46 protein-coding genes and 1 pseudogene (2 of these 47 running past the window's edge) are annotated in these 57,671 nt (G+C 44.1%); 39 read left to right on the forward strand and 8 right to left on the reverse strand.

What is annotated here, in order from left to right:
• Positions 1-240, forward strand: partial view of a CHAP domain-containing protein gene (locus tag A5867_RS05480; RefSeq protein WP_060792881.1) — the end only. The gene continues 1,137 nt to the left of window position 1, outside the view; the window shows 240 of its 1,377 coding nt (coding positions 1,138-1,377); its start codon lies beyond the left edge, outside the window; its stop codon occupies positions 238-240.
• A gap of 160 nt (positions 241-400) precedes the next feature.
• Here A5867_RS05480 and A5867_RS05485 read toward each other — a convergent pair.
• Positions 401-2,541 (reverse strand): annotated as a pseudogene (locus A5867_RS05485) (UvrD-helicase domain-containing protein).
• 263 nt (positions 2,542-2,804) lie between these two features.
• Between A5867_RS05485 and A5867_RS05490 the strand changes: the two are divergent.
• From A5867_RS05490 to A5867_RS05570, 17 genes are all read left to right on the forward strand, one after another.
• Positions 2,805-3,842, forward strand: a complete 1,038-nt coding sequence (locus A5867_RS05490; RefSeq protein WP_015509162.1) for an NADH:flavin oxidoreductase/NADH oxidase — start codon at positions 2,805-2,807, stop codon at positions 3,840-3,842.
• 154 nt (positions 3,843-3,996) lie between these two features.
• Positions 3,997-4,314, forward strand: a complete 318-nt coding sequence (locus A5867_RS05495; RefSeq protein ID WP_008377296.1) for a PadR family transcriptional regulator — start codon at positions 3,997-3,999, stop codon at positions 4,312-4,314.
• A 6-nt stretch (positions 4,315-4,320) separates the two neighbouring features.
• Entirely contained in the window at positions 4,321-5,154 is an 834-nt protein-coding gene (locus A5867_RS05500) for a hypothetical protein (protein WP_087627052.1), read from the forward strand.
• Positions 5,155-5,271: 117 nt separating this feature from the next.
• The gene (locus tag A5867_RS05505) at positions 5,272-6,216 is read left to right on the forward strand and encodes a tocopherol cyclase family protein (protein ID WP_016620641.1); all 945 of its coding nucleotides are present in this window, start codon (positions 5,272-5,274) and stop codon (positions 6,214-6,216) included.
• Between the two features lie 78 nt (positions 6,217-6,294).
• Positions 6,295-8,274 (forward strand): S9 family peptidase, encoded by a 1,980-nt coding sequence (locus A5867_RS05510; protein WP_087627053.1) that lies wholly within the window; start codon positions 6,295-6,297, stop codon positions 8,272-8,274.
• Between the two features lie 297 nt (positions 8,275-8,571).
• Positions 8,572-8,724: a 50S ribosomal protein L33 gene (gene rpmG / locus A5867_RS05515; RefSeq protein ID WP_005225339.1), complete on the forward strand. Its 153-nt coding sequence runs from the start codon at positions 8,572-8,574 to the stop codon at positions 8,722-8,724.
• Positions 8,725-8,740: 16 nt separating this feature from the next.
• A complete protein-coding gene (rpsN, locus tag A5867_RS05520; RefSeq protein WP_005225340.1) occupies positions 8,741-9,010 on the forward strand; it encodes a 30S ribosomal protein S14 in 270 nt (89 codons plus the stop codon).
• A 15-nt stretch (positions 9,011-9,025) separates the two neighbouring features.
• Positions 9,026-9,160 carry a putative metal homeostasis protein gene (locus tag A5867_RS05525; protein WP_005237325.1) on the forward strand — a complete coding sequence of 45 codons (135 nt, stop codon included), beginning with the start codon at positions 9,026-9,028 and terminating at the stop codon, positions 9,158-9,160.
• 29 nt (positions 9,161-9,189) lie between these two features.
• Positions 9,190-9,360 carry a 50S ribosomal protein L32 gene (rpmF, locus tag A5867_RS05530; RefSeq protein ID WP_005225341.1) on the forward strand — a complete coding sequence of 57 codons (171 nt, stop codon included), beginning with the start codon at positions 9,190-9,192 and terminating at the stop codon, positions 9,358-9,360.
• 37 nt (positions 9,361-9,397) lie between these two features.
• Positions 9,398-9,793 carry a hypothetical protein gene (locus tag A5867_RS05535; protein ID WP_015509167.1) on the forward strand — a complete coding sequence of 132 codons (396 nt, stop codon included), beginning with the start codon at positions 9,398-9,400 and terminating at the stop codon, positions 9,791-9,793.
• A gap of 25 nt (positions 9,794-9,818) precedes the next feature.
• Positions 9,819-10,226 (forward strand): NusG domain II-containing protein, encoded by a 408-nt coding sequence (locus A5867_RS05540; protein ID WP_005237322.1) that lies wholly within the window; start codon positions 9,819-9,821, stop codon positions 10,224-10,226.
• Between the two features lie 375 nt (positions 10,227-10,601).
• On the forward strand, positions 10,602-11,309 hold the full coding sequence (locus A5867_RS05545; protein WP_087627054.1) for an EAL domain-containing protein: 708 nt from the start codon (positions 10,602-10,604) through the stop codon (positions 11,307-11,309).
• Between the two features lie 4 nt (positions 11,310-11,313).
• Positions 11,314-12,423: a GGDEF domain-containing protein gene (locus tag A5867_RS05550; protein WP_015509170.1), complete on the forward strand. Its 1,110-nt coding sequence runs from the start codon at positions 11,314-11,316 to the stop codon at positions 12,421-12,423.
• A gap of 332 nt (positions 12,424-12,755) precedes the next feature.
• Positions 12,756-13,808 (forward strand): GGDEF domain-containing protein, encoded by a 1,053-nt coding sequence (locus A5867_RS05555; RefSeq protein ID WP_005225346.1) that lies wholly within the window; start codon positions 12,756-12,758, stop codon positions 13,806-13,808.
• Positions 13,809-13,867: 59 nt separating this feature from the next.
• Positions 13,868-14,908 (forward strand): bifunctional glycosyltransferase family 2/GtrA family protein, encoded by a 1,041-nt coding sequence (locus tag A5867_RS05560; protein ID WP_087627055.1) that lies wholly within the window; start codon positions 13,868-13,870, stop codon positions 14,906-14,908.
• Positions 14,905-17,169: a glycosyltransferase family 2 protein gene (locus A5867_RS05565; protein ID WP_087627056.1), complete on the forward strand. Its 2,265-nt coding sequence runs from the start codon at positions 14,905-14,907 to the stop codon at positions 17,167-17,169. The genes A5867_RS05560 and A5867_RS05565 overlap by 4 nt, the downstream gene beginning before the upstream one ends.
• Positions 17,144-18,973: a lantibiotic ABC transporter permease gene (locus tag A5867_RS05570; protein ID WP_087627057.1), complete on the forward strand. Its 1,830-nt coding sequence runs from the start codon at positions 17,144-17,146 to the stop codon at positions 18,971-18,973. Before A5867_RS05565 ends, A5867_RS05570 begins: the two co-directional genes overlap by 26 nt.
• Before the next feature lie 71 nt (positions 18,974-19,044).
• On the opposite strand, the gene A5867_RS05575 is transcribed toward A5867_RS05570, so the two are convergent.
• Positions 19,045-20,013, reverse strand: coding sequence for an AraC family transcriptional regulator (locus tag A5867_RS05575; RefSeq protein ID WP_087627058.1), 969 nt, complete (start codon positions 20,011-20,013; stop codon positions 19,045-19,047).
• Between the two features lie 152 nt (positions 20,014-20,165).
• On the opposite strand from A5867_RS05575, the gene A5867_RS05580 reads away from it, so the two are divergent.
• From A5867_RS05580 to A5867_RS05590, 3 genes are all read left to right on the forward strand, one after another.
• The gene (locus A5867_RS05580) at positions 20,166-22,823 is read left to right on the forward strand and encodes a cadherin-like beta sandwich domain-containing protein (protein WP_249270021.1); all 2,658 of its coding nucleotides are present in this window, start codon (positions 20,166-20,168) and stop codon (positions 22,821-22,823) included.
• Complete coding sequence (locus A5867_RS05585; RefSeq protein WP_087627060.1) at positions 22,820-24,634, forward strand: beta-glucoside-specific PTS transporter subunit IIABC; 1,815 nt, start codon at positions 22,820-22,822, stop codon at positions 24,632-24,634. The genes A5867_RS05580 and A5867_RS05585 overlap by 4 nt, the downstream gene beginning before the upstream one ends.
• Positions 24,635-24,798: 164 nt before the next feature.
• A complete protein-coding gene (locus A5867_RS05590; protein WP_087628154.1) occupies positions 24,799-26,349 on the forward strand; it encodes an IS1182 family transposase in 1,551 nt (516 codons plus the stop codon).
• Between the two features lie 112 nt (positions 26,350-26,461).
• Here the strand turns inward: A5867_RS05590 and A5867_RS05595 are convergent, their stop codons facing one another.
• Entirely contained in the window at positions 26,462-27,343 is an 882-nt protein-coding gene (locus tag A5867_RS05595) for an AraC family transcriptional regulator (RefSeq protein WP_005225353.1), read from the reverse strand.
• Between the two features lie 151 nt (positions 27,344-27,494).
• Here A5867_RS05595 and rhaB point away from each other — a divergent pair, with 151 nt between their 5' ends.
• From rhaB to fucO, 4 genes are all read left to right on the forward strand, one after another.
• A complete protein-coding gene (rhaB, locus tag A5867_RS05600) occupies positions 27,495-28,958 on the forward strand; it encodes a rhamnulokinase (RefSeq protein WP_087627061.1) in 1,464 nt (487 codons plus the stop codon).
• Entirely contained in the window at positions 28,955-30,208 is a 1,254-nt protein-coding gene (gene rhaA, locus A5867_RS05605) for an L-rhamnose isomerase (protein WP_087627062.1), read from the forward strand. Before rhaB ends, rhaA begins: the two co-directional genes overlap by 4 nt.
• Before the next feature lie 7 nt (positions 30,209-30,215).
• Positions 30,216-31,040, forward strand: coding sequence for a rhamnulose-1-phosphate aldolase (rhaD, locus tag A5867_RS05610; RefSeq protein WP_087627063.1), 825 nt, complete (start codon positions 30,216-30,218; stop codon positions 31,038-31,040).
• A gap of 84 nt (positions 31,041-31,124) precedes the next feature.
• Positions 31,125-32,276 carry a lactaldehyde reductase gene (gene fucO / locus A5867_RS05615; protein ID WP_015509181.1) on the forward strand — a complete coding sequence of 384 codons (1,152 nt, stop codon included), beginning with the start codon at positions 31,125-31,127 and terminating at the stop codon, positions 32,274-32,276.
• A 324-nt stretch (positions 32,277-32,600) separates the two neighbouring features.
• Here fucO and A5867_RS05625 read toward each other — a convergent pair whose 3' ends face one another.
• Positions 32,601-33,464, reverse strand: a complete 864-nt coding sequence (locus A5867_RS05625) for an alpha/beta hydrolase (RefSeq protein ID WP_087627065.1) — start codon at positions 33,462-33,464, stop codon at positions 32,601-32,603.
• A 170-nt stretch (positions 33,465-33,634) separates the two neighbouring features.
• On the opposite strand from A5867_RS05625, the gene allC reads away from it, so the two are divergent.
• Genes allC through arcC form a run of 7 tightly spaced genes read left to right on the forward strand, consistent with a single transcriptional unit; the run spans position 33,635 to position 41,603 of the window.
• Positions 33,635-34,864 carry an allantoate deiminase gene (gene allC / locus A5867_RS05630; RefSeq protein ID WP_005225359.1) on the forward strand — a complete coding sequence of 410 codons (1,230 nt, stop codon included), beginning with the start codon at positions 33,635-33,637 and terminating at the stop codon, positions 34,862-34,864.
• 15 nt (positions 34,865-34,879) lie between these two features.
• A complete protein-coding gene (gene allE / locus A5867_RS05635) occupies positions 34,880-35,665 on the forward strand; it encodes a (S)-ureidoglycine aminohydrolase (RefSeq protein WP_005225360.1) in 786 nt (261 codons plus the stop codon).
• A 13-nt stretch (positions 35,666-35,678) separates the two neighbouring features.
• Positions 35,679-36,755 (forward strand): ureidoglycolate dehydrogenase, encoded by a 1,077-nt coding sequence (gene allD, locus A5867_RS05640; protein ID WP_016610607.1) that lies wholly within the window; start codon positions 35,679-35,681, stop codon positions 36,753-36,755.
• An 8-nt stretch (positions 36,756-36,763) separates the two neighbouring features.
• Positions 36,764-38,518, forward strand: coding sequence for an acyl-CoA synthetase FdrA (gene fdrA / locus A5867_RS05645; protein ID WP_087627066.1), 1,755 nt, complete (start codon positions 36,764-36,766; stop codon positions 38,516-38,518).
• Between the two features lie 12 nt (positions 38,519-38,530).
• Positions 38,531-39,793, forward strand: a complete 1,263-nt coding sequence (locus tag A5867_RS05650; RefSeq protein WP_005234461.1) for a DUF1116 domain-containing protein — start codon at positions 38,531-38,533, stop codon at positions 39,791-39,793.
• 38 nt (positions 39,794-39,831) lie between these two features.
• On the forward strand, positions 39,832-40,695 hold the full coding sequence (locus A5867_RS05655; protein ID WP_087627067.1) for a DUF2877 domain-containing protein: 864 nt from the start codon (positions 39,832-39,834) through the stop codon (positions 40,693-40,695).
• Positions 40,668-41,603, forward strand: coding sequence for a carbamate kinase (gene arcC, locus A5867_RS05660; protein WP_087627068.1), 936 nt, complete (start codon positions 40,668-40,670; stop codon positions 41,601-41,603). Before A5867_RS05655 ends, arcC begins: the two co-directional genes overlap by 28 nt.
• A gap of 30 nt (positions 41,604-41,633) precedes the next feature.
• On the opposite strand, the gene A5867_RS05665 is transcribed toward arcC, so the two are convergent.
• Positions 41,634-43,265 (reverse strand): PucR family transcriptional regulator, encoded by a 1,632-nt coding sequence (locus A5867_RS05665; protein WP_087627069.1) that lies wholly within the window; start codon positions 43,263-43,265, stop codon positions 41,634-41,636.
• 130 nt (positions 43,266-43,395) lie between these two features.
• Here A5867_RS05665 and A5867_RS05670 point away from each other — a divergent pair, with 130 nt between their 5' ends.
• The 4 genes from A5867_RS05670 to abc-f all read left to right on the forward strand — a co-directional run bounded on the left by A5867_RS05670 (position 43,396) and on the right by abc-f (position 49,128).
• Positions 43,396-44,610, forward strand: a complete 1,215-nt coding sequence (locus tag A5867_RS05670) for an alanine--glyoxylate aminotransferase family protein (protein WP_005234468.1) — start codon at positions 43,396-43,398, stop codon at positions 44,608-44,610.
• A gap of 151 nt (positions 44,611-44,761) precedes the next feature.
• Entirely contained in the window at positions 44,762-46,012 is a 1,251-nt protein-coding gene (locus A5867_RS05675; RefSeq protein ID WP_005225368.1) for an MFS transporter, read from the forward strand.
• Positions 46,013-46,030: 18 nt separating this feature from the next.
• Entirely contained in the window at positions 46,031-47,299 is a 1,269-nt protein-coding gene (locus A5867_RS05680) for a dicarboxylate/amino acid:cation symporter (protein ID WP_087627070.1), read from the forward strand.
• 359 nt (positions 47,300-47,658) lie between these two features.
• Positions 47,659-49,128 (forward strand): ribosomal protection-like ABC-F family protein, encoded by a 1,470-nt coding sequence (gene abc-f, locus A5867_RS05685; RefSeq protein WP_087627071.1) that lies wholly within the window; start codon positions 47,659-47,661, stop codon positions 49,126-49,128.
• 156 nt (positions 49,129-49,284) lie between these two features.
• Here abc-f and A5867_RS05690 read toward each other — a convergent pair whose 3' ends face one another.
• From A5867_RS05690 to A5867_RS05700, 3 genes are all read right to left on the reverse strand, one after another.
• On the reverse strand, positions 49,285-50,430 hold the full coding sequence (locus A5867_RS05690; RefSeq protein WP_060791741.1) for a monovalent cation:proton antiporter-2 (CPA2) family protein: 1,146 nt from the start codon (positions 50,428-50,430) through the stop codon (positions 49,285-49,287).
• Positions 50,431-50,634: 204 nt separating this feature from the next.
• Positions 50,635-51,432 carry an alpha/beta hydrolase gene (locus tag A5867_RS05695; protein ID WP_087627072.1) on the reverse strand — a complete coding sequence of 266 codons (798 nt, stop codon included), beginning with the start codon at positions 51,430-51,432 and terminating at the stop codon, positions 50,635-50,637.
• A complete protein-coding gene (locus tag A5867_RS05700) occupies positions 51,429-53,006 on the reverse strand; it encodes a PucR family transcriptional regulator (RefSeq protein ID WP_005225373.1) in 1,578 nt (525 codons plus the stop codon). The genes A5867_RS05695 and A5867_RS05700 overlap by 4 nt, the downstream gene beginning before the upstream one ends.
• A gap of 116 nt (positions 53,007-53,122) precedes the next feature.
• On the opposite strand from A5867_RS05700, the gene fdrA (A5867_RS05705) reads away from it, so the two are divergent.
• The 3 genes in view from fdrA (A5867_RS05705) to A5867_RS05715 are tightly spaced (at most 15 nt apart) and all read left to right on the forward strand, a layout consistent with a single transcriptional unit that may run on beyond the window.
• Positions 53,123-56,131 carry a DUF1116 domain-containing protein gene (gene fdrA, locus A5867_RS05705; RefSeq protein WP_087627073.1) on the forward strand — a complete coding sequence of 1,003 codons (3,009 nt, stop codon included), beginning with the start codon at positions 53,123-53,125 and terminating at the stop codon, positions 56,129-56,131.
• The gene (locus A5867_RS05710) at positions 56,121-56,942 is read left to right on the forward strand and encodes a DUF2877 domain-containing protein (RefSeq protein WP_087627074.1); all 822 of its coding nucleotides are present in this window, start codon (positions 56,121-56,123) and stop codon (positions 56,940-56,942) included. Before fdrA (A5867_RS05705) ends, A5867_RS05710 begins: the two co-directional genes overlap by 11 nt.
• A gap of 15 nt (positions 56,943-56,957) precedes the next feature.
• Positions 56,958-57,671, forward strand: the 5' portion of a protein-coding gene (locus tag A5867_RS05715; protein WP_005225376.1) for an MFS transporter. Its footprint extends 537 nt past the window's final position; the window shows 714 of its 1,251 coding nt (coding positions 1-714); it begins with the start codon at positions 56,958-56,960; the stop codon falls past the right edge of the window.

Below are 57,671 nucleotides of genomic sequence, written 5' to 3' on the forward strand. Positions count from 1 at the left end.
GATGGATACACTGTCAATGGTACACCAGCAGCCGGTGCCGTTGTAGTCTTTGCCGCTGGTCAATCAGTTGGTGGCGAATGGACTGCTGATCCAACTTATGGACACGTAGCCTATGTTGAATCTTACAACCCATCAAACAATACCATCACAATCTCTCAAGGCGGAATGGGCTTTGACAGTCCTGGTGGACCAAACACTGCAACAATGAGCGCATCTGGATATACTTACATCCATCGCTAATCAATTCAAAAGCAAAGCATCAACGCAATCGCGTTGATGCTTTTTTATTTGATCGATAGCTTTCTAAATCAGTCAGATAAGAGAACTACTCAGAGAGGCAAGACAGGGTTCTCTCAAATCTTATCAAGATTCTATAGAAAATAGGAGGTTTTTCGTTCTACTAGCAAGGAGGGAGAAACGGCGAAAAGGTTCCTTTTGAAGTTACCACCAGTTCTTCCATTGCACGAGAAATCGCCGTGTAGAGAATTCGCCGGTCTTGATCGGTATGATAATTTTCTTCTGAGACATCATATAAGAGGACCTGCTTAAATTCCAATCCTTTGGCAAGATGAATCGGTAAAACCGTTCCATGAAATGACACGGCCTGTTTATCGAAGAACTGTTTGAGCTCCTCACTGGATCGACTATCTTTGGTGATGATCGATACTGGTTGCTTAAGTTCCTTTACTATGTCTACTAACGCAACGTCAGGCAGATTGGCATAAAACTGTGGCAACTTTCCTTCTGGTCGAACGGCAGAGATGTTTAAATTGGTTTCTTTTGGTAGCATTTGGGCAAATAACCGCGTGATTGCACCGCTAGAACGATAACTCGTAGTCAGCTGATACGTTTCGAGGAATTTCGCCTGTTGTTGAAATAACGTTTGGATTTCTGATACGGTGATGGCACTTGTAAAGATCGCCTGTTGCTGATCCCCGACGAGGGTAAAAGCGGCATAGGAAAAAGACATAATAGAAACTGAATTTGTGCTGGCGTATAATCTTGGACTTCATCGATAAACAGATAGCGTAACGCAGGGACAGGTTGTTTTTCGGCGAGCAAATGACGAATCAGCAATAGACAAACGGTATAATCCAAACTATCTGTTGTTTGCGTCAAAGTGATCTGTCCGTGAGTAAAATAGTCGGCACTGTCTGCTAACAATCGTTTCGTATCAAACCAAGTAAGGTCTTTGATTTGTTTGGAAACCGTTGTGTATTTTTTCTTCAGGAGGCGAATGGCTGCTTTCTGAATTGTTTTTTCTGAATCATCCTTTAAAACTGTCCCTAATAGGGAGCGCTGTTCGTCTTCAGTCAAAGAACGAACTTGGTCGTGAACATTTGTTGCTAAGGCATTTTTTTGCAGTCGTTCCTCCCAAGCGTAAGCCAATTTCTTTTTGACTGCTTGGATGCGATCGCGCAAGGATGCCTGTTTCGGTGTCTCTTGGAAGAAAGTGTCGATCGTTTCTTCAGAAAAAAGGACGACGTTTTTTCTTTTGATTGGTTTAAACTGAAGCACAAGTTCTTCTGGCAGCTGTTTGCTCAAGGATTGAAGAAAGCGGCTGAAGTCCGCACTGCGCAAAAGGTCGATTGCTTCATTGGGTGTTTGCTGGATGCGGTCAAAATACGCCTCTTCCGATTCTAAGTCAACGCTAGGAAATGCTTGGCAAAACTGCCGCATGGTCAGCGTCAATGGATTTTTTTCACCGAGGGAAGGCAGCACTTGCGAAATATAATCAATAAACCGAGAGTTCGGGGAGAGGATCAAGACATTCTCTGCGGTCATCTCTTCACGAAAATGGTACAGCAAAAAGGCGATTCGCTGCATGACAGCAGACGTTTTTCCGCTTCCAGCAACACCGTTGACCAGTAGGTTTTTATGCGCTAAGTCACGGATGATGACGTTTTGTTCGTGTTGGATCGAAGCAGTGATATCTTGCATTTTTTGACTATTATTGGCTTCAAGGGCTGCCAGTAACACTTCATCTTGAATCGCGACTGAGGTATCAAAGGCTTGCTTCAAGTGATCTTTTTCGATAATAAATTGTCGGCGATGTTCAAGAGCGGCAGAAATCGTCTGATTGTTCACTTGATAAGAGACCGGGCCTAAGCGTTTGACATAGAACAATTCGGCAATTGGGGAGCGCCAATCATAGATCAACCCTTCCTTATTTTCATTAACAAAACCATTGATCCCAATGTAAAAATCTTCTATCGTTTCCTCATCTTCAAATTGTAGGGAAATTTTACCAAAGTAGGGACTATCCAGTAGACGGTCGATGGCAGCTAATTCACGTTCAGCAGATTGAAGAGCGGCGTTCATTTGGTCGATCTCACGGTTCTTACTTTCAATGGCAGCAAAAGTATCTAAACGGTCAGCAAAATTATCAAAGTTTAAGCGAATCTCTTCGCCGATGCTTTGCATCGCAAGGCGATCTTTTTTTCTGCCTTCAGTCAAGAAGCTGTTCAGCACTGTCTTTCGCGTCAGCAATTGCTGGTACGTGTCTGCGAGATGCTTCTTTTCAGCCTTTAGGTCGTTCATTTAGACTCACATCCATTCTCCAAAGTATCTCAATTATACGGGCATCCACCAAAAATACTAGTCTATTTTTTTGACTCTGGATGCGGTATAATAATAGTGGGAAGAGGCAGCTGATTGTTCCAATGTCATGGGAGCAAGCAGAATGCGTCTATTTTTTTGTTTTAAAAATGGGAAAAAGGGTCATTGCTTGTGTTTTTGAAGGGGCTGTTTATACTGAATATAGAGAAAAATACAAAGCGAAAAATCGTTGAGGGAGTGTCAGCATGTCCAAATTATTGTCACCAGTGAAGCTAGCGAATTTAGCATTGGCCAACCGCGTCGTTATGTCGCCGATGTGTATGTATGAAGTAAAAAAAGAAGACGGTGTTGCGGAACCCTTTCATTTTGTTCACTACGGGGCACGAGCATTAAGCAAAGTCGGCTTGATCATTATTGAAGCGACTGCCGTTGAACCAGACGGACGAATCACAAACAATGATCTAGGGTTATGGAATGAAGAGCAGCAAACAGAGCTGACGAAATTGGTGGAACTGCTGCATGGGTTCGATGCGCAAGTAGGCATCCAACTAAGCCATGCAGGACGAAAAGCAGTTGATGCCACCAATCCTTTGGCACCAAGTACCGTTGCCTTTAACGAACGCTACCCGTTACCGTCAGAAATGACCCTGTCGGAAATCAAACGGGTGCAAGATAGTTTTGTTCAGGCTGCCCAACGAGCAGCCAAAGCGGGTGTCACGATGATCGAACTTCATGGGGCTCACGGCTACTTGATGGATCAATTTCTTTCGCCTCTCGTCAATCAACGAACCGACCTGTATGGTGGTTCCTTAGAGAATCGCTATCGCTTTGTAAAAGAAACGGTACAAGCAGTTCGGGCAGTCTTTTCTGGGTCCTTGTGGATGCGCTTGTCACTGACAGACTATGAAGAACCAGGACGCCAAAATTCGTTGGAAGATTGGCAGCAAGTGGCCCAATGGCTTCAAGCAGATGGCATTGATTGTCTTGACTGTTCCACAGGCGGTGTGGTGGATAAAAAGCCTAATATTCCGATCTATGATGGCTATCAAGTGCCCTTTGCTGCAGCTATCAAGCAAGTGGTCGATATTCCCGTAGCAGCAGTCGGTTTATTGGATAATCCTGATCTTTGCGAATATCTTTTGCAAACCAATCAAGTGGATTTGGTTTTACAAGGCCGCGCATTGATCAGAAATGTCAACTGGTTGGCAGATGCAGCGGCGAAACTTCACGATAAGTCCTTTCAAGCGTACAATGATTCCTATCAACGCGGGGTGAAACGTTGAATCATTTGATAAAAAATTCTCCTAGAAGAAAAATCTTCTTAGGAGATTTTTTTATTCTACTAGTATGCTTTACAAACTAGTGACAAACACGTATACTAGGTACAACACTAGTTTGTATAACAAACTAGATAAAGGGAACCAAAGGAGGGAAATCGTGAAAGAGACGCAATTGCTAAAAGGGGTTTTGGAAGGGTGTGTTTTGCAAGTGATTGCTCAAAAAGAGATTTATGGTTATGAACTGGTACAGGAACTGAAGCAAAGAGGCTTTGAAACGATCGTTGGCGGCACGATCTATCCTTTGCTGCAGAAGTTGGAAAAACAAGAACTTATTACCTCTGAGATGAAAAAGTCACCTGAAGGACCTGATCGCAAGTATTTCTCGATCACCCCGAAAGGCATAGACTATTTGGCACAATTTAGAGAACAATGGACGAACCTAATGAAGAAAGTCGAAGGATTATTTAAGGAGTGAGGAAACATGGCAAATAAACAAGAGACGACCTATTGGCGAAAGCAAACCAATCTGATCGAGCAACAATTCAATGAGAAAAATCGCCAATTTTTTGATGATTTGCGAAGCTACCTCTTACTTTCCAGCCTTTTTTACGATGAGCATAAAGTCACAGAGCAGGTATACGCGATTGCAATGGATTTATTAGAAGCACAAACTCATGGGGAAGAGGCGCAACACTATTTTGGCAATGATCCGAAAGGGGTGGCAGATGAACTATTGGCAAACACGCCAAAGAGTAATCTCAAAGAGCGCCTCAAATTGGCGTATCTAGCGGTTGGCATCAGTTGGGGAATCAAATTTATAGCTGATTTTACAAATCAAGGACCACTGGTTCTTAACCTGCTGGATTATCTTTTGACAGGATTGGTAACTGTGTTAGCGATCATCGGGATTTTTGCGATCATCAGCAAAACCATCTATCAAAAGAAGGGCACAAGCAAAGTGATTCGTTTCGGCTCCCTGTGGCTCGTTGTGAGTGGCTGGATTGGTCTTTCACTGCTGATCAATCTGCTGACCCCAAACTGGTGGCTCCTGACGATCGCATTTCCATTTGATGTAGTATTGGTTGGCAGTTTGCTGGTAGCGGCGATCGTTTTTGTTGTATCACTCAAAGAAAAAGCTTTTTATCCGATCGTTTTTCTACTGGGGGTATTTGTGTTGCTTGGTTGCCTGCAAAAAGCCATGGCATTTTATCACATTGGGGATCCATCGTGGATGACCGGCGGACTTTTGACACTGTTAGTTGTAGGGTTTCTTATTTTTCTCTGGTGGACCCGTCGAGTGATGAAAGAGCAATAAGTAAAGCCAGAAACAAGTGTCTTGCTTGTTTCTGGCTTTTTTTACATAGAAAAAGCATTATCCTGAGGAATCTTTCTGCTTCATGCTACACTAAAAAAGAAACGGAGGGAAATCAAGATGTTGACAACAGATCAGTTCTTTCACGGCCACGACAAGCAGACCGCTTTTTTTGAAGGCTGGTACCATAAACACCAAATCGGTGAAGAAGTCTATGCTTTTATTCCTGGTTTTTCGATTCAAAAAGACGGGACCAAAGAAGTATTCATTCAAGTGATCAATCATGAGGGTGCGCATTACTTTTCCTTTCCAGAAACTGACTTTCAAGTGTCAGAAGAGGAGCGTAAAGTAACGATTGGTGATAATATCTTTAGTGAAGCAGGCATCCAAGTCTCTTTAAAAAATAACGAACTTCAAGTACAAGGGTCAGTAAAGTATAACGACCACAAACCGATTCAGCGGACACGTTATGCGCCGAGTATCATGGGTCCTTTTTCGTATCTGTCATTTATGGAGTGCTACCACGGGGTCTTGAGCATGAGTCATACCTTAGAAGGTACGCTGCAGTGGAACGACGAAGCAATCGATTTTACGAACGGGATCGGTTATTTGGAAAAAGATTGGGGAACCTCCTTTCCAGCAGCTTATATTTGGGTTCAATGCAACAGCTTTGATGCGCCAGATGTTCGGTTCTTTTTCTCCGCAGCCGACATTCCCTTTGCTGGTTTTGCTTTTTTGGGAACGATTTGTGTTCTGCAAGTCGGGAGCCAAGAATATCGTTTTGCTACTTATCATGGTGCAAAGATTCATGATGTCAAACGCACGGAAGACCGTTTAGTGATCCATCTCAAACAAAAACAATGGTCCTTAACGATCGAAGTTTTGACGAAAGAAGGGCATTCTTTGAGGGCACCTTCTATTGGGCAAATGAATCGGATCATTCGCGAAAGTGCCAGTACGGAAATCACCTTGACCCTTTTAGAAAATGGGCAGGAGATCTTAAGGCAGACAGGGATGTCGGCTGGTTTTGAAGAAGTAGCGAATTTGCGAGGATTTCACTATTAAAAAAAGCAGAAAAATTCGTTTCTTTTGATATACTAGTAGATAGTTACTACGAAAACACGTATATTTGGAGGGAAATGGATGAAAAAAATAACGAATGAGACACTGTTTGAACTGAAAACGATTGCGCAGCCTGCAGTGGGGCAAAATCAGGTTTTTTACTTGGAAACGGTAGTCAACCCAGAGACCAACACGTATGATTCAGCGATTTTTAGTATTGACGCAAAGACCAATGAACGGCGTGAGTGGGGCACCGAAGCGACGACCCACAACAGTCTAAAGGTCTCGCCAGATGAGCAATGGCTCAGTTTTGTGACGACCGATCCAAAGAAAGGTGAAAGTACGTTATGGACGATGGCGGTGTCCGGCGGCAAGCCCCAAGCACTTGTGACTGAAAAAGGTCTGGGCGACTATTTTTGGAAGCAAGACGCAACGGCTATCTATTACCAGCTGGCACAAGAGGAGACGGTTTCAGAGAATCAAGACGACAAAGAAAAGACGGACAAGCAAAAGGAATTTCCACAAGTAAAAGCTACTACGAAAGTCAATTATTTGGCGGATGGCGTCGGCTTTTTAAAAGAAAAAAAACATTCGATCATCAAAAAAACGATCGCGACACAAGAAACGGAACTGATTTTTGAGCATAAGTATCCCTTTGTGTTCTCTGGCTTAGCGGATGATCAAGAGACTTTGTTTCTCACTTTTGACAAAGAGGAAGAAGACGAGTGGGACTATGGATCGAAGGTTTGTCTCCTAAATAGCCAGACGAAAAAGACAGAAAGTTTAGAAAACATTCTGCCAGAAGGAACGTATACTTTTGCTGCAGCGCGCAATGATCAGCTATTACTATTAGGCAATGATCTTTCCTATGGTTTTGTGACCTTGGATGATTTGTTTTTGGTCGACTTAAAAACAAAAGCGGTCAAAAATCTTTCCAAGGAGTTAGATGTTGCTTTTGGCAATGCGATCATCAGTGATTTTCAACAAAAAAATCGCGGCGTAGCGATCACCTGGTTGACGGATGACACATTCCTTGTACCCGTAACGGAGCATGGCAAGCTACAACTGTACCGCGCCTCGATCCAAGGAGAATGGACCAAACTGCTTGATGAAAAAATGGATATCCTTGATGCGGCGATCTATTCGGAATCCAAACTTGCTGTTGCTTATGCGACCACAACGATCCCTAGTCGCTTAGGCTTGGTTGACTTAACAAGTGGCGAAGTAACTGATCTATACGATCCCAACCAAGCAGTTATGTCAAGGTTAGCGATCAGTAAACCCGAAGCGTTTTGGTACGAAGGAGCAGATGGTTGGCAAATTCAAGGCTGGTATTTGCCCCCGACCGAAACACAAGAAAGTCATCCAGCAATTTTGTACATCCATGGCGGTCCGCAAGTCTGCTACGGGGAAACATTTTTCCATGAGATGCAAGTCCATGCCGCTAACGGTTATGGGGTCATCTTGTTGAACCCTCGTGGCGGGCAAGGGTACGGTCAGGCGTTTGTCAAATCGATTTTAGGTGATTATGGCAATAAAGATTATCAAGACTTGCTGTTGGGGGTGGATGCCGTGGTGGCAAACCATCCAGAAATCGATACGAACACGATCCATGTAGCTGGCGGCAGCTATGGTGGCTTTATGACCAACTGGATCGTTGGTCATACCGATCGTTTTTGTGCGGCAGTTACGCAACGCTCGATCTCAAATTGGATCAGCTTTTATGGGACGAGCGACATTGGACCTGCCTTCGTCAAATTCCAATTGTTGCGGGAACTTGATGAGACCGAAGGACTTTGGAAGATGTCGCCTTTGGCCTATGCCAGCCAAGTCAAGACACCTACGTTAGTCCTCCATGGGGAAAATGATTTGCGATGTCCGCAAGAACAAGGACAGCAGTTTTACATGGCGTTGCAGCGTAAAGGCGTCGATACGAAGCTAATGCTGTTTCCTCAATCCTCTCATGGTTTGTCGCGCAATGGCTTGCCGAACCTGCGGATAGAACGCTTGCAGGCGATCAGTGAATGGCTTGCATCACATGAGAACCAATCAGTAAATTAACCGAATGAAATCACCTGACAAAGAATCACGACTTGGGCTGCTTGAAAAGCCCAACCAGTGATTTCTTAAAAATCAGGTGATTTTTTTGCGGGATCAAAAGCTATAGGTTTCTGTTATCTTGCCGCCAATGACAGCGACGGTTGAAAACAAATTCATATGACGTTTTCTTCACGTGTTAAATAACAAAAAGAAGAAATAGTTTTGCTTGCTTCCTGTGTTTTAGTGTGATATGATACAAAACGTAATCGTTACACTTTAAGTTTTTTGGTGTGACATAAGAGAAAGGAGCTGGTTATTATGAGAAACAATATTATTTTGGCATGTGTGGAGACAGGGGAAAGACTTTATTTGACCAATAAGAACCAGCGCAATACGCCGGAACGTTTAGAATTAAAAAAATACTCACCAAAGTTGCGGCGCAGAGCGATTTTTCGTGAAATCAAGAAATAGGAAGGAAAATAACTGAATGGCAAAAAAATCAAAAATTGCAAAATACAACAAACAAGTACAACTCATCGAACAATACCGAGCAGTACGTCAAGAACTAAAAGCACAAGGAGATACCCAAGCATTGGCCAAACTACCGAAGGATTCGAATCCGACTCGTTTGAAGAAACGGGATATGATCGATGGTCGTCCGCGCGGCTACATGAATAAATTCGGCATGTCACGGATCAATTTCCGTAAGCATGCACATCTCGGAGAAATTCCCGGCGTTACAAAAGCAAGCTGGTAACAGAAAGGAGTCAATATGGAAAAAACGGACTTGTCTAGTGCGTATCGACGTTTAAAGAGCCCGAACATCAAAACAAGGAAACGCGCATTAAAGATCATTCATGAATTTAAGCGAAATAAACGAAAAAATGCATTGCAGCTGCGTGCATAATGAGAAAGTGAAAGAAAGTTGGAAATGACATGGCAGTACCTGCAAGAAAAACATCAAAAGCAAAAAAGAATAAGCGCCGGACCCACTATGGCGTCAAAGCACCAGCGATTTCGTTTGATGGGACAACAGGAACCTTCAAGCGCAGCCACCATGTATCTTTAGCAGAATATAAAGCGCAGCACCCGATCGAAAAGAATTAACGGCGTCTTATGATGCCGTCCAGAAAGCAGGGGGAAAATGGAGATCATCTATCCGTCATTGATTGAAGAAGCCTATCGTCACAGTAAAAAATTTCATCCAGAGATCACCAAAGAGGCAATCTATCGCCATTTTTACGAAGCAGGCTTGATTAAAGAAAACGGCGATCCGACGGAAAAAGCCTTGTCAGAAGGGGTCGTTAAAGATTATACTGAGGACTGGGATCTTACCTTTGAAGAATTTTTGATGATCTACCCCGTGTTTCGTTCCTTTGACTCAAAGCATTTCAAGAAGATCGAGCATTTTTGGGAAATGGATTTGGCTTTGCAAGAACAAATCCTTGCCCAATGGGAGCAAGAAACCTTCACAGAGGAAGAGATCATCGACCTAACTGCTTTTTTTGAAGAGCGATTACCTTCTAAAAAGCAACAGTGAATGAACCGTGAAAGGCGTACATGTGATGAAAAAGACGATCCAGCCATTTTTAAAACTTTTAAAGCCCTATGATTATCTGCTGTTTGTTCTGTTAGTTGTCGGCTCTTTTTTACCGCTTTTTCTATTTGAAGCACAAGCTCAAAGTGATACCGGCGATCGGTATGCAATCGTGCGGATCAATGGAGAAGAGGTTGACCGTTTTAACTTAGAAGAAATCGATGCGATGGAAAAAACCTACTATCCAGCAGAAGGTCAGTACAATATCGTCGAGATCAAAGATGGCGCGATCCGAGTTCGTGAAGACAATAGTCCCGACCAGATTGCTGTCAAAACCAGCTGGATCTATCGCAATGGGCAGACGAGCATTTGCCTGCCTCATAAGCTGGTGATCGAGATCAAGCAAGCCGGTGCCTCTGACTATTTAATTTATTAATAGAAAAAGGAAGCCAGCTGAACAATTCCTGTTCAGCTGGCTTTTTTATGAGGATGAGCAGAAGAAGCTGTCAAAAACGCCAATCGACCAACGTGTAAGTCAGCCAGAAACAGCGTTTTTGATACAAGAAACGAGCAGAATTCCAACTGTCAGAAGAAAGAGGAACTATGGGTGAAAGCTACAATCTCTGTCCAATCGTTCACAAAAAATTCTGCCCAATCATCTAAAATAGTTGGGGAACTGCGGCTCTATTTGGTATACTTAGGCAAGTCAGTTCCTTTGAAGCTTCTCTTTCTAAGGACTATGAACGAGCGATGATACGAATATGACCAATTTTCGGAAGTGATAACTTTACTAGATGGGGGCTTAACGAAGATGGGAAATGAAACAATTTGGGAAAACACAGACAATTTTTATCTGTTATGTCAACCAATCATGCAGGTAGAATCGCTAAGTCAGCAAGAGGTGAACGGCTATGAGGTCTTGCTGCGCAGCGAGAAAAACAACCGCTTTCCGCAACAAGAATTCAGCGCAATGATTCAATCTGAAAGTGGCAACCAGCAGTTGATGGGGTGGTATGCCCAGGAGCTGCGACGGTTGTGCCAAAAAAAGCCGAAAACCCGCTTTAGTGTCAATATCCATCCACAACAGCTGCTGTGGCAGTCAACGTGGACCTTTTTTGAGGGGATGACTGCCCACAAAGAGCAGTTGCAGATCGAATTAACAGAGCATCCTGTAAAAGGTCAGCATGATTCTTTTGATTTGTCTACTGCCCTTGCAAAAATCAAAGCCTATGGCTATGTGATCGCTGTCGATGACATCGGCTGTGGCCAAAATACCCTGTCATTGGTCTTTGCCAATCTTGAAAATGTGGATTGTTTGAAATTTTCACTACTGCCGTTTATTCAGCTCGATGAGGAGATCGGGTTTAGTTTCTTGACCTGTTGGTTGAAGGTCGCCAAAAAGTATCAGCTTGAGTTGATCGTTGAAGGCATCGAGACCCGCGATAAGATGGCGCAGCTGCTTGAGATGGGGGTTCATTTACAACAAGGATATTTATGGTCTAAAGGAGAGCGATTGTGATGGAATGTTAGAACGAGGCGTGCTCTTGGCGTTTGGTTTGCCGCTGATGATTGCCAGTTTACTGGTGACCGCAGATGTTTTTGTACGAAGTGTGCAAAAAATATCGGTTTCTCGTCCATTTAAGTATTTTATTATTGGTATTCTGACGTTTACGCATTTGTATTTTATTCTTTCTTTCTCAATGAATTCAGTTGGGTTTATCTGTTATCAATACACAACTGCTTTTATTGCGAGTCATTTTTTCTATGGTGATCGTGGCAAGATCTTGATTTTGATAACGCCGTGTATGGTCGTGTTCTATTTACTGTTTGTCGGTTTTTCTGACATTGGCAAAGCCTTTTATTTACCACTATTAGGTGTCGGCGTCTTTGTCCTTGATTTTCTCTTATCAAAAATCAAGCCGCTGCGTCCGCAACAGCAGTTTTATTTGATGTATTTTTTGACCTGTCTGCTCTCACCGCGTTTTTCGATGTTGGTCCATCATACGACGACCTATGACTGGGAAGCGATGTTGGCAGTACTTGTTGGTTCTTTTGTGCTGTTGGGCGGCTTTATGTGGCTGCATCGGTTGATTGAAGGCGAAGAGTACCAAGTACTGGCAGAGTTGGCGAATAGTAAGATCGATGCGTTGACCGGCTGCTTCAACTATGGGACCTATAACCACGACCTGCTTCAAGCCGTTTCACAGAAAAAGACTGTGACGATCGCCATGATCGATCTCGATCACTTCAAAAAGGTCAACGATCGTTATGGTCATATCGCTGGAAATGAGCTGTTGAGAACCTTTGCCACACGGACGACTACTTTTTTAGAGGCGCATTTTGCTGAGACCTTTTCCTTTTATCGTTATGGCGGCGAAGAGTTCTGTGTCGTGATCGAAGGGGATGTCAAAGAAAAGACCGTAGCTGCGATGACGACACTGTGTCAAACTATTTCCAGCAGTATGTTTCCTGTCGCCAATTTTGAAAAAGGGACGATGTCTTTGTCTTGCGGCGTTGAAGCGAGCACCGTTTGTCATGGCGATATCTTGGCAGCCGTCGAAAGAGCCGATCAAGCACTCTATCTCGCAAAACAAAGTGGTCGAAATCGGGTGTGCACCTTACCTGAGACGTAAAAAAATAATGAAAAAATGATTTGCACAAATTCACAAAGAATTAAATCTTTATGCACAAAAAGTTAGTAATAATAAAGAAATAATGTTATTTATTTAAAAAATATACATTTTGCTTTTTTTATTTATCTTGAGAATCTTCGCATATCAACAAAAAGATTGAAACTATGTATAATTTCTGGTAAATTATTCTAAATCAAGAGTGATAAAAACTGTCAATAATAAATAGTGATTCTTACTTGATGCTTTGTCCGCTTTTCCAATGAAATGTTTCTGGAATTGTCCCGTCGAATCAGCAAGTAAGGGTTCTTTTTTTTAGAAAGGAAGCACAGGAAATGGCAAATACGCTGGTTGTCAATACACTCGCAAATTTAGGCGCAATTATCATCAATATTTATTTGTTATTCAAAATCAGTGACGGATTCGTTGGCCAAGGGACGTTCAAAGCGAAACAGATCGCAGCTGCGATTGCTTGTGAAACCGTGGTGGGGATGCTGATGATGAATTTCTCTTACGTCGTATACGAAACGCGATTTGACCTGCGCTTTTTGCTTTACGCTTTTTCCATGAAATATCTGGGGTGGAAGGTGACCGTACCGACGATGGTCAATCTAGCGTTAGGGCGTTTCTTGTTTGAAGTATCAAAATCGTCTTGGTTGAACTTATATCTTACGTTTTTTTTGATAGTGACACTGACATTTCTGCATGCCTGGGCCAAACGGCGATTTACTGACAAACAAGAGTTATTCCTATCAATTACCTACTTGATCGCTATCTCCTTTCTTTTTGGTTTTTATCTGACGGGTGATATTCAAAAAACGACCCTAATTTATATAGTTTATGGCATTCTCGCCTATACATTGGCGTTTTTCCTTTACTCGATAGTAAATGATATGCAGCGCATTTTGGCATTGGTCAAAATCGATGATCTTACGCAGTTGAACAACTTCCGTAAATTTCAAGATGACCGCCAACGCCTAGACACGACCGAGGTGGACTTATCGATCGCTTTGATCGATATCGATCATTTCAAAAATTACAATGACCGTTACGGACACCGTGCTGGGGATGTGATTTTGCAAGAAATCGCTCGTATTTTTTCGACCTACTGTACGGCGAGCAACCCGGTCTATCGCATCGGTGGGGAAGAGTTTGCGATCTTGATCCAAGGAGACGCACAGGCTGCTGCTTATCTCCTCGAAAAAATCCAAAAGCGCATCCGTTACCAAGAAATCATCTTGGATGCAGGCGATTCGGTCAGCATCACGTTGTCGATTGGGATCGCACAACGGCAAAAGGGCGAGTTGCTACAGCAAACACAAGAACGAGCCGATCAAGCATTGTATCGAGCCAAGCGCAGCGGTCGCGACCAACTCTGTCTTTACTGATGGAGTTGGCTTCTTTTCTTTTTTATTTTCAAAAATACTACCTTAAATGAGGAGCGCATATGGAAAATAGTTTAATCGTGATTCCTTCGCTAGAACCTGACCACAAACTGCTGGCTCTGGTGGAGAAAATTCGTTTGCATAACCAGCACCTGCCGATTTTAGTCGTGGATGACGGCAGTGGGGCTGCTTATCAGCCTGTCTTTTCGGCATTGGCACAGCAGTTTGGTTGTCAGGTTTTGACCCATCCAAAGAATCTTGGAAAAGGCGCAGCCATCAAAACCGCCCTCACTGAAGTGCTGACAAACCAGCCAGCTGTTGAATTTATGGTGACCATTGATTCGGATGGGCAGCATGAGTATACCGATATGATGGCTTGCTTAGCAAAGGCCCAAGCCCATCCCGACAGTATTATTTTAGGGACCCGATCCTTTGGCAAAGAAGTGCCCTTGCGGAGTAAGTTCGGCAACATTTTGACCCGAAATATCCTACGTTTAGCGACTGGTCTTGCCATCGAGGATTCGCAGACGGGCTTAAGGGTTTTCCCTCGGAAATTCATGACAGATTTGTTGGCGATCTCAGGTGAGCGCTTTGAATATGAAACGCGGATGCTGATCGAAGCCCAGAAACGGGGGTGGCCGATTCTCTCGCAACCGATCGCCACCATCTATATTGAAGAAAATGCCTCTTCACATTTCCGGGTCTTGGCAGATTCCGTCGCTATCTATAGCGTCTTTTTGAAGTATTTGTTTTCATCTGTGGTCTCCTTTTTTGTCGATGTGATCGCCTATGCGTTATTGATCCATTTCTTGTCTGTCATCGATCTGTCCTCCATCGTGATCGCTTCGTTGGGTGCCCGCTTGATTTCAGCGATCGTCAATTACTACATCAATCGTGAGCTTGTTTTTGGTCAACGGACAAAGAACAGTATGCTGCAGTATTTTTTATTAGTGATCGTACAGATTTTGCTGTCCTCTTTCCTCGTCTACCTGATCTATTTGATCCTGCCGATCGGGGATTCTGTGTTGTTAAAAATAGGCGTCGATTGCCTGCTCTTTTTCTTTAGTTACCATGTGCAAAAAAATGTCATCTTTAAGGAGTGATTGAGGTGGAACAAAAACGTTTGCCTTGGGCGAAAAAAGTCGTTTACTTTCTGGCGTTTGTCTTTTCGCTGATCTATTTATCATGGCGGGGGCTGTATACATTGCCATGGCACGAGTCTTGGTTTGCCCTGCTGTTTGGTTTGCTGCTTTGGGGCAGTGAGATCGTATCGAACTTTACGGGCTTGCTGTTGATTTGGAACAAAAACAAAGCAAAGCCTTTTGAAAAACCGATCGTGCCAGAAGCCGACTATCCAGCGATCGATGTGTTGATTGCTACCCATAATGAAGAAGTGCCGCTTTTATTAAAAACAGTCAATGCGGCAGTTCATATGAAATACCCCGATCCCAAAAAAGTTCACATCTACTTGTCAGATGACACCAACCGTCCAGAGGTCAAAGCACTGGCAGATAAATTTGGCATCGGCTATATCGGATTGACAGGCAATCAGCATGCCAAGTCAGGCAATCTCAATCATGCATTGTCAAAAACCAATTCGCCGCTAGTGGCGACCTTTGATGCAGATATGATCCCTTACTCAGATTTTTTGCTGGAAACAGTGCCATATTTTGTGGCAAATCAGCAGGAACGCCGCAAAGATCAGACCATCAAACCGTTGGGCTTTGTCCAAACACCGCAAAGCTTTTACAATGCGGATCTTTTTCAGTACAATCTTTTTTCAGAAGCGGCGATCCCTAACGAGCAGGACTTCTTTTCCAGAGAAGTCAATGTTTTGAACAACGCCCATGATACAGCTATTTATACAGGATCCAATACGGTGATCGCACGAGAAGCGATCGAAGCCGCTGGCGGATTTCCGACGGACACGATCACGGAGGATTTTGAATTAGGCGCCTTGATCAATTGCCAAGGTTATCGCAGTTTATCAACACTGCAGCCCATGGCCAGCGGTCTGTCTCCCATTGATATCCCAAGTGCCTTAAAGCAGCGGATTCGCTGGGGAAGAGGAGTGGTCCAAAGTGTCCACAATCTCCATCTTTTTAAGAACAAGACGTTGTCTTTGGCGCAAAAAATGGTTTTCTTAAACAGTTATTTGTATTGGTGGTCGTTTTTACGTCGGTTACTGTTTATTTTCGCGCCGATTTTGTACACCGTCTTTAATGTAAGGGTCGTAGAGACCAACTTTTGGGTCTTGCTGCTGTTTTGGCTGCCAAGCTATACGTTCTTGCATTTGGCGATGCAGGATTTGAGCAGTGATATTCGAACGCAGCGCTGGGGCGAGATCCAGGAAACGATTTTTGCACCTTACCTAGTGATTCCTGTCTTTTTACAAGCCATTGGCATCAAAGAGACCCGTTTCAAAGTGACCAATAAAGCAGCAACTCAGTCTAAAAAAGACTTGTTGTTTGTGGTGCCGCATTTGTTGCTGTTGATTTTGACGATTATCGGCTTAGTGAAGTTTAATTACGGCAAATTCGGCTCAGAGATTTTCTATGGCAGCGTGTTGACTTTCTGGTTGCTGACCCATTTCTTTAACTTAACCTTTGCGGTCTTATTTTATCTCGGTCGCCCGATTTACCGAACGACGGAACGGTTCAGAGCCCATTATCCTGTTGAAGTTTCCGACCAAGACGCCAGCTATTCTTTGATGACAGAAAATATCTCAGAAAACGGCTTGTCCTTTGTTTCTGACGTTCCTCTTTATTTTCCGCCAGATGCGCAGCTGACGTTTAAAATCACCCGTAATGGCTACCAAGCAGAGATGACGGGAAACGTCGTCCGCGTTTTTTCAGGCAAGGATCGCTGGGTCTATGGGGTTGCTTTACACCAATTATCAGAAAAAGACTACTTAGCTTATTTGCAGATCATTTATGATGGCTTCAATCAAAGCCTGCCAGTTCTGCGTGACCCGTGGATGACCTTCTTTGACAGTCTTTTTGAAAATCTCGGTAAGCATCTGCTGCAAGCCAAAGAAAAGCCATTGCCGCCTCAGCGAGTGCCTGTCCTATCGATTGATCAAGAATGGGTCTTTGAAGAAGGAGCCTATACGGTCACAACATTTGGTTTTGACCAGCTCACGTTGGTAAAAACAGAAGAAGTCGAGATGCCTGCCCGTCTAACCTTGCCGATCAGTAATCTTGTGCTTCACGCTGAAAAAGCAACGCTTCAACCAACAGAAAATCAAGTGATTTATCAAGTAAGCAATCTTTCCGAGCTGCGTTTTACAGCAGCCTTTCAAGAATGGGTAGACAGCTTGCTGAGAAAGGAGGAAGATGATGATCGAGATCCTGCTGCGATTTAGTCTTTTTGGTTTATCATTAGCTGGCTATGCCTATCTTTTTGTACGATTTTGCCATTTTCCCAAATACATCAGCTGGATCGCTGCTTGCTGTTTGCCGATCCTCGTTCTTTCCTTTGTCGCATATGGTCCAAAAGGATGGTTGATCCGGGGGGCATGGGTTTTATTTGGTCTTGGTTTACTATTATGCGTTTGGCGTTTTTGGCAGGAGCGCCATCAGGTACGTTGGGGCTTGCAAGAGCCCATCCTGCTGTGGTTTTACGGCTATTTTGCTTTGTTCGTTTTAACCTTGCTTCACAGTCATTTGACCCACTATGACAACTTCTCCCATTGGGCGACGATCGTTAAATTCCTTTATACGCAGGGACAATTGCCAACGGCAGCCGATGCCATCATCAGTTTTACTTCCTATCCTTTAGGCAGCTCGCTGTTTGTTACTTATACAGCGATCATTGTTGGCTATCATGAGAATGTCTTGCTGATTGGTCAATTGATTTTGATTTTCTGTAGTCTGTATAGTTTCTTTGCGATTATTCGTGATCCGAAAAGAAAGCTGGCTTTTGCCCTGATCTTCACCAGTATGGCGGTTTTCAATTATTTTAATATTGCGATTCGAATGAATAATTTGTTAGTGGACTTTATCCTGCCAGTGTTGACTTTAGCTGGCATCGCTGGCTTATTCGCTTTAAAAGGCAACGTACTACCGTCGATCGGTTTCTTTCTTTTGATTGGCGCCTCTCTTGATTTGGTCAAAAATAGCGCCGTCTTTTTTCTGCTGATTTTAGGCGGCTATTTACTAGTCTGCTTGTGGCAGGCATCAGTTCGTTGGCGGCAACGGCTGGGAATGATGATTGTAGGATTAGCTGCCATTGGGCTATCTGTCCTGCCGGCGATTCTTTGGAACCTGCATGTCAAAGCGAATTTTCCTAAATCGAAGCATGAAGTCAGCGTGACCGCTTATAAACAGATTTTTGGCGAAAAGGATTCTCAGATACTGCAGCAGATTACGGATGTTTTTGTCAAAACCATCACGGATGTTGCGACGATCTCCACGCAAGGGATTCTCTTGATCCAGGTCATTCTTTTGGGCAGTTGGCTATTTGTCCGATTTATCATGAAAAAACGCAATCCATTTTTAAAAGAACTGCTATTGATCGATGGTATCATTGGGGGGTATTATTTAGGAATCTATGCCATGTTCTTGTTCTCAATGCCCACTGATGAAGCATTGTCTTTGGCAGGGTTCGATCGCTATGCCTCAAGTATCGTGATTTTAGCACTTGGATTAATGACCTTTTTCATGGTCCGGGGCATTGATCATTTGTATCATGAACAAGCAATCGACCGGCGAAACTACCGTAGTTTTGCCAGCTTGACCACGAAAAAAATCTATCAATACAGCACCTTGATTCTGTTATTTTTTGCGACATTGCTGATCCTTTCAGAAAATAATGGCATGCGTTATACCAATCGTGAATATGCTGCTTCGATTCCAGCACAAGTTTCAGCCGTTACTGGCGATCACTTTGACCTAAACGAGAAAAAATATTTGGTGGTCAGTACTAACAAAGAAGCAGTAGATAGCTACTTAGTTGGCTATGTCGGCAAATATTACTTGTTTTCACCCAATGTCGATGGCCGAGAGAATTTCCTCTTATCCGATGCTGAATTTCGCACGCTATTAAAGCAATACGATGAAGTCGTCGTCTTAGAAGAGCACTATACCTTTAATGCCATGACGAAGAAGCTAACAGGCAAGACCTTTGCCCCAGGCGTTTATTCGGTGGCGGAGGTGTTGGGGCGTTAAGAAATAAAGAATAGAAAGAAGCCGAGAAGGAACATTTCTCGGCTTCTTTTTTTGCAAGTAGCGTAATAGGATCATTTCTTCTTTTTCGGTGTATGCCCATAATAAATTTTGTATTTTTTATAGAAAAAAGTGATATTGGTGAATCCTGCTTCAGCCGCACATTGGGTGATTGGTTTGGTGGAAGAAGCAATTAAGTTGTGGGCGAGATTCAATTTTTTTTCGATAATCAATTCGGTCAAATTTTTACTAGTTTCTCGTTTGATCAATACACTTAGATAGGAAGGAGAATAGTTAAAAAGGGTGGCGAGTTTTGGTAAGGTAACGGTTTGAAAATTCTCTTCGATATAGGTCAAGATCGCTAGGATATGCTGTTTTTTTGCCGCTTCTTGCTTGTTGGTCTGATAGTCGAACTCGCGCACGAGAAAAGTGAAAAGAATGGCGATCAGATTGCTGATGATTCGTTTACTGCCAATGGCTTTTTCATAAGTTTCTTTCATCATTTCTTGAATCACAGCATGGATCCGATCATCTTTATTGTTCTTAAAGACAATATATTGGTCATGCGCGTGCTTGTCTGACAATGCAGTCAGAACAAAATCAAGCACGACCCCTTCATTAAACTGTTCCCGACTAATCAATTGAGCGAAATAATCCCGCTTGATCAAAAGATTGATCAAGACATCTTTTTCACCGGTCATTTCAATCGAATGGGGAATTCCAGTATCAATCAGACAGATTTGTCCTTTTGTCAGCGTAACTTTCTGATCATCGATCAATTGGGTGCATGTTCCTGAGTAGATATAATTTAATTCGATAAAACTGTGGTTATGATAAGGAACTGGACTGAAGCGGCTTTGCTTTACCAGAGTAAAGTTTTCTTGTTCTTCCATCAGATTATCGAATAAGTAAACTTGTCGGCCATTGATCGTCAGTTTTTCCAGCTGTTGATAATAGTCAGAAAGGTGATTTGGATGGTCTCTGTGATAGCATTCTCGTTCAGATAACTGAAAAAGTTTTGCTTCCATTTCTTCGGTTGTCATTACGATCTCCTCCTTTCGTAAATCTAAAAATATGATAATTATCTGCAAAGTGTATGACATTGTTTCAAGCTAAAGAATTGCTTATGATAAATTTGTAAGCGTATTTATTATGATTTTAAATGAAGTTGAATGAGAAAGAAAGAGGAGTTTGTATGAAAAAGATAACGAATTTATTGAACGAAAAATATGATAATCATATTTTTCCTTTTTTATGGATGCATGGAGAAGATAAGGAAACGATTCAAACTTACATCAGTAAAATTTATGAAGCAGGCATCCGATCTGTCTGCATCGAATCACGCCCCCATGAAGAATTTTTGAAAGCGCAATGGTGGGATGAGTTGGCGATCATCATTGAAGAGTGTGAAAAAAGACAGATGACACTTTGGATTTTGGATGACAAACACTTTCCAACAGGCTATGCCGCAGGGGAAATTGAAAAGAATCATCGACATTTGCAGAAAGAATTTTTGAATTTCCGACAATTTGATTTTGTAGGTCCCAAAAAGAATGCTGGAATTATGCTGGATTGGTGTTTCAATGCAGAACGACCGAATATTTTGAATTCAGAAGGTGAAACGGTTAAGGAGAGTGGCAAATCATTTTTTTCAGCTGAAATCATCAGCGCCGTTGCGGTCAAGAAAACTGGATTTAAGCAGATCAGCGAGGAGAACTGGATCGACCTTACAGACTCAATTATTGATGAGACATTGTATTGGTCTATTCCTGAAGGAGAGTGGAGTATCTTTGTCTTTTACACGACACAAGAAGGAGGGGAAGCTTCGACACAAGGGTACTTGAATCCTTTGGTACCAGAAGCAACAGATATTTTGCTGGAAACAGTTTATCAAAGTCATTATCGACACTTTGGAGAGAAATTTGGCACAACGATTCAAGGATTTTTCTCAGATGAACCGCGGTTTGGGAATATCAAGGGTCCTGATGCAGTCCTTGGAAAAAAAGATATGCCATTGCCGTGGAGGCATGATTTGTTGACTTTGTTAGCAAACCAGTTAGCAATATCTGAAACTGAGCTGCGAGGGCTGTTGCCGGCTCTCTATCGTGGTGAATCAAAACAGGCGGCTAAGATTCGTTACAATTATATGTCGTTGGTTTCTGAGCTATATAGTCAACATTTTTCTCAGCGGATCGGACGTTGGTGTCGTGAACATAAAGTCGACTATATCGGACATGTGATTGAGGATAACAATGCCCATGCACGTTTAGGTTATGGGTCGGGTCACTTCTTTCAATCGATGAAAGGTCAATCGATGGCAGGAATCGATGTCGTTTTGCATCAATTGATGCCGCAACAAAATGACGGATACTTTGAAGCCATGACATCTACTGGCTGGGATGGCGAATTTTTCCATTACGCATTAGGGAAAATGGGGGCGTCTTTAGGAAACTTAGACCCTGTGAAACAAGGTCGAACGATGTGCGAAGTATTCGGCGCATATGGTTGGTCAGAAGGAACCAAACTGATGAAATGGCTAACCGATCACATGCTGGTGCGAGGGGTCAATCATTTTGTCCCTCATGCCTTTTCAATGAATGACTTTCCTGATGCCGATTGTCCACCGCATTTTTATGCGCAAGGCCATAATCCACAATTTGAGGGCTTCAAACAGCTGATGACATATATGAATCGTCTGAGTTATCTATTTAGTGACGGGAAACATCAAGCGGACATTGCCGTGCTGTACCATGCTGAAGCGGAGTGGGCAGGCGCTTATATGCCGATTCAAAAAGTTGCTCGTGAACTGATGGAACATCAATACGAATTTGAAATCGTTTCAGTTGAGATGATGCTTGATGCGCAATATACGAATCAAACGTTTGTCATCAATGAGCATGCCTTTCAAACACTAGTCATTCCATATGCTGAGCGAATGTCTGACCCATTGATCAAAAAGCTGACAGCTCTCGCAGAATCTGGTATTCAAATTATTTTTATTGAGGAGATGGTGAAAGAATCCCTTGAAGAAACTCTGCTTAGCCATGAGCTGCGGCTTCTCGATCGTCTGACAGAAGTAACGCCGCTCACAGCACTTACTGATAATGCTGGCTTGAAGGTACGGGATCGTTTAGAAACGTCAAAAGCTCTGCCGTATTTGCGGTACTATCATTATCAGCAGCAGACAGATGAGGTATTCATGCTTTTCAATGAAAATGACAGTGAATCGCTGCAGTTTCAGGCTGTTTTTCCTGCTGAGAAGCCTTTAGTTCAATATGATCCAGTAGAAAATAAACTGAAACCTGTGTCATATAAAAATGGCAGCTATGAGATTCATTTAGCACCAGCAGAGAGTCTGATTCTTTTTGAAGCTACCTCGGAACAAACATTGCGTATTGAAAGAAGCAAACCAATGAAAGAAGTTCATCTAAACGATCAGCCATGGCAAGTCACTTTCGAAGGAATCGGGAAAGAGCAAGCAGCAGTTGCCTGTCAAAAACAATATTCGTCACTGCCTTTACTGGGGGTCGGTGATGACTTCAGTCGGTTTAGCGGGGAAATCACTTATACCGTGGACTTCCCTAAAGCAGTAGGAGAAGTTTTATTAAGTATTGAAGATGCTTCAGAAGTTGTGACTGTTTCAGTCAACGGTCATTGTGTAGGCACAAGAATCAGTACACCGTATACATTTGAGTTGACGGACCTGCTTCAAGAAACGAATAATTCCATCCAGATTGAAGTGATCAATAGTTTAGGTCGCAGTATGAGGGATTATCTTTCGCAATTTGTCCTGCTCGAGCCTTTGGGGATCACTGGCGAAATCAAACTTTTTATTGAGGAGGAGCAAAAATGAACAACCAGCAGTTGGCAACAGATATTTTGAAGGAAATTGGTGGAAAAGCCAATGTCGAATCGGTAACCCATTGCGTCACACGTCTGCGCTTTGTATTGCATGATACCGATATCCCAAATAAGGAGACGATTGCTAGTCTTGACGGAGTGATTTCAGTCGTTGAACAGGGCGGACAGTACCAGATCGTCTTAGGAAATCGCGTGAACGATGTCTATGATACGGTCTTGCAACAAGTTGGCGAACTAAAAGAGGACAATACTCGTGAAAAAACAAAAAAGTCTCTTTTTGATCAATTTACCACCACAATTTCAGGGATTTTCACGCCAGCATTAGGCGCGATGGCTGCGTCAGGAACGATCAAAGGAATCTTGACGATTTTATCAGTAGCAGGTATTTTGTCAGAAACATCGGGAACCTATATCGTTTTGTATGCATTGTCTAATGCTTTCTTTTACTTCATGCCAATCTTATTAGGTGCTTCGGCGGCAAATTATTTTAAATTAAACAGCTATGTCGGAATGTTGATTGGGGCATCATTGATCTATCCTACTTTGCTGCCGTATGCGACAGAAGGTAGTTTGACCTTTTTGTCGATTCCCGTGAATATGATGGACTATACTTCTTCCGTTTTTCCGGCAATCATTGCTGTCTGGGTGGCAGCTAAAATCAATGGCTTCGTTCAGAATTGGCCGTTGAAAGATTTGCGATTCATGGTACAGCCTCTTATCGTGTTACTAGTTTCTGTCCCCCTTGCCTTGCTGGTCGTTGGTCCAATTATATCCAACTTATCCAGTCTACTGGCAACGCTTGTTAATAATGTTTATCACTTTAGTCCGGTTTTGGGCGGGCTGGTGATTGGGGGACCATGGATCTTGATGGTCATGTTCGGATTGCATTGGGCATTCATTCCAATTTTTCTTAACAACATGGCGATGCAAGGATTCGATCCTGTGATGGGTCTGCTCTTAGCGAACCAAATGGCAATGGCTGGTGCTGTCGTAGCGGTTGGTCTACGAACGAAAAATGATAAAACGAAAGCACTCGCATACTCAACAGGTCTGACAACCCTGATTGGTGTCAGCGAACCAGCATTGTACGGAGTATTACTTCCTTATAAACGTCCGTTGATCGCTGCTGTCATCGGTGGAAGTTTAGGTGGGGTTATTGCAGGCTTTACGCAGACAGTGCAGTATTCTTTTGGTGGTTCAGGATTATTAGGTATTCCTTTGATCATCAATCCAGCAGGAATCGATGGTGGATTTTATGGTGGGATCGCTTCGCAGGCAGTAGGGCTTGTTGCGGCATTTCTAATCACCTATTTTTGGGGAATTATAGAACCTGAAAAAAGGAAAGCAGTCAAATCAAAAGAGTCCGTGGATACCAAAATTAATTTTCAAGAAGTCGTTCAGGGAGAAGTCGTTCCCTTAACAGAGGTTCCTGATAAAGTTTTTTCAGAAGGCTTGATGGGGCAAGGTAAAGCTGTCAAACCGCAATCAAATACCTTTTATGCCCCTTTTGATGGCATGGTCACTGCTTTATTTCCGACAAAGCATGCGATCGGCTTGACCAGTGATCAAGGCGTTGAACTTTTGATCCATATCGGTGTTGACACCGTAGAATTAGAAGGAAAACACTTTACGACCCTTGTTGAAGCAAATCAAGCAATCAAAAAGGGTCAGCCGGTGATAAAAGCCGATCTCGCAGCTATCCAAGCTGAGGGATATGCGACCATTACGCCAGTTGTGGTAACGAATGCGTCAGCATTCGAGAAGATCATGAATGAAAAAGAGTCTCTTATTGTTGCCAACTAAAACGTTAGATTCAATGCAAAAAGGGACTGTGACATAAGTCCATAGAAGAAAACCGCAAGAAATGACGAGAAATCGTTCATTTCTTGCGGTTTTTTGGGTAAAATAAAAAGGAGCACCGGTTGCCGCCAATGCCCCATCATTTAATCCTGAAAGGACTAAACAAAATGTATACTAATTATAACATGAATCAACTCACTTTGGATCTATCTACTTCATTTTCTCCAAAAGAAAATCATGTCGCCGTTTTTATCCATGAACTGGTCGAAGCGCTTCAGATTAATGACCCCTATCTTTTTGGTCGACCAAGAGAATATGATTTAGGTGCCATGATGAAGTTGGTTCTTTTTGCGTATACGCGAGAAACCTTTACAAGTCGCAAGATTGAACGCTTAGCTGAAGAAAACCTATATGCTCGCTGGTTGACGCAAGAACGGGTTCCAACTTATCGAACGATCGCCCGTTTTTGTGTATCTAACGATGTGCAGGAGTTGACCAATAAAGGCTTAGATCAGTTGACAGAGTATCTGCGTGCACGGAATCTGATTGATGATGCGTTGTTTATTGACGGTACAAAAATCTTGGCAGATGCGAATAAGTACAGCTTTGTCTGGAAGAAAAACACGATCCGATTCGATCAAATGAATCGCGAAAAACTGCTTACTATGATGACGGAACTAAGAGAAGCGTATGCCCTGAAACAGATTCCCGAAGGGACGACCTTGACAGTAGACATGATAGATGAACTGTTAACACGGATGGAACTACGTCTGGAAGAACTAGAAAAAGAAGTTGAGGCAACGAAACGTCTTTCGCCAAATCCAGCGAAACAACAACGGCGAACGTTGAAAAGCCAAGTACGCAAATTAAATACAAAACGAGAAAAAGTTCTGGAACATCAAACGCAGTTTTCTACTTATGGGACAAGAAACAGTTATTCAAAAACTGATCATGATGCGACATTCATGCGCGTAAAAGAAGACCCTATGAAAAATGGCCAACTTAAGCCTGCGTATAACCTGCAGATCGCTACTTGTAATCAATTTGTACTCGGCTACGATGTCTTTCAAAACCCAACAGACACTAAGACACTGAAACCATTACTGGAAAAGATGAAGATTGCACAAAAGTCCCCTCATTATTTGGTCGCCGATGCAGGCTATGGTTCAGAAAGCAATTACCGCTATATAGAAGATGAACTTCCCCAGCATACTGCACTGATTCCTTATGGAACGATGTTTAAAGAACAAAGCAAGAAATGGCAGACAGATGATCGGAAAGTAATGAATTGGAATTATGAGCCTAAGGAGGACTTTTACATCGACCCCAAAGGGGTACGATTCAATTTTCATGCTTACCGTCAACGAACAGATGCGGATGGCTTTGTCCGAGATTTTAAAGAATACCAAGCAGAAAAAACGGATGCGAACCAAGCGCTCATTCCTGAAACCTTAACCCCAAAGGGGAATCGCAGAAAGATCACTGTAAATCCGTCTTGGGAATACCATAAAGAAAAACAAAAAGAGCGCTTATCAACGCCTGAAATTCAAAAAATATATGGTCGGAGAAAGATCGACGTGGAAACAGTCTTCGGATTTATGAAGGCTTGTTTGGGTTTCACTCGATACACGGTTCGGGGCTTAGAAAAAGTCAGAAAACAGACGGGTTTACTCATTACGGCAATCAATATGATGAAATTGACAAAAATAGATACTTGAACTACCCAAAATGAATAAAAAAAACAAGGAGCACTCGAAAAATCACATGATTTTCGAGTGCTCCTTATATTTTGGAGAGCGTAACTAGTTAACTTATGTCACGCCCCCTTTTTTACCGTCCATTCTCCGTCTGTCGATAATCACTAGGTGAAATGCCGACTTTTTTCTTGAATAAACGGCTGAAATAGGCGGTGTTTTCGATGCCGATCGCCAATGAGATCTCTTTGATGGAAAGCCGAGAATAGCGCAAAAGGTCTTTCGAATAAGAGATGCGTTTGCTAATCTGGTACTCGATGGGGGGCAAGCCCATATATTTGGAAAACTCCTTGACGATTTGATACTTATTGATATGATACCTTTCCTCCAAAGATTCCAAGGTGATCCCTTGACGGAAATCTTCTTCTAGCTGGTCACGAATCTGCAAAATATAAGGCGGAATTTCACTATCCGAAAAGTCGAGATGATATTTTTGCAGGAGCAGTTCATTGAGCAGCTGATGGATCAAAACAGAGCTTTGGAAGGCAGTTTTCGCATTTGGTTCTGGCTGTAACATCAATAAATCTTGTAAGACCAAATGGATCGGATTTTGACGACTGCTGGCAGGATTGGTGTGAAAAACTGGACTGCCATTTTTGAGGAATTCCTCATAAAACGCTGCGACGTTGGCGCCATATAGATGGATCCAGTCCATTTCCCAGGGCTCTTGACTAACGGTGCGGTAGTACTGATAGTCTAGACAGTCGATAAAAAACACATCACCTGCTTTTAATTGATAGCTTTTTCCTTTGTAGCGCAATTCACCGCAACCGGACAATGTATATTTGATCAAATAAGAAGGCAGGTTTTCTCGTTCTGTAAAGTAAGGTTTGCTGGCTTTGAAATAGCCGATTTCTTGAATGTAATAGAAAAGTTCACGCTGCTTTTGGGTTGAAGTATTGATGTAACGCAGTGAATCGGTTGACCATGAGTGGTTGGCTTTTTCCCAGTAATCCATCGGATCCTCCTTTTTACCAAGATTGTGCAAGTCTTTATCAAAATTGTGTGATGAAACTCGTTGATTGTCAAGCTAAAATTGAGGGAACAAGAATGAATCAGTAAATTGTAATCGATTTATTTTTAATCAAGATAATGAAAGTTGGAGACCAGTGAACACATTTATCGCAATCGATATCGGCGCATCAAGCGGTCGTCTGATGTTGAGCCGTTGGGAAAATGAGCAGATCACTTTAGAAGAGATCCATCGCTTTAAAAACGGCTTTCGTCCTCATGAAGGCTTTGACCGTTGGGCGATCGATTATTTGATCCAAGAGATTTTAGTAGGACTGCAAAAAGTGAAACAAGCCGGTATCAATGACTGCTTCGTCGGAATCGACACCTGGGCAGTGGATTACTGTTTGATCGATCAAGCAGGCGAACGTTTAGGCGACCCAGTCGCTTATCGAGATAGTCGCACCAATGATGCGATCGCAGCTTTTGGTCAGCGCTATTCTTTGCAAAAACTGTATGAGAAAACAGGCATTCAGCTGCAGCCCTTCAACACGATTTTTCAGTTAGCCGCAGAAGAAGTGCAACTGCTGCAAAAAGCCGACAAGCTGCTGCTGATTCCAGACTACTTGGGCTACGTTTTTACTGGCAAGATGGTCACGGAAAAAACCAATGCCTCGACGATGCAGCTTCTAAATGCCAACACTCAAACATGGGATGCAGAATTGTTAGCTGAGATTGGTATAACAGAAGGACTATTCCCACCATTGGTTGATGCTGGGACGGTTTTAGGCGCACTGCAAACACAGAAGTTTCCAGCCTATGATTTGCCACAAGCGACCTTTGTCACTGTCGCTAGTCATGATACGGCGTCGGCGATCATCGGTACACCTGGAGAGGGGTCAGATTGGGGCTACATCAGCAGCGGGACTTGGTCATTGCTGGGGATCGAAACCAAAGTACCCAATGTTTCCCTTGCCGCCTTTGATGAAAATTATACGAACGAATGGGGTGCCCACAACACGATTCGCTTTTTAAAAAATATTATGGGCATGTGGCTGATCCAAGAAGTGGCTCGGCAGCAAGACTATCAGTATTCCTATGCAGAATTGGCGGAATTGGCGCAAGCAACGCCTGCTTTTCAACAGTTTGTCGATGTCAATGATCCTCGCTTTTTGAATCCAGAAAACATGATTACGGAACTGCAAACGTATTGTCGAGAAACCCGGCAGAAAGTTCCAGAAACCGCAGGGGAACTGGCTCGCTGTGTGTATGATAACTTAGCGCTTTGTTATGCCAGTGAATTACAAAAGCTGGAACAGCTGACAGGTACGACGAACAAGCTGCAAAAACTGCATATCGTGGGGGGCGGTTCCAATAATCGCTTTTTAAATCAACTGACGGCTGATGCTGCGCAGCTGACGATCGAAGCCGGCCCAAGTGAAGCAACGGCGATCGGTAATCTTTTAATGCAGATGATGAGTGCTGGCATCTTCACGTCGCTGGCTGAAGCACGCCGCGCGGTCAAACACTCATTTCCTTGCAGTGTTCATGAACCACAGCCTTTTGATCACAAGATTTTAAGCAACTATCAACGTTTTATAGAAGGAGTAGGAAAAAAATGACAACGATTCAACAGCGTTATGAAGAAGCTAAGACAGCATATGCCAAATTAGGCGTCGACACGGATGCGGTTTTGAAAAAATTAGCCGATGTGAAAATCTCGATGCATGTTTGGCAAGGGGACGATGTCCAAGGATTTTTGAGTGATGAAGCATTATCTGGTGGGATCTCTGTAACGGGGAATTATCCTGGTGCTGCCCATACCCCAGAGGAGTTGCGCCAAGATTTAGAAAAAGCCTACTCTTTGATTCCTGGAAAACACAAATTGAACCTTCACGCCATCTATTTAGACACCGAGGAAGCAGTGGATCTAAATGAATTGGAGCCGAAGCATTTTGAAAAATGGGTTGCTTGGGCGAAGGAACAAGGCTTAGGTTTAGACTTCAATCCAACCTTTTTCTCACATCCCATGTTCAAAGATGGCTTTACCCTTGCTTCACCAGATGAAGAAGTTCGTCAGTTCTGGATCGAACACGGCAAACGTTCGCGTCAAATCGCTGCCTACATGGGGAAAGAAACTGGGCAAGTCTGTGTCAATAATTTCTGGGTGCCAGATGGCTACAAAGACAACCCAATCGATCGTTTTACACCACGGGAACGCTTGATGACAGCATTAGACGAGATTTTTGCTGAAGAATTGCCAGCGGAATACACGGTAGATGCCGTGGAAAGCAAGTTGTTTGGTCTTGGTGCCGAAGCCTACACCGTCGGCTCTCATGAATTTTATATGGGCTATGGCTTGACGCGCGATAAATTGATTTGTTTGGATGCTGGACATTTCCATCCAACCGAAGTGATCTCCAATAAATTGTCTTCATTGGCACTATTCAGCAAAGGCATTTTGCTGCATGTCAGCCGTCCTGTACGCTGGGATAGTGATCATGTCGTGATCATGGACGATGAATTGCAAGAGATTGGCCGCGAATTGGTTCGCAATGACTTATTGCCAAAAACCAACATTGGGTTAGATTTCTTTGATGCGACGATCAATCGGGTCGCTGCGTGGGTGATTGGGACGCGCAATACTCAAAAATCGTTGCTAAAAGCGATGCTAGAACCGATCGAACAACTAAAAGCAATCGAATTATCAGGTGATTTCACCACTCGTTTAGCCATGACGGAAGAATTAAAAGACTATCCGTATGCAGATGTTTGGAATTACTTCTGTGAAAGCCAAGGGGTACCAGCAGGTCTGGATTGGCTATCAGAAGTGAAAGCCTATGAAGAAACCGTCTTAAAAGCCAGAAAGTAGGAGAACGATGAAAAAGATTGATATTTTACAAGCGAATTTTGTACAAGAAATGATGGAAACGACAGCAAATCTTTACCGTTTAGGGTGGGATGAGCGCAACGGCGGCAATATTTCTTACTTATTAACAGAAGAAGAGATCTTGCCTTTCATCGATCCGCAAAGCGTCTTGCGGGAAATTCCCATGATTTTTGATGCCACGGCACTAGCTAGCAAGTACTTTATCGTGACAGGTTCAGGAAAATACTTTAAAAATGTAGCGGCACATCCAGCGGAAAACCTTGGTGTGATCCGAGTCAAAGAAGATGGGCAAACATTGGAATTGCTTTGGGGCTTGGAAAATGGTGCGGTGCCAACGAGTGAACTGCCAAGTCATTTCATGAGTCATATCGCACGCTTGTCGGTCGATCCAGAAAACCGAATCATCATGCATAACCACGCATCGCATCTTTTAGCCATGAGTTTTACCCATGAGTTGGATGAACGCAGTTTCACGCGGACCTTGTGGCAAATGTGTACGGAGTGCTTGGTGGTCTTCCCAGAAGGTGTTTCCATCATTCCTTGGATGGTCCCAGGAACGAATGAGATCGGCGAAGCAACGGCTGCTAAAATGAAAGAGACCCGTTTGGTTCTTTGGCCACAACATGGGATCTATGGCGCTGGCAAAGATATGGACGAAGTCTTTGGCTTGATTGAAACGGCAGAGAAAGCTGCGGAAGTGTACACCTATGTCAAAGCGCAAGGCCCAATTTTACAAACCATTACAGATGAAAATCTGAAAAAATTGGCTGACGCTTTCAAAGTCACTCCCCGAGCAGGCTATCTTGAGGTATAATCAATGGTAGAAGAATAGAAAAGGCTTTCAGTTTTTTCTATTTAAACTATATTGTGAATAAACAAACAAACGGAGGTAAGAAGAATGGCAAATAGAATGATTTTGAATGAAACATCGTATTTTGGAAAAGGAGCGATCGAGAACGTACCAACAGAATTCAAGGCACGAGGGTTTAAAAAAGCGGCAGTGATCACCGACAAAGATTTGGTGAAATTTGAAGTTGCGACCAAAGTGACGAAATTATTGGATGAAGCAGGTGTCGATTATGCGTTATATGATGGGATCGTGCCGAACCCAACAATCCAAAATGTCAAAGACGGCTTAGCGTTTGTCAAAGAAGCCCAAGCCGATTGTATCATTGCGATTGGCGGTGGTTCACCGATCGATACGGCAAAAGCGATCGCGATCATTGCTACGAATCCTGAATTTTCCGATGTGATTAGTTTGGAAGGCGTGGCAGACACGAAACATCCATGCTTGCCGATTTTAGCGGTACCGACAACTTCTGGGACTGCAGCCGAAGTAACGATCAACTATGTGATTACAGATGAAGAAAATCATCGGAAATTTGTTTGTGTAGACCCTCACGATATTCCTCTGGTAGCCTTTGTGGACAGCGATATGATGATGGGGATGCCTAAGAGCTTGGCAGCCGCAACGGGAATGGATGCCATGACCCACGCCATCGAAGGCTTCATCACCAAAGGCGCATGGGAAATGACTGATATGCTGCACATCAAAGCAATCGAGATCATCGGCCGCTCATTGCGAGATTCCGTGAATGGCGATCAAGCAGGACGAGAAGCGATGGCGTTAGGACAATACATTGCCGGTATGGGCTTTTCAAACGTCGGCTTGGGCTTAGTCCACGGCATGGCCCATCCATTGTCCGCTTGGTACAACATTCCTCACGGAGTAGCGTGCGCGTCCTTGTTGCCAACCATCATGAAATACAATAAAGACTTTACGGGTGAAAAATACCGTGAGATCGCGATCGTTTTAGGCATTGAAGGGGCAGAAACGATGTCACTTGAAGACGTCCGCGATGCTGCTTGCCAAGCAATCGATCAGTTAAGCAAAGATGTGGGCATTCCAGCGACCATTTCTGAATTAGGCGTCAAAGAAGAAGATATCCCAGCCATCGCCAAAGATGCCTTGAACGATGTCTGCACACCAGGCAACCCGCGGGATACGACTTTAGAAGAAATTATTGAGCTTTATCGTTCGTTGATGTAATCTTGTTAAAGGTACGAGATCATAAGAAATGAAAGATACTTCTGCAAGTTTCCCTTAACAACGATCTGCTGATCAGTTGCTATTTTAACAGCGTGATGATCCTTTCTTTTGAGAAGATCATCTCGCTGTTTTATTCTGAAGATTTCAGTAAAATTGCGAGGCAAAGCGTTAGATTTTTGAAGAAATCGTTGTGCCCATATACTAATAATCAAATCAAAAAAAGTGATCATTAGAGTTGGTTCTCTAATGGTCACTTTTTTGCTGTACGCAAGATCACAGCGTACCGATCGATTCAAAATCATCACCTATCAAGAGCTGAGAGTTTCAGAATTGGTTAGTCAGCCATCCAATCATCTCTCGATAGCACTCATCAGCGATCGCATTTGGTGTCCGATCAAAGTCATGCTGATCTAAGTCGAGCCAAAGTGTTTTGGCATGGGGGACTTGTGCAGCGAAAGCATCGGATGCGCTGAAGGGAACATCTGGATCTTTTTTGCAATGAACGACAAAGCAAGGAGGAAAGTCTAGGTAAGCGGCAGCAGGGATCGCCAAGGCTGCTAGCTGTTCCCGATTCCCTAAATAACGCTGCCAGTTGCCATATTGACGGGCGGAAAGGTACAAAGGGAATCGTTTTTCTAACGTGCCGTGGGTGATGGGTTGGCTTTCGATCATAGCTTCGGCGTCGAGTGGCGGGACTTTCGGAAATTGCGTGTAAAAGCGTGCCGGCTGCAAAAATTCTTTATAAAACAACTCTTGGTATCCGTAAAATCGGATCAAGCCTTTTTGCTCCGGATGCTTTGTGCGTGCGGTCAGTAAGGTCGCTAAAAAACCGCCGGCGGAGCGACCGAATAGAATGTACTCATTTGCACCAACGCCGCTGAAGTGACAGCCCTCTGTCAAAAACCATTCCACTGCCTTTTTTGTATGAAGGTAAATGTCGTTCAGCGCTACTTCGGGAGCCAGTGGATAATCAAAGAGATAAAGGCTAACACCGGCAGCCAGCAATTGGTGGACATAATCCTGCGGAAGGTCTTCCCGCTGACCATAGAGGAAGCCACCACCATGAAAATACAAAAGGCTGATCCGAGGCTGCGCTGCTTTTAGGATCGTCACTTCTAACGGCAAAGTGCCATAGGTGTCAAATTGGATTTTTTCTGTTTGCGCAAAGGCATTTTTAGGATAAACCATTGTTTTCTTCCTTTCTCTTCTTCGATAGTATAAGGAAGAGTATAGGAGAAGGAAGCGGTTTAAAAAAACAGCGTTATGACTAAAAATAGAAACGGTTTTGTCGAAAGTGAACAATGATGTCCTTCAGTAACACGCTTACAATAACCGTATAAATCAAAGGAGGCAGAACAATGGAGTTGAAAAAAGAAGTAGCGGCAATGATCGATGCACTATCTCAGATTGGGAGTGATCCAACTGGAGGAATGACTAGACTGCTTTATACCGATTCATGGAAAGAAGCGCAATCATTTGTAGAAAAACAATTAAAAGAAACTGGCTTAACGACGTCCTATGATGCAGTCGGCAATCTCTTCGGCAGAATGGAAGGCAGCCAGTATCCAGAAGAAACGATTCTTTCAGGGTCACATATCGATACCGTCGTTAACGGTGGCACATTAGACGGTCAATACGGGGTCGTTGCTGCTGCTTTAGCGATCAAGTATTTAAAAGAGACCTATGGACAACCTTTACGCTCCTTGGAAGTCATCTCAATGGCAGAAGAAGAAGGCAGTCGTTTTCCAACCGTTTTTTGGGGAAGTAAAAACTTTGTCGGAGAGGCCAAAAAAGCCGATGTTGAAGCGATCGCAGATTTTGAAGGCAATCGCTTCGTGGCAGAGATGCAACGCCAAGGCTTTGATTTTCGCGACCCACAAGAACCGGTTCGATCAGACATCAAAGCCTTCGTGGAAATCCATATCGAACAAGGCAGTGTTTTAGAAAAAGAAAATTTGCAGATCGGTGTCGTCAATAGTATCGCTGGTCAAAAGCGCTACACCTTTGTCTTAAAAGGACAAGCCAATCATGCAGGAACCACACCGATGGGCTATCGCCAAGATGCTGTGTATGGTTTTGCCAAAATGTGTGCCGCAGTGATCGACCGTGGCTTAGAGCTTGGGGATCCATTAGTAGTGACATTCGGTAAAGTTGAGCCAAAACCGAATACGGTCAACGTGGTTCCTGGTGAAGTGTTGTTTACGATGGATTGTCGACATACCGATGGGCAGCTATTGGATGCCTTTACTGCTGAAGCAGAACAGATCATTCAAGCGATCGCCAAAGAGCACGACCTGACAGTGGAGATGGATCTATGGATGGATGAACGCCCTGTGCCGATGGACGAGACGATCGTTGCCACGGTGGAACAAGCGGTGAAGCAAACCGGCAAACGTTACAAAGTCATGCATAGTGGGGCGGGGCATGATTCCCAAATCATTGCACCACATTTTCCAACTGCGATGCTGTTTGTACCAAGTATTGATGGGATTAGCCACAACCCAGCCGAAGCAACGACTATCGAAGATTTAGTAGCTGGGGTTGAAGTTTTAGCAGCTTCCCTTTACGAGCTAGCATACAAAGAATAGAAAGCAGGGACACACATGGGATATAAAAATAATAATACGGGCTATTTAGATGGATTGCTGCAATCACGAGCAGTCATTAGAAAAAATAATTTTGCGATCTTGCCGCATGATGGGCTAGTGAATAATGTCATTCCAGGCTTCGAAAACTGTGAATGTTCGATACTCGGCACACCAAAATTAGGGGCGTCTTTTGTCGATTACATCATTTCATTCAAAAAAGATGGTGCCAACCAATTGGGCTTCGGCGGTCCAGAGATCGAGAGTTTCTTGTATGTCATCTCGGGCAAACTGGAAGTAAGTGATGGCAAAGAAACCCATACATTGACGGACGGAGGCTATATCTATCTGCCTGCTGGAGAAAAACTGTATATGAAAAATCTCCAAGAAGAAGCGACAGAAGTGTTCTTATATAAGAAACGTTACCAACCACTTGAAAATCACCAAGCCTACAAAGTAGTGGGGAATCTTTCAGAGTTGACACCGATCCAATACGAAGGGATGGCAGACGTCCTACTTTGGGATTTCTTGCCAAAAGAGCTGGGCTTTGACATGAATATCCATATCCTTTCCTTTGAACCAGGGGCAAGTCATGGCTACATTGAGACCCACTACCAAGAACATGGAGCGTACTTACTGTCAGGTAAAGGGATGTATAACTTAGATAATGAGTGGTTCCCAGTGGAAAAAGGCGACTACATTTTCATGAGTGCCTATGTACAGCAAGCGGCCTATGGTGTTGGTCGTGACGAACCATTGACCTATATTTATTCCAAAGATTGCAACCGCGATCCGGAAATTTAAAGGAGTTTAGAAGATGGAAGAAACGGTTATTGTACAGTCACAAGAGTTACAGCAATTGATCCAAAACAAATTAGCGGCTGCTGGTTTGTCTGAAGAGCACGCAGCCATCGTTGCAGAGCATTTGGTCTTTGCCGATGCCAGCGGGATCCACTCTCACGGGGCTGTGCGGGTAGACTATTACGCAGAGCGGATCGCTAAAGGTGGGATGAATCGCACCCCGCAGATCACGTTTGAAGAGACTGGACCGAGCAGCGGGATCGTTCACGGGCAAAATGGCGCAGGGCAGGTCGTCGTATTAGAAGCGACAAAGCATGCCATTGAGATGGCCAAACGTTCTGGGATCGCGGCGGTTGGTGTGCGGAAAACGAGTCATAGTGGGGCACTATCCTATTATGTCAAAAAAGCCGCAGAAGCTGACTTGATTGCATTATCTATGTGCCAATCGGATTCAATGGTGGTTCCTTTTGGCGGCAAAGAAAATTATTTTGGTACCAATCCGATTGCCTTTGCGGCACCGCGAAAGCATGGTGCGCCGGTGGTTTTTGATATGGCAACGACGGTCCAAGCGTGGGGCAAAATTTTAGATGCTCGTTCCAAAGATAAAGAGATTCCAGCAACATGGGCCGTTGATGCCCATGGCAAGCCAACGACAAATCCGCATCATGTTCATGGGTTATTGCCAATCTCAGGACCAAAAGGCTTTGGGTTGATGATGATGGTGGATATCTTGTCTGGAATGCTCCTTGGGCTGCCTTTTGGCAAGCATGTTTCCTCTATGTACAACGATCTGACGAAAGGCCGCGACTTAGGGCAATTTATTTTGCTGATCGATCCGCAACGATTTACAGATTTAGAGACATTTAAAGAGTCAGTCGAAACGATGATCGAAGAGCTACACGCCATACCGGCTGCTGAACAGTTCCAGCAAGTCTATTATCCAGGCGAGATCAATCAACTAACCTATGAAAAATATATGGCAGAAGGCATTCCTATCGAAAAGAACATTTATCGCTATCTCATTAGTGACACGGTTCATTTTGACCAGTATTCTGGGTCAGATGCCTTTGCACAGACAGGAACAGGAAAGTGAGGAGACCCATGTTACACACTATTATTCAAAAAAACAATTACCAAGATTCCATTGTTTTAATGCTTTTGACCAATCGTTTACTGACGATCGAAGGGATCAACAACGCTTCGGTCATGATGGGTACACCTGCCAATAAGGATATCTTCAAGACGGGTGGTCTTTATACCGAGGAGATGAACAATGCGACATCCAACGATATGGTGCTCGTTTTAGACATTGAAGAGGAAGAAATCATCGAAACAGTCCTGTCAGAAATCGATGCCTTCTTATCGGACCAAAGCAATAGCGCAGGAGAAGAAACCCAAAGCGTCAAAACTTGGGAAAAAGCCTTAGATCTTGGAAAAGATGCGAAGGTCGCTGTCTTATCGATTCCTGGTACTATGGCAGCACCAGAAATTGAAACCGCATTAGCAGCAGGCAAACATGTTTTTTGTTTCAGTGATAATGTTTCATTGGAAGAGGAAGTTCGACTAAAGAAAATGGCTCATGAACAAGGACTTCTTTTAATGGGACCAGATTGTGGCACAGGGATTCTCAATGGGATACCAGTAGCCTTCACGAATGCCGTTCGTAAAGGGAAAATCGGTGTTGTCGGCGCTTCGGGTACGGGCATCCAAGAAGTCACCACCATCATTCATAAATTGGGTGCGGGTGTGACACAAGCCATCGGAACCGGTGGACGAGATCTTAAAGAAGAAGTCGGTGGGATCACCATGAAAGATAGCATTCTTGCCTTGGAACACGATCCTGATACGGAGGTGATCGTGGTGATCTCCAAACCACCTGCACCACGTGTCCGAGATGAAGTGTTGGCACTTTTAAGAAGAGGAACAAAACCTGCAGTCACGATTTTTCTTGGGGAAGAGCCAACGGACCACGAAGAAAATCTTTACCGAGCCTACACGCTGGAAGAAGCGGCTCAATTAGCCGTGCAGCTGCTACGCCAAGAACAGATTGGACTAGAGCCAGTGAAAGAGGAAACAGCAGCTGCCACTTTTGGACCTGAACAACAAAAAATCAAAGCTTACTATTCTGGCGGAACATTGGCGTACGAAGCAGCGATGCTTGTTAAAGCAGGATTAAATCTGGAACAAGAAGATACCCATCAGGAAGGGTACATCTTAAAAGCAGCTGGCCATGAGATCATCGATTTAGGTGATGACATTTATACTCAAGGCAAGCCCCATCCGATGATCGACCCAACAAAGCGGATCGAACTGTTGAAACAAGCGGGGGAAGATCCTGAAACGGCAGTGATTTTGTTAGATATCGTTTTAGGGTACGGCTCTCATCAAGATATGGCGAGTGAATTGGCACCGACCATCAAATCATTGAAGGAAGAAGCACAAGCAGCTGGTCGGGAGTTAGCGGTGATCGCTACGATCGTTGGAACTGATTTAGACCCCCAAGATAGCAACGAGCAAGCAGAGATTTTAATCGCAGCTGGCGTGATTTTGTGTCAAAGCAATGCCCAAGCAGTCAAAAAAGCTTTAGCAATGCTCGGCCATGCCTTTTCCCCAATTAGTCGTAAGCTGTTGCCAAAAGCAGTGACAACTGCCGATGGGTTGCCAGAGCCATCTGAAAAGAGCCGCGAATTGTTGGCGAATGACGCGTTCATCAATGTAGGATTGCGTAGCTTTGCGGAAGCAATTCAGGCGCATCACGGTCAAGTCGTTCAATATGACTGGCAGCCAATTGCTGGTGGAAACATAACGTTACAAAAAGCCTTACGTTTCTTAGCACAAGTGTCACTATCAGAGTAGGAGGAAGTTATCGTGTACGAAACTATTGAAGAAGCAAACCAAGCCGTTATTGCCAAAATCGTTGCGGGTTCGCCTTTTTTGCTGGATGTCGTTCCAGCAGTCAGTGTCATTCCAGAGTTAGGTGAAGGAAAAGTCCTATTGCATGCAGGACCACCGATCCGCTACGATCAGATGATCGATCCGATTCAAGGTGCTTGTGTTGGTGCGGGGCTTTTTGAAGGCTGGGGCGAAACGGAAGAAGAGGTACGTCATTTATTAGCATCTGGGGAAGTTCAACTGATTCCTTGTCACCACGTGCAAGCGGTTGGCCCAATGGGGGGCATCACCTCTGCCAATATGCCAGTGCTCGTAGTGGAAAACAAAACCGATGGCAACCGAGCGTATTGTACGATGAACGAAGGGATCGGGGCAGTTTTACGATTTGGCGCCTATTCTCAAGAAGTCATTGATCGCTTGCATTGGATGAAAAATACGTTAGCACCAGTTTTAAGTGCTGCACTACAAACAAAACCCGATGGCTTGAACATCAATGTTTTAGTCGCAAAAGCAATCGCCATGGGGGATGAGTTCCATCAACGGAATATCGCTGCTTCGTTGGCGTTCTTAAAAGAAGTAGCACCAGCGATCGTTACTCTGGAAGGATTTGAAAAAGAAAAACCAGAAGTCATTCAGTTTCTAGCAGACACGGATCAGTTCTTCTTGAATATCATGATGGCTTCTTCAAAAGCGGTGCTTGATGGCGCCCGGACGATTGAAGAAGGCACGGTTGTGACCGCAATGTGTCGCAACGGGCATGAATTCGGTATCCGTATTTCTGGCATGGGAGATGAGTGGTTTACTGGTCCTGTCAATACACCAAAAGGGCTGTATTTCTCAGGATTCAGTGAAGAAGATGCCTCTCCAGATATGGGCGACAGTGCCATTACGGAAACCTTTGGTGTTGGGGGAATGGCAATGATTGCTGCCCCAGCTGTGACACGCTTCGTTGGTTCTGGTGGATTTCACGATGCGTTGAAAACCAGCAATGAGATGTTAGAGATCTCCATTGATACCAATCCGAATTTTCCCGTTCCTACATGGGACTTCAAAGGAATCTGTTTAGGGATCGATGCTCGGAAAGTCGTGGAAACAGGGATCTTACCGGTGATCAATACAGGGATCGCCAACAAACAAGCTGGACGGGGACAAATTGGTGCCGGGACAGTGACACCACCAATGGATTGCTTTGAAAAAGCTGTCTTGGCTTATGCAAAAAAATTAGGATTTGAAGAATAAATCAGGGACTGAAAATGTGAAAAAGGAGCAATTTAGCGATGATACAGGCAAAATGGATCGACCAAGCTTTATTTGAACCCGCATTTATCAATGGCAACTGGATCGTTCACAGTGTGTTTCAGCATAGTTTCAATCTACAAGATCCTCGTCAGGATCAGCTGATCTGTGTCTCCAAACAAGCGGCTCGCGTGCCCAAAGGGATGATTTTAGCTGCCGACGATTATGCAGCGTTGGCGACAGGCTTAGTTGCTGGTACCACTCTTTTGGTTCAGCAACGGGTGGTCCATTTTCCGCATCATCGTCTGTCTTTTCAAAAGGCAGCCAAATTTACAACGACCGTTCCGGCTGGCACAGTCCCATTTGATCGAGAACTGTTTTGGTCAATCCTTCAAAACGTCACGGAAAAGACGGGGATTCAAGAAGCTGTTTCAGCAACCATCCGCAGCAATCATCCGTTTTATGACGCAATCGATCAGCTATGCACGCCTTCATTTAAGGAACAACGGCAAGCAGTCGCTTATTTAGTCGGACGGGGTGTCGGATTGACCCCCACAGGCGATGATATGCTAGTTGGTCATTTGCTGGCTCGCCGAGTGATGGGGCAAGAAGATACCCGCTTGGTGGCTTATCTACAAAGAAGGCTGTTGACAGTCAATTATTTAACGACTGACGTCAGTAAACATTATCTTCTGCATGCGTTGACAGGCGCATTCAATCAATCGGCATTATCCTTGACCAGGTGTACCGATTCAGCGGCTTTTTCCCAAGTAATCAAAGAGATACTAACGATCGGTCATACTTCGGGGGCTGACTTTTTGGCAGGGTTTGCTCGCAGTATCGATCAATTTCAAAACAATAGAAATGAGGAATTCATATGGCAAAACGAGTGGTCATCGCTCTAGGGGGCAATGCAATTTTAAAACCGAATCAACCAGCGACCGTTGAGACACAGCTTGCAAATATCCAGTTAAGTGCAGAACAGATCGCTAAAATCGAGAAGCTTGACCATCAAATCGTCGTGACGCACGGCAATGGTCCGCAAGTCGGCAATATTTTACGACAAAATGAAGAAGCCAAAGAAGTCGTGCCGCCTTTTCCACTGGATGTCTGCAATGCAGAGTCACAAGGCTTTATCGGTTATTTAATGGAGCAAAGCATCAAAAATAAAATTGAGCAAGAAGAATTGACCAGCAATGTCGTGACCTTATTGACCCAAGTGGAAGTGGCAGCGGATGATCCCGCGTTTGAAAAGCCAACGAAGCCAATCGGTTTGTTCTACTCAGAAGAAGAAGCAAAAAAGATGGCTGAGGAAAAACATTGGGTGATGGAAGAAGATGCTGGACGTGGGTACCGTCGCGTCGTGCCATCTCCACAACCTGTGACGATCCACGGCGTGGAATCAATGGTTCATTTATTGAATCAAAATACCATCGTGATCGCGGGTGGTGGCGGAGGGATTCCAGTCGTAAAACAAGCGGAAGGCTTGAAAGGGATCGAAGCAGTCATCGATAAAGATCGAACTGGGAAAAAACTGGCAGAACAAGTGGATGCCGATGTATTTATGATGCTGACCGACGTCAACAACGTTTATATCAAATACGGAACACCGGAGCAAGAAAAATTAACGGGCTTATCCGTAAGTGAAGCGCAAGCATATTTTGATGCGGGGCATTTTGCAGAAGGTAGTATGGGGCCGAAAATGGAAGCGGCGATTGCGTTTGCCAAACAAGGAAAGACAGCAATCATCTGCTCATTGGAAGAAGCGGACTTAGCATTGTTAGGTGAAGCAGGCACAAGGATCGCTGGGTAACACCAGCGATCCAACTGCTTGATTCACCTATTAGTCGCCTTCTTCCGACAGCTCAAGGGCTAAACGCAGATCCAGGCTGATGCTAGGATCATGCACGTTTTTTCCTAGCAGCTTTTGACACTGTTCGATGCGGTATTTGATCGTGTTGCGATGAACGAACAAGGCTTTAGCGGTGCGGGTGATCTCACATTGATAATCCAAGTAAGCCCGTAAGGTTTTACGCAATTCAATGGTGGCATCTTCTTGCGGAAACGCCAATTCTTTAAGAATCGTACGGCAGAAATAATGGATATCTTCAGGACTCATTTTTTCAAATAGACTCCGCATTCCCCGTTGATGGTAGAAAGAGACGATGGACGAATCATGTTGGCCTCTTCGTTCTTCATACGCAGTCTTTGCTTCGATGTAGGAGCTGGCTAAATCATTGATACTTTCACAGACACTCCCTACCCCAAAGGCCATTCGAAATGGCAACCGATTGGTCAAAGCATTGGCGGTCTCGATCAAATGGTCTTCTAAGGCATCACACTTGTGCTGCACGAAAATCGCAAAGTGATTGCTGCCCTTTAAGCGAAAGAGACAAACATCTTTGATGCGATAAGGCAGTTGTTCACTAAACCACTGATAAACCAAGTCACTTTCTTCTTTTAAGTATTTGTCTTTGCCTTTGGTTTCTTTGGTTGGTTCGCAGGCACCATAGATGACACGATAATGGCGGGCTTTGACTAACCCGTAAGTCTTTCCGAGATCTAACCAATCTTTTTGTTCTTGCTTGGTGGATTGCTGGTATTCGATCATCCGTGTTAAAAAGTCACTTTTTAAATCTTCAAAAGATTCTTGCACTTTTTGGTTCTTGTAAAGCATAAACGACAAGACCAAGGCTGCTTGTTCCAGCGCAAAATCCGAGACAGGATAAGGAATCGCCTCAGGATTCAAAATGACTAAATAATGGGGGAAATAAGTGGAGGTTTCAATAGCATAATAAGAAATTTGTGACGTTTTTTCATGAAGATCTTTGATAGGGATCGCCCCGCTTTTTTCACCAGTAAAAACCCCTTTCGTTTGTCCTAATTGATGGATGTAGTACTCCGCGGGTTTTGACATGCGGGTGAAATGCTTGGAGTGGGCAATCACTTGTTTAAAAGGATTCAACAAAATGATCGGTGTATTGACCATTTGGCCAAAATCAGCGATAAAGCGAGCGATGCTGACATCCTTCATCAAGGAAGCAGAGAACCGTTTTTGGATATCTAAGGCATAACTCAGCTGCTCGGTTTTGGTGTTCCATAGTAAATTCAAAAGCTGGTGCATCAAACGGCCCAGCGGCATCGTGGCAGGTACTTCTACGATGGGGAAACCTAAACTATCGGCGTAGGCGATGACTTCAGGATCGATGACATCCAAAAAACGACCGATCTTGATGCCTAATCCAGCGGCATTTTTGGCTACGAGGGAATCGATCAGTTCAAGCAGTGCTCCTTGATTATCTTTATAAACCATCGCCGTGCTTAAGATAAAGGTATGCTCAGGAATATAGTGGGCGATATCGGGGGTCTCAGTGATTTCGATACTGTCGACGGGAATTTCCGCGGTAATGGGATCTGTCAACAAACGCAAATTGGAAAAGCGTGGTGTAGCAAGCAATTCAGCAACTAACTTCATAGAGAAACTCCTTTTAGAATTGAACAAAACAAACAAAAACATGTCCTTTTTTAGCTTTATTGTACAACAAACTTGGAAACGTTGACAAGGCGTTGGGCAGTGAAATCAAAAAGAGAAATGAGGGGAAAAGATGTATAAAGAGTTAACGATCGCACAACGTACGATCATGACACCTGGGCCTGTAGAAGCCCATCCAGCTGTTCTTCAAGCAATGACCAATCGTATTTTGGGACAGTTTGATCCGAATTTTTTGGCGATCATGGATGAGGTCAAAGAAATGATCAAACAACCGTTTGGAACCAAAAACAAAGAGGCATTTGCCATTGATGGGACTTCCCGAGCTGGTTTAGAAGCGGCGCTGATCGCTTTGATCGAACCAGGGGACAAAGTCTTGATCCCCGCCTATGGGCGCTTTGCTTTCTTACTTGGAGAAATCTGTGAACGTGCCCAAGCGCAAGTCAAATATGTAGAAAAAGAATGGACGGCTCCTTTTGCACCCGCAGAGGTCATCAAAGAAATCGACGCATTTCAACCCAAGATCGTGGCGATGGTCCACGGGGAAACTGCCAATGGGCAAATGCAGCCGTTAGCAGAAATCGGGCAGTATTGTCGCGCAAAAGATATTTTCTTTGTCGTTGACATGGTGGCGACTTATGGTGGCGTGGCCCTGTCAGTCGATGATTGGTGTGTCGATTTGGCAATTGCCGGTACACAGAAGTGTTTAAGTGTGCCGTCTGGTCTTTCATTAGTGACCTACAACGATCGAGTCGAAGCCGTCCTTAATGCCCGTTACCAAAAAGAATTAGGCTTGAGCAAAACGGATCGAAACAAGCGGCACATTATGAGTAATTACTTGGATTTGAGTCAATTGCAACGCTACTGGAACAAAGAGCGAATCAACCATCACACAGAAGCGACGAGTATGATCTATGCGCTTCATGAAGGATTACGGATGTTGCTAAACGAAGGCCTCGATGCAGCCTATCAACGTCATTTGACGAATGAAGGGGCGTTGGTCGCTGGACTGGAAGCAATGGGGCTGTCGATTTATGGCGAAAAAGCAACCAAAATGCCGACAGTTACCCCTATCTTTATTCCAGAAGGTGTTGATGGCGAAGCTGTCCGAGAAGAGATGCTTCACTCCTTTGGTGTAGAGATTGCTAGTTCATTTGGTGATCTAAAAGGAAAAATCTGGCGGATTGGAAATATGGGCTACAGCAGCCGCAAAGAAAATATTTTACATGTCCTAGCCGCGTTAGAAGGGGCACTATTGTACCAGCAAGCACCAATTTCTGCTGGCAAAGCGCTCATCGCTGCGTTAAATTACTACCAAAAAACGACTTAAATTTTTAGCACAAATGCACAACGAATGAAAGCGCTTTGTGAAAAATGACAAATGCAATCGTCGGCAAAAAAACGTACACTAAGACTATCTTAAAGCGCTTTCGTTGGCGTGCTTCACAAACTTTACTTGTGTAACTGATGGAGGGAAAAAAATGGAAATCAATAAAGAACGTGGTGGGCTTGCCTACTGGAAACAAATTATTATCTTAATGTGTTCAGGCTGGGTCACTATCTGGATTTATCGTGCTGCGTTATCGCCAGTCTATCCGCAAATCAATGAGTCACTTGGCGGCAATATTTCTGATACAGCATTAGGATCGATTGCCAGCTTTTACTTTTTCGGCTATGTAATCATGCAGATCCCGGCCGGCTTTTTGGTGGATAAGATTGGGAAGAAAACAGTTCTGCTTCCAGGATTCGTGGTATTTGCACTGGCAGCTTTACTGATTTCACAAGCCTCTTCAATCTCCATGATCTATACCGGTAGCTTTTTAGCAGGGATCGGCTGTGGGTCATTTTACGGCTCAGCGTATTCTTTGACCTCACAGAACATTCCGAAAGAAAAGAAGAGCTTCTCAACAGCGATCGTCAATAGTGGTTCTGCCGTTGGTTCAGGGTTTGGGATGATCTTATCAAGCTTTATCGTTATTCAGATGAACATGCCTTGGCAAACAATGATGTATTTATCCGCTTTCTTGATCGTTTGTATGACGATCGCTTTTGCATTGGTGATCCGCAGCAACAAAGAAGACGTAGCTTTCTTGGAGAGTCAAGCAGCAGCTGAAGAAGAAACAACGGATCAGCCGAAAGAAAAAGTTTCCCTTTCGACCTTGTTCTCCCTGCGGATGCTCTTTACGTATGTGTTATATTTTGCGACGTGTTATGCCTACTATATGACGGTTACTTGGTTACCAAACTTCTTAGGAACAGAACGAGGCTTCCAAGGAGTCGCAATCGGCTTCTCTTCTTCATTGGTGGCATTTGCTTCGATTCCTGGGGCCTTGTTCTTTAGCCGCTTGGCAGACAAATACATGCATAAAAAAGTTACCTTTATCGTTATTTTAGAAGTATTAGCGGCGTTGATGTTATTAGTAACGGTGCAAGCAACAAATTCGACCTTCTTAATGATCGCGTTGATCTTGTACGGGTTCCTTGGAAAACTAGCGGTTGAACCAATCATCATTTCTTGGCTAGGGGAAAATGCACCAAAAGTTGGGGTCGGTACGACATTAGGGGTCTTCAACTTTTTCGGCATGATGTCTTCCGTTATCGCACCAACATTGACTGGATCGATCTCGGATGCAACAGGGTCAAAAGTAATGGGCTTTTATATAGCAATTATTTTGTTGATCGGTGGTACATTCTTATTCTTGACTGTAAACTCTAAGAAAACAGCCAAGTAGAAAAGTGAGGCACAACAGATGAAAAAACGATCCTTAAAAATCAGTTTGACCAACCAAATCATGATTGCAACGGTATTGGGGATTTTTTGGGGCGTTTCCTTTCCCGGGTTAGGTGATCAAATGCAGCTAGTCGGGGACTTCTTCTTGCGACTGATTCAAATGTCTGTGGTCGTACTGGTCATGGGCTCGGTGATTGAAGCGGTGGGGGGACTTGATCCAAAAGAATTAGGTGGGATCGGCGGGAAAGTCTTCCTCTGGTTTACTGGATCGACCCTCGTCGCCGCTATTTTCGGTCTCTTGTTCGCCTTGATCCTCAAGCCTGGCGCAGGCCTTGATCAGTCCCTGCTGCAAAGTACAGAAACCGCATTAAGTACCAGCAGCATGGAAGAAGTCATCTTAAACTTTGTTCCACTGAACATTATTCAAGCCATGGTGGAGCAGAATATGATCCAAGTGATTATTTTTTCGCTCTTCTTTGGCCTTGCCTTGAGCTTGATCAAGCATGAAAAAAAGAATCAGCTGTTTCTAGATATGATCGGTAGTTTTAATCATATTTTGTTAAAAATGGTCAGCATGATCATGAAGTTGGCGCCGATCGGAATTTTCGGCCTAGTTGCTTCCTTAGTAGAAGATACCGGTATTCGCGTGTTGGGAATGTTAGCCAGTTTTTTATTGACGTTAGCAGCAGCATCTTTGCTCTTTTTGTTTCTTTGGTTTCTCTTGACGTCGCTCTATTGCAAAGTTTCCTTGTTTCGTTTGATAAAGAACATGTGGCGCCTCTCGGTGGTTTCCTTTACGACCACCTCCTCTGCTGTTTCATTGCCGTTTCAAATCGAAGATGGCAAAGAACGATTTGGGATCAGTGATCGAATCAATAAGCTCGTGATGCCTCTGGGCATGACCTTAAATAGCAATGGGCTCTCCTTATTTTTAGCCCTGGCAATCGTAACCGTTGCTCAGGCTTACCAGATCCAATTGAGCTGGGGGGATCTTTTGCAAGTGGTCTTGTTGTCCTCGTTGGCATGCTTGGGAACGATCGTCGTTCCAGGCGGCGGATTAGTCACACTGGCTACGGTTTTACCTATGTTAGGACTGCCTAATGAAAGCATCGCCTTACTGGCTGGGATCGATTGGTTTTCTGGGATGTTTCGGACCCTCTTGAATGTTGACCCTGACGTCACAGTGGCGTTGATCGTTGCTCATGATGAAGGAGAACTGGATCATGCAGTCTTCAATGGTGAAAAAGCCTCGGTCAAATTAGCAGAAAAAATCACCGATGGCGTATAAGACCAATCATTCTTGTGATGAAACTTTACTCTTTTTTGAAAACGTGCTACGATTGATTCGTTGATAGACGAAAGAAGCTTCCTGAAATACCGTAAACGGTAAACAGTATCGGCTGATTTTCCGCTCGTCATTCAATAGACAACTACGACAAAAAGAGGAGGAAAAAACATGACAGCATCGATGAAATTGTGGATTGACCTTTTGAATAGCTAATTTAAATCTATTTCAAAAGTCTAGGCAATCGTGATTTCAAGGGATGAGTGTCCTCTTTTTTCCAATTTCTTATTAAAATCAGGGTATAGCGGTAGGCTATGCCCTTTTTTTGTGCTTGCGTTTTCCTAGACGGGAAGGACAGACTGATGGAACAATTAAGTGTAAAAATAAACAATCTAATCAAAAATTATGGGTCCAAAGAAGTACTGAACATTGAAGAACTGAGCGCCTATCAAACGGATCGTATCGGGATCGTGGGAGCAAACGGGCAAGGCAAGTCTACCTTGCTGAAGTTGATTGCGGGAGTGGTCGATCCTGATTCAGGAACGATCCAAAAAGAAAATTCGTTTCACTATTTCCCGCAAATCGCTGAGGTGACTGAAAAGACGGAGGCCCTTGACTGGGCGCTGTTCGGTCGTTTTTCGATCCCAACAAATGAATTGGCGACACTAAGCGGCGGGGAGGAGACCAAATACCGGTTGGCACAAACGTTATCTTCCTATCAGTTAGGACTTTTGCTCGATGAGCCAACGACCCACTTGGACCAGCAAGGAATTCAAGTCTTGATTGATGAACTGCAGTATCATTATGGCACCCTGATCGTGGTCAGTCATGATCGGTATCTATTGAATCAGCTGGCAACGAAAATCTGGGAAGTCGATCAAGGAAAAGTCACCGAGTATTCTGGCAATTATGACAGTTACCGACAGCAAAAAGAGCAAGCGGCACAGCGTGTTGCCTGGGAGGCTGCGCAGTATCAGCAACAAAAACAGCAGTTGACCCAAGCAATCCAAAAGAAAAAAGAACAAGCGATCAAGAGCAGTCGTATTTCTGAAAAAAAGCGACAGCAGAACATCCGACCAGACCGTTTGTCGTCATCAAAACAAAAAGACACGGTGCAAAAGTCATTGCAAAAAACAGTCAAAGCCATGGAAAGCCGCTTGGATCAGTTGGAAGAAGTGAAGGGCGTCGCCCGGCAGCAGGTGATTTGTTTTCCAGTAGTCCCTGCAGTGGAGCTGCATAATAAACGACCGATTCGTGGGGAGCAAGTAACCATTCAAAGAGGGGCGAAACGTTTGCTAGACAGCAGCAGTTTCCAGTTTGCTGCCGGGAAGAAAATCGCTATCGTGGGTCCGAACGGTTCGGGAAAGTCGACTTTACTAAAAGAAATCATCGCAGGCGGAGAGGGAATCTATGTATCACCGAAAATCGTCTTTGCGGTCTACGAGCAAATGGGCTATCGAAAAAACAGCACCACACCGCTTTTGACGGAATTGATGGCTCAAACAGACTATCAGGAACCACTGGTCCGCAGTATTTTACACAATCTGGGATTTAGCCAGATTGACGTGATGAAGCCAGTCAATGTGCTAAGCGGCGGAGAAGCGACACGGGTCGAGCTCGCACGCATCTTTACTCAACCTGCCAATGTCTTGATACTTGATGAACCGACGAACTTTATTGATCTGCCGACAATCACCGTCTTGGAACAATTGATTCGCAGCTATCGAGGCATGGTTTTGTTCACATCTCACGATCAAGCGTTTATCGATGCCGTCGCGGATGACGTGTATCAAATCGATCATGGAAAATTAACATTGGTTTCCAGTAACTAGCAGCATTGTCGCTTTTATAACTGTATAAAGAAAAACAGCGCGGGAAAGGAAGCGACCGCCCAACGTTCGATCAACAATCGGCCGTTGAGCGGTCACTACAAAACCCGTGCTGTTTTTTTCGCAATCATCGGTATCGCCTAGCTGTTGCTACATCGCTTAATAAATCTTTTTCGTAAAGTATTTTAAGATCAGGGGAGAGATCAAGGTACTCAACAAGACAACGATCACCAAAGGGGAATACAATGCGGACGAAATCAATTGGTTTTGTTGACCAATCTGCAAAATGATCAATGCCATTTCACCTCGGGAAATCATTCCAGCTCCCACCATCCAAGCACTGTTGTTCGAGAATTTCGCGATTTTCGCCCCGACATAGCCGCCGACCAGTTTGGTCAAGATCGCGACCACGGTAAAGGCAAGAATAAAGAATAATTGCTCATTTAAGCGGGAAAAATCAACTTCTAAGCCAACGCTGACAAAGAACACCGGAATGAAGACGGCGTAACCTAATGCTTCGACACTGTGTTCCACTTCCTCACGAACCTTCGTTTGACTGACAGCGATCCCTGCGAAGAAGGCACCAATGACCGAGCTTAACCCAACGAGGTCAGCAAGATACGCCATTCCTAAGCAGATGATCAGTGACATGATGATCACCGCGGAATTTGCAAATAGCTTTTCTGCAAGTGCCAATAAGAACGGAGCGATCCATTTCACCAATAGAAAAATCAACACAAAATAAATCAATTCTACCAATAAGGTGACCGGCAGTGGTGTTGCTTGGCTGCTTTCGCCGCCTAAAAAGGAAAGGCTAAGACTCAAAACCAACACGACCAAAATATCATCCACGACGGAAGCACCAAGAATCGTCGACCCTTCTTTCGTATTCACCACATTCAACTCTTTCAATACTTCGACAGAAATACTGACTGAGGTGGCAGCTAATACGATCCCGAAAAAGAACGCTTCTGTGGGACTGCTTTGAAAACCGACCCCCGTGGCATACCCGAAGAGCATAGGGAACACGATCCCCAAAAGGGCAACGAGCATCCCTGGACGAAAATAGCGTTTCAATAAAGAAATATCACTTTCCAATCCCGCTAAAAACATCAGCAAAATAACACCAATCTCTGAAAAATCATGAACCAGAATATCTGGATGGACCCAATTGAGTCCTGCGCCTCCTAATAAAACCCCCGCTAACAACTGCCCGATGACAGCAGGAACGCCCATCCGTCTCGCCAGATGCGAGAAGAGGGTCGTCGTGATTAGGATCAAACACAAAATCCCGACAAAATGCATAAAACCTCATCCTTCTTTCCTATAACATACTCCCCTTTAGTATAGCATTCTCTCTTGAATTGAGCCTGTATCAAGCCTTTTTTTATTAAAAGAGTTTCATTAAACCACACGTTTTTTGAGATAAGGAGGAAGCGAAGGCAATCAGAGTTTTTCTGTGCACTCGTCGAAATAAAAAAACATTATTTTCACTTTACTTGTATCAAATTATTGTTTGAGCCAACGGGCGAGCTGCTGAAACACCATTTGGACTTGCGGCTCCTCGACGTTTTTCAAAAAGTCGTGGGGCAAATCATAGACAGGGACAAATTTGCTTTTAGGCACTTTCTTCAAGCCTTTGCTGTAACGAAAAGGAACTTCCTCATCGGTACTGCTGGCACTGCTGAAAATTGGAGGAAATTGAGCAAGCAGCTCAGGATCAATGGCATAGTCAGAAAGAGCTTCAGCTGTTAGACCATAGATCGTGGTGAGTTCTTGCTGTTGAACCCAATAAACATAAGGCAAATAGCGCTGAAACTGCGGATCATCCCAAACGATCTCGGTTTGATCCAAAGAAGGGACTTGCTCTTTGCTTAAGAGCGGCTGCTGCAAGACTCGTTTGTTTTCAATAAAAGAAAGATCGGTATACCCATAAAAATTGACCAGTTTTTCAGGCAATCTCTGTTGTTCCTTCAGTAATTGCTGGGTCAGCGCCAGCATCAAATAACCGCCAGCTGAGCGTCCGCAGAAACAAAACGGGTTATCTTTAAGCACAGTTGCTTGCAATTCTTGAAAATTTTGCCAGTTCAGCGCCAAAATCTCCGCTAACGAGGAATTGGGCGCCAGTAAATAATCGACTGTGAGGATGCTGTATTGCTGCTCTTGAAATAGTGCGATCAGTGATGCGGGAATGTCTTGACGGGTTCCATAAACAAAACCGCCGCCGTGAAAGTAAATCACGTATTTCTCCGAAGCAGGATAAAGGGACACCGAAGCACCGGTGGTCAATTGCCATTCTTTTTTCATTTTGCTTGACTCCTTTTCTGAAGCTCTAATAAATAGGTGCCGATCTCGTAATTGACTAATTGGATCGGACTTGTCAGATCGATCTCTAGTAACTGTTCGATTTTGCTTAGCCGATAACGAATCGTTTTGGCATGAAGAAACAAGGTTTCAGCCGTATTTTTGTAATTGCGATTCGTGATAAAAAAGGTATACAGCGTTTTGAACAGCTCTTCATTTTCTTCCGAGAGTTGATACAGCTTCGGGGGAATGCTTTGCTGCAGCTTTTCCAGTTGGTTCTCCTTGATAAAGGAACTAAAGATACCTAAGTCGCTATAGGCAATGATCGGCGCCAAATAAAACTGCCGATTGAAGCGGATCGCATCCAAACACTCTGGCAGGATCTCTTTGATCTGTTCCTTGCGCAAGACTTCGCTGACCACCAAGCAGCCATGTTCATCGGCTAACAGGGCATCATCAAAATGTGTCTGCAGCATCTGTTTCGTCACCTGATGGGCGATCGATTGGAAATTATAGAGGATCACCAAATAATTGTGGTGTTCAAAAAAGACGTGGGGTGTTTTCAACGCCCGTAGCTTGTGCAAAACGACGGACTTACGCTCCTTATCTTTAAAGCTGTTGGAAGCAAAGGCAATGCCTTGGTAGAAATCGTAGCGATCCAGTTGCGCTTCTTCTAACAAAAGATCCAGCTCAGCCAAATTACTAGGAGTGTTTTGTAAGATCGCATCGGCAAGATTGTTCATGCGATTGTAGCGTTCTTTCTTCAACAAATACTCCATTTGGAGGCGTTCATAAATGACGTCGATCACATTTTCAATGATCATGACTTTTGCCTCAGGGATCTGCGAATCTTTCTGATAAACGATCAAGGTACACAGATCATTGTAAGGATTGATGATCTCTACTTTTATGGCAGTCACATATTGATTGTTCTCATGAGAAAATAATTCCAAATATTCGTAGTGGTTCTTGGTAAACTCGATGGTTTTCATGGGTTCTTGTTTGGTCACCACGAAATTCTTAAAGGATTGACCGACGGACACATGCACATCTAAATGGGGGATGCGCAACGAACAAGGCTTTTCAATCAATTGATAGAACTCCTGCATGATCTGATCGAAAGAAGAGTGGTTGCGCTCAACTTTCATGAAGCGCTGGCGAACTTCGTAATAGGTACGCAGCAGCTGGGTTTGGTGATTTAGCAATGGTTCGTAAACCGCTAGCATGATGGCTTCATAGCTGACTTCTTGCTGCACTTTGATCAAAGGGATCTGATAAGCAAAGCTAAGCTCGATCACCCAATCTGGGATCATAGGGATCAAGCGATCCACTTTGATCACTAAACCGCTGACACCGATTTGCTGCATTTTTTCAAAAAAAACACGCAGTTCCTCAGGGGATTGGTCTTTGAAGGCATAAAAAGAAGTCAAAATCAATTGATGGGCTTTGCTCCATTTCTCGATGTCCATCGCTTCCAGCACCATGACGGAACCGACGGAATTTGTTAAACCAATGGAGCCAGTCAGGACTTTACTTTTTTCAAAAAGCGGCAGTTCAACCAATTCTTTTAATTTCATAAAATGCTCCTTTTTTCTCTTTTGGATAAAAAGTATAGCATTTTTTTAGAACTTTATCCAATGAAAACGCAAACAAGGCTCGTTAGAATGAGAGTGTAAGAAAAGGAGGAGAACAAATGCTGCACACAGTAATCTTAAAGAATAACTACCAAGATTCCATTAACTTAATGCTGCTGACGAATACGATCAATGATCTAGGCGATGTCGAAATGAGTCAAATCATGATGGGGACGGATGCAAACAAAGACATATTAAATAACACTGGCTTGCTTTCTGAAGAGGCTGAAGGTGCTTCACCCAACGATATGATGATTGTAGTCGATAGCCAAAACGAACAGATCATGGATCAAGTAATGCCAGCGATCGATTCATTTTTAGCTGATCTTTCAGCAAAAGATCAAGGCAAAGAAACGCCAGCGGCGGCTTCATGGCAAGAAGCCTTGAGCGCAATGCCGGATGCCAATGTTGCATTATTTAGTATTCCTGGGGAATATGGCGCAGCCGAGATGGAAAAAGCCTTGAAAAATGACTTGCATGTTTTCTCGTTTACGGACAATGTTGCTATCGAAGATGAAGTGCGTTTGAAAAAGCTGGCTCATGAAAAAGGTTTATTGATGATGGGGCCTGACTGTGGGACCGGTATTATTTCCAGCATTCCGATTGCCTTCACGAATGTCGTGGCACCAGGAAACATCGGCGTCGTTGGTGCCTCTGGTACGGGGATTCAAGAAGTGACGACGATCATTGACCGATTAGGCGGTGGTGTCGTTCATGCCATCGGGACCGGCGGACGTGACTTAAGCGACAAAGTTGGGGCGATCACTGTCAAAGATGCCATCGTTGCTTTAGAAAATCATGAACCGACAGATGTGATTTGCGTGATCTCGAAACCACCTGCAAAAGAAGTGCGGGATGAAGTCGTTCAATTGCTGCAAAGTATCAGCAAACCAGTGGTAGCGATTTTCTTAGGAGAAAAACCAGAAGCCCATGAAGGAAAAGTCTATTTGGCACATACTCTGGAAGAAACAGCGCGCATCGCTGTTGATCTTGCCAATGAAGAACCCGTCAAAGCGAACTATTTTGAACGCGTGGCAACCCCAGATGTGCCCAAACTCGCTGAAGACAAAGTGGTCAAAGGTCTTTATTCTGGCGGTACATTAGCTGCCGAAGCAGGAATGCTGATCTCCGAAGCCTTGAATCTAGAAGGCCTTGTAAAACAAGAAGGCTATATCTTGCATTCCCACGGCTATGATGTGATCGACCTTGGTGATGATATCTATACCCAAGGCAAACCGCACCCAATGATCGATCCTGAAGTGCGCATCAAAAAAATCGAAGACTATGCGCAAGATGAGCAAACCGGGGTCATTTTATTTGATGTGGTGTTAGGTTACGGCGCACATGCAGATATGGTAGGTGCACTGTTACCAGCCATCGAAGCTGCACAGCAAACAGCCCAAGCAGCTGATCGCGCGCTATACTTTGTTGCTACCGTCTGCGGAACTGAAAAAGATCCGCAAAACTATCAAGAAGCAGTCAACCGTTTGAAAGCAGCTGGCGTCTATGTGGCACCAAGCAATGATCAAGCAGTGCAATTAGCCCTCGCCTTAAAAGGGGCGACTCTTTCTGAAGCAGACAAAGCGGTCAATGACTATACTGGTAGCAAAGTTGAGGTGCCGACAGTTAGCGAGAAAGTGATGGAGCTGTTGACCACCAAACCACGGATCATCAATGTTGGCTTGCAAAGCTTCAATGAATCGATCCTGCAATATGGCGGGAAAACAGAACAATTTAACTGGCGTCCTCGTGCCAACGGCAACAAGAAAATGATCCGTATTTTAGACGCGTTAGAAGAATTTGACGAAAAAATCGCAGCTGAAAATCAAGCAGTGACGGATAAAATCAAAAATGCCCAACCATTCTTGATTGATGTCGTTCCAGCTAAATCAGTGATCGCTGAATTAAACGAAAGCCAGAAAACCTTGCTGCATGCAGGACCGCCGATCCAATGGTCGGAAATGACGGGACCGATGCAAGGGTCTTGTATCGGCGCTGCCTTGTTTGAACGCTGGGCGAAAGATGAAGACGAAGCCCGCCGCTTACTCGAAAGTGGGGAAGTCCGCTTTATGCCATGTCACCATGTCCAGGCAGTTGGACCAATGGGGGGAATCACTTCTGGGAATATGCCTGTCTTTGTGGTTGAAAACCGCCTTGTCGGCAACAAAGCCTACTGTATTTTGAACGAAGGGATCGGTAAAGTCTTACGATTTGGTGCCTATTCACAAGAAGTCATTGATCGTTTGGATTGGATCAAAGACGTCTTAGGACCAACCATTGCCAAGGCATTACAATTAACAGAAGAAGGCATCAACTTGAATGTATTGATTGCCCGGTCGATCACAATGGGGGATGAATTCCATCAGCGAAATATTGCAGCATCATTGAACTTTTTGAAAGAGATCGCGCCGTTGATCATCCAAACAGAAATCGATGAAAAGCAAAAATATGAAGTGATCAAGTTCTTAGCAGATACCGATCAATTCTTCTTGAATATCATGATGGCAACCGGCAAAGCCATCGTTGACGGTGCCCGTGTCGATGCCAAAGGAACGATCGTGACCACCATGACGAGAAACGGTGTTAACTTTGGGGTTCGTGTCGCTCAAACAGAAGACCAATGGCATACTGCACCAGTCAATACGCCGAAAGGTTTGTACTTTACTGGGTTTACCGAAGCAGATGGCAATCCTGATATTGGAGACAGTGCCATTACTGAAACCGTCGGCGTCGGAGCAATGGCGATGGTAGCCGCACCAGGGGTAACACGCTTTGTCGGCGCTGGGGGCTTTGAGGATGCGCTGGAAACTTCCAACGAAATGGCAAAAATCTGTTTCGGTCATAATCCGACCTTCTCGATCCCAACATGGGACTTCCAAGGGACTTGTTTGGGGATCGACATCCGCAAAGTCGTTGAAACAGGCATCACCCCAATCATTAATACTGGGATCGCCCATAAAGAAGCAGGTGTCGGTCAAGTCGGCGCAGGCACGGTGCGTGCACCGTTAGGCTGTTTTGAAAATGCCTTGACGGCTTATGCGAAGGATCTGGGGATCGATGTTGACTGAGAAAATTAAAATCAGTGATTATCTAGACCCACTGCAACGATTCGGTAGTACCGGTCGGGTGCATAGCGTGTTTGATCGTTCATTCAATGTGATGATCGGGCAGCAGCTGGTCAATATCAACAACTATCGCAACTATTTAACTGGCTTCGGCGTCTTTTTACCCGATGCATTGTTTGAACAAGTCTTGCCTTTGATCGAAGTCGGCAATCGCGTGCAAGTCCGAGAGCATGGTCTGACCTTTTACAGCACAAAAGGAACATTTTCTCTTTCATTAGAGGAGAAAGAATTGGTTTCGCTGCAGGTGAAGGAGTTATCCTTCACCTCTGCGGAATTGCAGCTTTTGAAAGAAATACTGCTTCAGCAAGAACTAGAAACCAAGATTGGGTTGCCAGAAGATGAGAAAACCCAAGCAGTGTTTGCGGCATTGCGGCAGCCTGTCTCAGATTGGGAACCAATCATTGACCACCTGATTGGCCGCGGCAAAGGATTGACACCTAGCGGCGATGATCTTCTCGTTGCCTATCAAGCGATGCTCTATGCCTTGCAACAGCCAGAAGCCGACGCGTTAGCACAAGCATTGGCAAAACCGCTGTCTACGACGGATGTCAGCCTTGCTTATATTCAAAGTGCCAGTCAAGGGTATGTCAATTCGGTAATGCTGCAATTATTCCAAGACGTAAAAAGTAAAAACCCGCAGGTGCTGGAAAACGATGTGCAGCAGCTGATGTCCATCGGTCATTCGTCAGGCAAAGATCTTAGCTTTGGGTTGTTGTTAGCGTTGGAGTCATTGTCACTTGAGGAGAAAGAATAGAAAAGGGGAGAAATCATGGAAATCAGTAACCAGAAAGATGCGGTCAAAGTAAGCAATTCTTACTGGAAAAAAGTCGTTGCTATTTTCTTTGTCGGCTGGATTTTAATGTACGCCACACGGACGATCTTCAATCCAATCATGGGTGTGATCGGTGAAGAATTCAATTTAAGTAACACACAACTAGGACTTGCCAATAGTATTTTCTTTTTGACTTATGCCGTTGCGCAAATTCCTTTTGGGATCATCGGCGACAAAATCGGTCGCAAATTAGTGATCGCTCTAGGCTTTGTTTTATTGGCGGTGACTACGTACTTCAGTGGGCTAGCCACAAGCTTTGTTTTGTTTTTAGTGATTCGTGCCATTGCAGGGATTGGTCAAGGTGCCTATTACGGTCCGCAATACGCATTGTCTACCGAAGCGATTCCCGACAACAAACGAACCGTCGGAAATGCCATTATCAACAGTGGGATGGCGTTTGGAACGTCTGGTGGGTACTTGCTTTCTAGTAAATTAGTCTTGGATAACGGGGGCCATTGGAGCCAACCCTTCTTCCTAATGGCAATTCCGACCTTGATCGTCGGTGTCTTGTTCTATTTTGTTTTGAAAGAAAAAGTGATTCGTCCAGAAGATGAAGGACAAGAAATAAAAGAAGAAGGGCCGAAAGAAAAGATTTCCTTGAAGCAGATTTTTTCAAACCGCAATCTCGTGGCAGCCTTTGTTCTATGCTTT

The organism is Enterococcus sp. 6D12_DIV0197 (genome assembly GCF_002174385.1).
Taxonomy (GTDB): domain Bacteria; phylum Bacillota; class Bacilli; order Lactobacillales; family Enterococcaceae; genus Enterococcus_D; species Enterococcus_D casseliflavus.

Bases quoted from the DNA above. Each gene is read 5' to 3' on its own strand.
- A5867_RS05680 (WP_087627070.1), top strand. From the start codon at position 46,031: ATGAAAAAACGATCCTTAAAAATCAGTTTGACCAACCAAATCATGATT.
- rhaA (WP_087627062.1), top strand. From the start codon at position 28,955: ATGACAACGATTCAACAGCGTTATGAAGAAGCTAAGACAGCATATGCC.
- A5867_RS05690 (WP_060791741.1), bottom strand. From the start codon at position 50,430: ATGCATTTTGTCGGGATTTTGTGTTTGATCCTAATCACGACGACCCTC.
- arcC (WP_087627068.1), top strand. From the start codon at position 40,668: ATGGCAAAACGAGTGGTCATCGCTCTAGGGGGCAATGCAATTTTAAAA.
- A5867_RS05575 (WP_087627058.1), bottom strand. From the start codon at position 20,013: ATGACAACCGAAGAAATGGAAGCAAAACTTTTTCAGTTATCTGAACGA.
- A5867_RS05545 (WP_087627054.1), top strand. From the start codon at position 10,602: ATGGGAAATGAAACAATTTGGGAAAACACAGACAATTTTTATCTGTTA.
- A5867_RS05555 (WP_005225346.1), top strand. From the start codon at position 12,756: ATGGCAAATACGCTGGTTGTCAATACACTCGCAAATTTAGGCGCAATT.
- rpmF (WP_005225341.1), top strand. From the start codon at position 9,190: ATGGCAGTACCTGCAAGAAAAACATCAAAAGCAAAAAAGAATAAGCGC.
- A5867_RS05625 (WP_087627065.1), bottom strand. From the start codon at position 33,464: ATGGTTTATCCTAAAAATGCCTTTGCGCAAACAGAAAAAATCCAATTT.
- A5867_RS05655 (WP_087627067.1), top strand. From the start codon at position 39,832: ATGATACAGGCAAAATGGATCGACCAAGCTTTATTTGAACCCGCATTT.
- rpmG (WP_005225339.1), top strand. From the start codon at position 8,572: ATGAGAAACAATATTATTTTGGCATGTGTGGAGACAGGGGAAAGACTT.
- A5867_RS05585 (WP_087627060.1), top strand. From the start codon at position 22,820: ATGAACAACCAGCAGTTGGCAACAGATATTTTGAAGGAAATTGGTGGA.
- abc-f (WP_087627071.1), top strand. From the start codon at position 47,659: ATGGAACAATTAAGTGTAAAAATAAACAATCTAATCAAAAATTATGGG.
- A5867_RS05560 (WP_087627055.1), top strand. From the start codon at position 13,868: ATGGAAAATAGTTTAATCGTGATTCCTTCGCTAGAACCTGACCACAAA.
- A5867_RS05570 (WP_087627057.1), top strand. From the start codon at position 17,144: ATGATCGAGATCCTGCTGCGATTTAGTCTTTTTGGTTTATCATTAGCT.
- A5867_RS05665 (WP_087627069.1), bottom strand. From the start codon at position 43,265: ATGAAGTTAGTTGCTGAATTGCTTGCTACACCACGCTTTTCCAATTTG.
- A5867_RS05700 (WP_005225373.1), bottom strand. From the start codon at position 53,006: ATGAAATTAAAAGAATTGGTTGAACTGCCGCTTTTTGAAAAAAGTAAA.
- A5867_RS05670 (WP_005234468.1), top strand. From the start codon at position 43,396: ATGTATAAAGAGTTAACGATCGCACAACGTACGATCATGACACCTGGG.
- A5867_RS05540 (WP_005237322.1), top strand. From the start codon at position 9,819: ATGAAAAAGACGATCCAGCCATTTTTAAAACTTTTAAAGCCCTATGAT.
- A5867_RS05595 (WP_005225353.1), bottom strand. From the start codon at position 27,343: ATGGATTACTGGGAAAAAGCCAACCACTCATGGTCAACCGATTCACTG.
- allC (WP_005225359.1), top strand. From the start codon at position 33,635: ATGGAGTTGAAAAAAGAAGTAGCGGCAATGATCGATGCACTATCTCAG.
- rhaD (WP_087627063.1), top strand. From the start codon at position 30,216: ATGAAAAAGATTGATATTTTACAAGCGAATTTTGTACAAGAAATGATG.
- A5867_RS05500 (WP_087627052.1), top strand. From the start codon at position 4,321: ATGGCAAATAAACAAGAGACGACCTATTGGCGAAAGCAAACCAATCTG.
- allD (WP_016610607.1), top strand. From the start codon at position 35,679: ATGGAAGAAACGGTTATTGTACAGTCACAAGAGTTACAGCAATTGATC.
- A5867_RS05505 (WP_016620641.1), top strand. From the start codon at position 5,272: ATGTTGACAACAGATCAGTTCTTTCACGGCCACGACAAGCAGACCGCT.
- fdrA (WP_087627066.1), top strand. From the start codon at position 36,764: ATGTTACACACTATTATTCAAAAAAACAATTACCAAGATTCCATTGTT.
- A5867_RS05580 (WP_249270021.1), top strand. From the start codon at position 20,166: ATGAAAAAGATAACGAATTTATTGAACGAAAAATATGATAATCATATT.
- A5867_RS05550 (WP_015509170.1), top strand. From the start codon at position 11,314: ATGTTAGAACGAGGCGTGCTCTTGGCGTTTGGTTTGCCGCTGATGATT.
- A5867_RS05490 (WP_015509162.1), top strand. From the start codon at position 2,805: ATGTCCAAATTATTGTCACCAGTGAAGCTAGCGAATTTAGCATTGGCC.
- A5867_RS05510 (WP_087627053.1), top strand. From the start codon at position 6,295: ATGAAAAAAATAACGAATGAGACACTGTTTGAACTGAAAACGATTGCG.
- A5867_RS05535 (WP_015509167.1), top strand. From the start codon at position 9,398: ATGGAGATCATCTATCCGTCATTGATTGAAGAAGCCTATCGTCACAGT.
- fdrA (WP_087627073.1), top strand. From the start codon at position 53,123: ATGCTGCACACAGTAATCTTAAAGAATAACTACCAAGATTCCATTAAC.
- fucO (WP_015509181.1), top strand. From the start codon at position 31,125: ATGGCAAATAGAATGATTTTGAATGAAACATCGTATTTTGGAAAAGGA.
- A5867_RS05710 (WP_087627074.1), top strand. From the start codon at position 56,121: ATGTTGACTGAGAAAATTAAAATCAGTGATTATCTAGACCCACTGCAA.
- allE (WP_005225360.1), top strand. From the start codon at position 34,880: ATGGGATATAAAAATAATAATACGGGCTATTTAGATGGATTGCTGCAA.
- A5867_RS05695 (WP_087627072.1), bottom strand. From the start codon at position 51,432: ATGAAAAAAGAATGGCAATTGACCACCGGTGCTTCGGTGTCCCTTTAT.
- A5867_RS05525 (WP_005237325.1), top strand. From the start codon at position 9,026: ATGGAAAAAACGGACTTGTCTAGTGCGTATCGACGTTTAAAGAGCCCG.
- A5867_RS05590 (WP_087628154.1), top strand. From the start codon at position 24,799: ATGTATACTAATTATAACATGAATCAACTCACTTTGGATCTATCTACT.
- A5867_RS05675 (WP_005225368.1), top strand. From the start codon at position 44,762: ATGGAAATCAATAAAGAACGTGGTGGGCTTGCCTACTGGAAACAAATT.
- rpsN (WP_005225340.1), top strand. From the start codon at position 8,741: ATGGCAAAAAAATCAAAAATTGCAAAATACAACAAACAAGTACAACTC.